This window comes from Bacillus sp. EA-CB0995, assembly GCF_055814245.1.
Genome location: NZ_CP169269.1, coordinates 1575261 through 1632310 on the forward strand (window position 1 = coordinate 1575261; position 57050 = coordinate 1632310).

A 57050-nucleotide genomic window follows, 5' to 3' on the forward strand; every position below is an offset into this window, starting at 1 on the left:
TTAAACCTGTTAAAGCTGCAGTTCCTGACACTTTAAATGGTGCTGTTATGTATATATTCGCATCTTTTACACCTGCTGTAATTAATGCGTTTGTATACATTGCATCTGTTACCCAATTAATATTATTCGCTTGTACAACAAGACCAGATCCTTTTTTTGTATACGTAATCATAGAAGAAGAAATTGCTTTTGTGCCGATTTGTGCGTTTGGTACAACTCCATCTAAATATTTATGTTCTTCCGCATTTGATACTGTAATAATTTGTGTATCTTTTGGCGCTTTCATTTCTTCAAGAAGCTGTTGTTTTTGCTGCTCTGTTAAATTTTCTCCTAATGTAACAATAGACTCTCCCTCAATCACGTCTGCGTATGAAGCTGTTGGAATTAAAAAGACCATCATAGCTAATAGCAGCGCTAATAGTTTCGTTTTCACGAAAAATCGCTCCCTTTCTCTTTCTGAAATTTTCGGGCAACAAAGTAATTATAGTATATTTTCTGTATTTGTCATCCGTCTTCAGAATGATTTCTGGAAGAAATAGCAGGATTGTCGGATTTTATCCCGCTATTCGTGTGCAGTAAGCCCTTGCTGATAGAGGTTTCGCTTTATTAAGAAGGTATTGGTGTTGAAATAGAGAAGTATATTTTTAACATATTATTTATTTGGAAGAAAGAGATAGAGTGCGACCTTTGTTGAGGGCGGAAGCGTTGATTTTTAATCGTGATAGGACAGGTATATTGATTCAATGTGATACAAACGAAGAGTTTTATCCCGCACTAACGGGCAGTAAGATGGCATAAAGAGCATTCTGACATTATGTTAAAGTGGAAAGAAATTAGTAAATTGAAAGCAACGCTAATATATCCAGAAGGGGTTATGAAAATTATTGAACAGAATAAAAATGAACCTGTGCATTGGCTTGAGGAAGTAACATACTAAATTTAACAAGGTTTTTGCAATAATATTTTTGTTTATTACAGTGATTGTGGTAATATAAGGCTGAGATTGTTGAAAGGAGCTTATTATACATGAAAACTTTAGGATACATATTAATGGAAAACGGTGAAAAGATCGAATTAGAATTTTTCCCAGAAGAAGCACCAAAAACAGTAGATAACTTTAAAAAACTAGCAAATGAAGGTTTTTATAATGGGGTTACTTTCCACAGAGTAATTCCTGGTTTTGTAAGCCAAGGTGGCGATCCAACAGGAACAGGAGCAGGCGGTCCTGGCTACAGCATTCCTTGTGAAACAGATGGCAACCCTCATAAACACGGTGTAGGCGCACTTTCTATGGCACATGCAGGAAGAAATACTGGAGGAAGCCAGTTCTTTGTTGTACATGAACCACAACCGCATTTAGACGGTGTTCACACTGTATTCGGTAAGGCAACAAGTGGTATTGAGACAGTATTAAATATGCGTCAAGGCGATGTTATGAAAGAAGTTAAGGTTTGGGAAGAGTAAAATGTGAAAAGAGAGCAAAATGCTCTCTTTTTTTATTTAAAAAAGAATTTGTAAGTGAAGAGCAGTAAAAGATATATATAGGAGAATTTACGTATCTTTTATTCCGTTATTTGCAGGCAGTAAACATCCACCTCAAGATTCTGAGAAAATAAAGAAGGTAGGTGGAGGATTACTGCTAGCATACCTCGATTGGTGAGAGTTTCCATCAGTGGCGGATGAAAAAACATTGATGGAAGTTTCACTTTATGTGCCATTTAGGCTAGATACAAACAATATTATGCTAGTGGCATAATATAAATAGAATATCCATATTTGACTTCCTCTTTCCCTCTTTGTATGATTATAAAGTTGTTTTTTGGGGCAAATCTTCTCAGCTAATTAGAAATATTGTAAAATAGATATGATGTAAGATTTAAAATGCTGGTTGAGGGGATATATGATTTGTAACTTTTGTAAGAAGGGATAAATTTCATGTTAATTCGTTTTAAAAAAAGTTATGAAAAAATTGCGATGGGACTTCTGTCTTTTATGCCAATGGAAAAAGATATAAAACGATTACAAGCAACGATGAAGGATTATGAAAAAAATGATAATTGGCAGCTCTATTTATGGAAAGAAGACGATGCTATTGTTGGAATTATTGGGACGGTAAAACAAGATGAAGGTGTATTAGAAATTCAGCATATTAGTGTGAACCCTTCGCATCGTCATGTGGGAATCGGAACAAAAATGGTACAAGAATTACAAACAATGCTGCCGAATGTTACGGTATGCGGAAATGAACAAACTTCTAGATTTTGTGAGAAATGCAAAGAAGTTGAACATAATGTGCATTAATAAAAGCAGAGATAATATTATCTCTGCTTTCTTTTTTGTAATTGTATATTTCGCTCGTTAATCACATCTTCACGATTGCGGTGAGAATGTTTATGAATAATATCCGCACTTGGAGTAGAAGAAGTATCTTTCCAAGGAAGTCCTTTGTTTTTACATAATTGCATGCATATGTCTTCTAGATTCGGATCAGAAAAAGGAAGAAATAGTACTGTATAAGACTCATGATTTTGAATGATGTGCAGTCGTTCCTGAAGGAGTAATAATAGTTTTGGGTAGTCTAGACCTAATGCCTCTATGTGCTGTTTTTCATTTTGTAAAATGAATAGTGCACTTTTCATCATTCGCTCGGCACCATTCCAATTACAACGTCTATGGTGATATAAAGCGACAGCAATTTGAATAAGTCCTACCCAATGTTGTTCGCGTTCCCCGCGTGGTTTTGTTTTCCAATGTTCTTCTAAAATTTCGTGACATTCAAAGTAGTCGTAATCACTATGAAAATGAATTAAAAACTGTATGTATGCTTCATGATACATGTTTTTCACTCCTATTCTAAGCAGCGTGCATATATAGTGTATCATAAATATAAAGCGACTAGAGGTTGTTCTAGTCGCTTTATGTCAGTTAGCAGAAGCAAGCTGCGCCGACAATAATTAATAAAATAAACAACACAACCAGCAGAGCGAATCCGCCGTGGAAACCTCCAGCACCATGTACCATAGTTTGTAACCTCCTACAATGTGTACTCATTACACTGCTATCATATGAACGGGATAGGCATTGTGGCCTAGGTATACGTCTATTTTTGATTAAATTTTTGAAAAAGGTTGGATAGTGTATGGAGTATGCTCTATACTTATGGAGTGACAGAAAAAATGTGGTGGGATGATTTGTGCAATATAATTTTAAAGTTGAGGCATTTGAAGGCCCTTTAGATTTGTTATTACATCTAATTAATCGTTATGAAATTGATATATATAACATTCCTGTGGCGGAAATTACAGAACAATATTTATCATATATCCATGCGATGAAAGAATTACAGCTTGATGTTGCAAGTGAATATTTAGTCATGGCTGCGACGCTATTACAAATTAAAAGTAAAATGTTGCTTCCAAAGCATGAAGAAGATATACAGGATAGCAGTGAAGAATTTATAGAAGATCCTCGGCAAGAATTAATGGAACGTCTAATTGAGTATAAGAAATATAAGCAAGTTGCTACCCAATTAAAAGAAAAAGAGCAAGAACGAGCACAGCTATATACACGTCCTCCTCTTGATTTTATGATGTTTCAAAAAGAGGAAGATGAAAAGCTGCCGATTGATGTTACGCTATATGATATGCTGGCAGCATTTCAAAAGCTAATGCGTCGAAAGAAAATACAACGTCCGGTAACAGCTACAGTTGCTCGGCAAGAAATTCCAATTGAACAACGAATGGGTGATGTTTTAAAACAATTAGAAATGGCAGGAGGTCGTCAAAGTTTTTATGATTTATTTGCAGATGATGACCGGGAAATGGTTGTTGTTACATTTTTAGCAATTTTAGAGCTTATGAAACATCAGCAAATTGTCATTGAACAAGAGCATAATTTTGATGAAATCTTTTTATTGAAACCATAGTTGTACTGTTTGACCGAACGCAATATATTGTTGTTCGGTCTTTATGACGTATAGGGATACAAAGAATGTGAGAAAGGAGCTTTTATCGTTGGATAGACAAGAACAAAAGGCAGTTATAGAAGGGCTGCTGTTTGTAGCAGGGGATGAAGGGATTTATCCGGAACAAATCTCAAAAGTGTTAGAGATAGAAGTGAAAGCTGTAATAAAGCTTGTAGAGGAACTACAGACGGAATATGAGCAATTGCACCGAGGTTTGCAAATTGTTCAATTTGCAAAGGTGTATCGTTTTACAACGAAAAAAGAACATGCCTCGTATTATCAAAAATTGATGGATGCACCAACAGCTACATCTTTATCGCAAGCAGCATTAGAAACATTAGCAATTGTTGCCTATCGCCAGCCAATTACGAGAACGGAAATCGAGGAGATTCGCGGTGTAAAAACAGATCGCGCTTTGCAAACGCTTGTTTCTCACTTGTTAATTAAAGAAGTAGGGCGTGTAGAAGGGCCAGGACGTCCCATTTTATACGGCACAACAAAAGAATTTTTAGATACATTTGCATTACAAACATTAGATGAATTACCTGCTCTGTCAGAAGAAGGCGAAGGAATGAATGAAGCGGATTTATTCTTTGGCTCTCTACAAGAAATTTCGAAGTAAAAGCTTGGCATTTTGCCAAGCTTTTTTGTATATGAAATGAAAGCTGCGTCATACTAAATAGAAAAAGGAGAAGGTGTATGAAAGATGTGCGTATCGCTCTTTTTCTATTTTCAACTGTATTATGTATAACTTTAAATAGTGCATCCCCTATACGTCAGCATACTTCTATACATACGGTTTCTTCCTTTTCAAGTCAACGTACGCACTTAGGTAAGATGACTGTAAATTTTTTAAGAGTTGGGCAAGGAGATGCAACAATTATTTCTTTACCGAACGGGAAAACAATTTTAATTGATGGTGGACCGTATGAAGCTGGGGAGCCTATTATTGATACATTAATTAAAAAAGGGATTAAACGCTTAGATGTTGTCATTAGCACACATCCTGACATGGATCATATCGGGGGACTAATTCCAATTATTGAACAAATGCCGGTTTCACTTGTGTTAGATAGTGGGAAACTATATAGTTCATTTACATATCACACATACATAAGAAGTATTAAAAAAGAGGAGTGCCGTTTTTAAGTGTAAAAGAAGGGCAATATATCCCTCTGGACCCTCATATTTCTATTCAAGTGTTAAACGATGGGAAAGCGAAACGAGAAAATAACGAATCGTCTATTGTATTGAAAATTCGTTATGGTAAGGCTGATTTTTTATTTATGGGAGATGCAGATACACATACAGAAGAAGAAATGATAAAACAATATGATATGCATGCAGATGTATTAAAAGTTGGTCATCATGGCTCGTATACATCAACGAGTGAAAAGTTTATAACAGCTGTTGCACCGCAGTTTGCTGTTATCTCATATGATAAAAAGAATCCATATGGTCATCCACATCGAAGTGTGATGAAACGGTTATATCGGCATGGCATCGCCGTATATACTACCGTAAAACATGATGTTGAAATTGAGACAGATGGTGAGCGTATTGTTATTCAGCATCAGTTACCTTTACCGTTGTTAAAATAGTGTATGTATATCTCATTTCAGCATTGAGATATATAAGCTGCTGAAATTACAAATATAGTTAATTACGTTTATATACAGTAGCGTTCCAAAGCTTTTCTTGATATCCGTTCAATAAAATATCTAAATCATGCATAATACGATGTATTTCTACAAGTGAAGTTGCTCTTCTTTCTTCACGGGCTTGTTTCGTGTAAGAAACAATATTTTGGAAGTCTTTTTGTAAAGCCCCTTCAACTGATGGTGTGTACTGCAAGAATTGTTCTTCAATTTGTTTTAAAGCAGCATCATGCTCAGTCCATAAAGAAGAGGAAGGGGTCCAGTTTTTATATTGATCATAGCAGACCAACTTGTTTAGCAATTCATGCTGTTCGTGAATTGATTTGTAAATAGCTGCAGTTTGTGCATCCTTTGGAGGTTCTGGAGGTGATGTAACTTGTTTAGATATATTCATTTTCGTCATCATATAATAAGACCCAGAGCCAATTAGAACTACTGTTACAAAGATAATACATGAAATAATTGTTGACTTTTTCATAAAATTGTTAACCTCTCCTTTTGAATAAATAATACTATATATTATAATTAGAGAAGAAAAAGAAATTACCTTTTTCCTATATTAAGAATTTACCCATAATGTATAGACAACTACTCGTGTATATATTATGATGAAAATAGGCAAATAGGTAATAATACAAGTAGTATTATATGGGAAAGGACGATGGAAATGAAAACGCAAGTTGTCATCAATGCCAAAATTTATACAGGTCATGAAGTGCTAGAAAACGGTTTTATTCGTTACACAGATCAAATTCAAGAACTGGGATTGATGGCTCAGTATGTACCAAAAGAAAATGAAGAGATTCATGATATAACAGGGAATCTTGTAATTCCAGGAATGATTGATATTCATATTCACGGTGGATACAATATTGATGCAATGGATGCAAATAGCGACGGATTAGTAACTCTCGGCAAACAGATGTTACAAGAAGGAGTTACAACTTTTTTCCAACAACAATGACACAGTCTCCTGAAGCAATTGAAGCGGCTCTAAGTGCTGCAAAAGAAGCGAAGGGAAAAGGTGCGCATTTTGAATATATTCATTTAGAAGGCCCGTACGTTTCAAAAAAACGTGCAGGTGCACAGCCGCTCGAGTACATTGTTCCTGCAAATATTGAACAATTTAAACAATGGCAAGAAGCAAGCGGAAATTTAATTAAACTGGTAACATATGCTCCTGAAGAAGAAGGTGCGCGTGAGTTTGAACAATACCTCGCGGAAACTGGGATTATCGGTACGATCGGACATACAGATGCAACTGATGAGCAATTAACAGGTAGAAATATTACACATGCAACTCACCTTTATAATCAAATGCGTGGTTTGCATCATCGTGAGCCGGGTGTAGTTGGTCATGTGTTATTAAACCCAGATGTAATGGTTGAAGTGATTACAGATGGTATTCATATTCATCCGGATATGGTGAAATTGGCATATAAATTAAAAGGACCTAAAAAAGTGAGTGTCATTACAGATGCGATGCGTGCAAAAGGATTAGCAGATGGATTATATGAACTTGGTGGACAACCGGTTATTGTAAAAAATGGCAGTGCGCGATTAGAAGATGGCACATTAGCAGGCAGCATTTTAACGATGGATCAAGCGTTTCGTAACGTGATTGCGTTTACTGGATGTTCTGTTGAAGAAGCAGTTCTTATGACATCAATTAATCAAGCTGAAGAATTTGGATTAGTAAATAAGGGTGCTTTAGAAACAGGAAAAAATGCAGATTTTGTTATTATGTCTAAAGATTTATATGTACAAGATACAGTTCGATTAGGAGCTCATATGAAAGAGGGGAAATAAATGAATATCGTTGTTGTAAAAACTCCAGAAGCATTAGCGGAAGCAGGTTATAAATTAATTGAACAAATTGTAAAATCAAAAGAAAGTCCAGTGCTAGGAATGGCTACAGGAAGCTCTCCATTGGGAATTTACGTATTAATGAGAAAAAATAAACTTGATACAAGCTGTGTAACCACTGTAAACTTAGATGAGTACGTAAATTTACCACATGAAGACAAAAACAGCTATCATTACTTTATGCAAGAACAGTTGTTTGATCATCTTCCATTTAAAGAAACTTATGTACCAAATGGAATGGCAGGCGATTTACAAGAGGAATGTAAACGTTATGAAAGCATTATTGATGCCAATCCAGTTGATTTGCAAATTCTTGGAATCGGTGAAAACGGTCACATCGGATTTAATGAGCCGGGAACACCATTTGATTCTGTAACTAACATTGTTGAGTTAACAGAATCTACCCGTCAAGCAAACCGTCGTTTCTTCGAAAAAGAAGAAGATGTGCCAACTCATGCAATTACAATGGGAATTGGTAGCATTATGAAAGCGAAACAAATTTTACTTGTTGTTTCTGGCTTGAAAAAAGCAGAAGCGATTAAGGAAATGCTACAAGGGAACGTAAACGAAGGTTGTCCGGCTACAGTTTTACAACGTCATCCAAATGTAACCGTAATCGCAGATCAAGAAGCTCTATCTTTATGCAGTGAGGCGATTGCTGATGAACATCGACAAGTATTCACCATTTCCGATCTATTATCAGATTCAAGAGTGGGTGAAGCAACTAATTGAAGACGGTGAATGGAAGCCGGGAGATAAAATTCCATCTGAAAATGAATTATGTGATAAGTTTGAAGTAAGTCGAATGACAATCAGACAGGCAATTAATAATTTAGTTGAACAAGGATATTTATATCGAAAGCGTGGAATTGGAACTTTTGTACAACTTCCGAAAGTTGAACAAAAGTTACAAGGCATGACTGGATTTACGGAGGATATGCTCTCTCGTGGAATGAAACCTAGTAGTGCGCTATTAAGCTTTCAACTTGTTCCGGCTACTGCTAAAGTAGCAGACAGGCTTAGAATTCAAGAGGGAGAATCAGTTTACGAAGTGAGACGTATTCGCTTAGCTGACGAGGAACCAATTGCGTTTGAGACAACGTATTTGTCACCATCTCTTGTAAAAGATATTAATGAAGAAATTTTGCAGCAATCATTGTATGAGCACTTAGAAAAAACTAGGCTTTAAGCTAGTTCGTGCTACGCAATCTATTGAAGCATCTATTGCAACGGATGAAGAGGCTGCGCATCTTCATATTCCGAAGAAAGCACCTGTGCTTGTAATGAGACAATGGTCGTATGCAGAAGGTGAGTTGCCGCTGGAATACGTAAAGTGTATTTACAGAGGAGATCGTTATAAGTTTATTACAAATATTTCACGCAATAAGTAGAACATAATGTTTTATGTAGTGAAATAAAGTGAAACTTCCACCAGTGGGGGCATTCCGCACTGATGGAAAGCTCTCACCAATCGGGCTTTTATTGCCCGCGAATAGCGGGATAAAAATACGACTCATCCTTATAAGGAGTGAGTCGTATTTTTATATTCTTCATTATTATAATGAAGAACATATTCAATCGCATCTTTAACAGAAGGAACAGTATGAGTTGCGTGTTGTCTGACTTCATCATCTGCACCTGCCATCGCAAAGCTATGAGGTGTTAAGGCAAACATTGGGATATCATTGTAGGAATCACCAATACAAGCTATTTCATTAGGCTGAATGTTAAATTCCTCTAATAAGACAGAAATAGCAGAACCTTTACTAATGTTATGTGGCATAACATCTAAACACTGCTCGGCAGAAATAAAGGTGCTTACTTTCCCTTTAAAGTTTTCATCAATTTTCTTTTGAAGAGTAACTAAATCTTCTTTGGTACCCCCAACTGAAATTTTATTTGGGAAAATTGTTTTATCGATTTTTTCGAGCAAATTTGGTTCTGCAACGGAAGTCATTTTTACTTGCTTTTCGAGCTCATGAATAAACGGTGTTTTTTCCTCAATATAATAATTATATTCATCACTTACATAACGAAAGAATGGTTTTTTATTTGTTATAGACAACAGCTCTGGTAAAATAGTAGAATCAAATGTTGCTGATAACAATTGTTTATTTTCGTGTGTATATACAAATACACCATTCACGCTAATACGATGAAAGTTCATGTCAACTTTGTTCATTAACTCGGCAATTTCATTATCAAGTCTTCCAGAAGCGAAACAAAGGATTATATTTTGATCAGCAAGGCTACGCAGTGCATCTATATCTTGTTCATCGATTACACCTCCGTGTTGCATCATTGTGCCATCAATATCGCTTATGAACATTTTAATCATGGTGTTGCTCCTTTCTACTAGACGTATATCTTTACATTATACGCATCTCATACAATCATGTCTAAAAAACGACATTTTCAAAATGGTAGATGTTTTACATTGACGAAAAATAAGATTGTTCTGTAACATGAAAGAAGACCTTTTTACGCGCAAGGGTGGTGTTGTATGAATAATTGTCTCGAAATTAAAAAAGTTTTAAATAATAATGTTATTATTGCTGCCCATCCAGAACATGAAGAAGTAGTTGTCATTGGAAAGGGAATTGGGTTTGGCAAAAAAGCAAAAGAAATGTTACAAGTAGAACAGATTGAAAAAATGTTTGTGTTAACAAATGAACGTGAGCGTGAACAATATAAACTACTTGTTCCGCATGTGAGCGAGAAGTTAATAGAATTAATGAATGATCTTATGTTTTATATTCAAGATCGAGTAGATACACCGTTAAATGAGCATATTCATATTGCTTTAACGGATCATATTGCTTTTGCAATTAAGCGATTAAAGCAAGGATTTACAGTAGACAATCCATTTTTAGTGGAAACGAAAGTGCTGTATCCAAATGAATATAAAATTGCAGAGGAAGTTGTAGAATTAATTAACTCTCGCTTAAATATTCATCTTCCAGAAGGGGAGATTGGATTTATCGCATTGCATATTTATAGTTCTATTACAAACTCTGAGGTGTCTTCTATTAATCAAAATTCTAGATTGATTGCTCATCTCGTCTCTTTAATTGAAGAAAATCTACAGGTCGTGTTAGACAAAGAGAGCATTCATTATTTACGTCTTGTTCGGCATTTGCAATACGCGATTGAACGTGTGAAAAATGGTGAACAAGTGGAAGAATCACAACATTTTGCAGACCTTTTAAAAGCTGAATTTCCAGAGTGCTATAATTTGGCATGGAAACTTGTTAAAGTAATGCAAAATCAATTGCAACTGCCCGTGTATGAAGCAGAATCGATTTATTTAACGATGCACTTACAGCGTTTAGTGAAGGTAGAAGAAATGTAGAAATTGTTTGATTTTGTCGAAAATGTAAACGTTAAAAAAAGTTGTTGAATCGCTTACATGACTTATGTATAATAATCTTACAGAAAGTTATTATTTTCGACAAATGTTGCGCATCGATAAACGGAAACGTTTGCGTGAATTGAATATCGCACTTATTTCATTACGATTCGACACGTGTTACTGATTCGATCAGGCATGAGTGAAGAAGAGGTTGGAATGGTAGCTGTTGAAAGGGACATACTACTCCTTGATAGCTATTTTCTACCTTTTTTTAACTCATGCCTTTTTGCATTTGCCGAAAATAAAAATAAAAAAGAAAGGGAGGAAGAATCCAAATGTTTAAAAAGATTTTTGGTGTTCTTCAAAAAGTCGGAAAAGCATTGATGCTTCCAGTTGCTATCCTTCCGGCGGCAGGTATTTTACTTGGATTTGGTAATGCATTTCAAAATCCACAGTTAACAAATTTAGTTCCTGCTTTAAAAGCAGACTGGTTTGTTCTAGTTGCAAAAATTATGGAACAATCTGGTGATATTATTTTCGCAAACCTTGCATTATTATTCGCAGTAGGGGTTGCCATCGGGTTATCAAACGGAGACGGAGTAGCTGGATTAGCAGCCTTCGTTGGATATTTAATTATGAATAAAACGATGAGCGTCTTCCTAGGAGTAGATAAATTTGTCACAATTGTAAGTGATAAAGTTCCAGTTAAAACTGGTTTTACAGATCCATCTTATGCAAATGTATTAGGCATTCCAACGCTTCAAACAGGAGTGTTTGGTGGTATTATTGTCGGGATATTAGCGGCATATTGCTATAACAAATACTACAACATCGAATTGCCATCATATTTAGGATTCTTTGCTGGTAAGCGTTTCGTACCAATTGCAACAGCAACATTCTCTGTACTTTTAGGGATTGTAATGTGCTTTGTTTGGCCACCAATTCAAGGTGCTTTAAATACGTTTTCACATCAAATGATTGATGCAAATAAAACGCTAGCAGCATTTATATTTGGTTTGATTGAGCGGTCTTTAATTCCGTTCGGGCTGCATCATATTTTCTATGCGCCGTTCTGGTTTGAGTTCGGTTCATATACAAATGCAGCAGGTGACGTTATCCACGGTGACCAAAAGATTTTCATGGCACAATTAAAAGATGGTGTCACATTAACAGCTGGTACATTTACAACAGGTAAATATCCGTTCATGATGTTCGGTCTTCCAGCAGCAGCATTAGCAATGTATCATGAAGCACGTCCGGAAAACAAAAAAATGGCAGCTGGTATTTTAGGATCTGCTGCGTTAACATCTTTCTTAACAGGTATTACAGAACCGATTGAGTTCTCATTCTTATTCGTAGCACCTGTACTATTTGGAATACATGCAGTATTTGCTGGTTTATCATTTATGACTATGCAACTTTTAAACGTTAAGATCGGGATGACATTCTCTGGTGGCTTAATTGACTTTATGTTATTTGGTGTCTTACCAGGCCGTACGGCATGGTGGTGGGTAATTATTGTTGGTCTTGTACTAGCAGTGATTTACTACTTCGGATTCCGCTTTGCAATTCGCAAATGGGATTTAAAAACACCAGGTCGTGAAGTAGTAGAAGAGGTCGAAGGAGCAGGAAAAGTAGAAGCAGGCGAGCTTCCAGGTGAAATTTTAGTAGCGTTTGGCGGAAAAGAAAACATCGCTTCTTTAGATGCTTGTATTACACGTTTACGCGTTCAAGTAAAGGATCAAAAAGATGTAAATAAAGATCGTTTAAAAGAGCTTGGAGCAGCAGGTGTCCTTGAGGTTGGTAACAATATTCAAGCGATCTTTGGTCCAAAATCTGATACGTTAAAATCACAAATTCAAGATATTATGGCAGGTCGTGCAGTGCATGTTCCAAAAGAAGCGCCTGCAAAAGTAGAAGAGCCTGTACAAAAAGCAGATGTAAATGAAGTAATTGCGATTCCGATTGAAGGTAAAATTTTACCGATTACAGAAGTGCCAGATCAAGTGTTTTCCGGAAAAATGATGGGGGATGGATTTGCGATTGAACCAGCGGAAGGAACTGTAGTTTCTCCGGTAAATGGTGAAATTGTGAACGTATTCCCAACGAAACATGCGATCGGTATTCAATCTGAAGGCGGAAAAGAAATTTTAATTCACTTCGGTATTGATACAGTGAAATTGAATGGAGAAGGCTTTGAAGCACTAGTTTCTCAAGGTGATAAAGTAACGCAAGGCCAGCCTTTATTGAAAGTAGATATAGCATTTGTAAAAGAAAATGCCCCTTCTATTATTACGCCAATTGTTTTCACAAACTTACAAGAAGGACAGAAAGTTGAAATCAAAAAGCAAGGTAATGTCCAAAAAGGTGAAACAAGCGTTATTGATATTCAGTAAAATTTAGACGCAAAATGTTTACAATTATAATAGGCGATGTAGTTGACCAGGCATCGCCTATTATATACAATAGAAAGTGTAGTACTCACGTCTATACAACTTAAAATATACTGTAGTTTAAAGGAGATAGATCATTATGGAAAAAATCTTTAAAGTAACTAGCGACTCAGGAATTCATGCTCGTCCAGCAACTTTACTTGTAAACACAGCAAGCAAATTTGGTGCTGACATTAACTTAGAATATAACGGCAAAACAGTAAATTTAAAATCAATCATGGGTGTTATGTCTTTAGGTATTCAACAAGGCGCAGAAATCAAAATCACTGCAAATGGTGATGATGCAGCTCAAGCAGTAGCAGCTATCGAAGAAACTATGAAAAACGAAGGATTAGGAGAATAATGACTCTTAACATTAAAGGGATCGCCGCGTCAAGTGGTATTGCAATTGCAAAGGCGTTCCGTCTAGAAAATCCTGAATTTAATATTGCAAAGAAATCGATTACGGATGAAGCTGCGGAAATCGCACGCTTAGAAGCTGCGCTTGAGAAATCAAAGTCTGAATTAGAAGCAATTAAAAATCATGCTTTTGCTGAGCTTGGAGCTGATAAAGCGGCAATCTTTGAAGCACATTTACTAGTATTAAATGATCCAGAACTAGTAAACCCAGTAAAAGATAAAGTGAAAAACGAAAAAGCAAACGCTGAATTTGCGATGGATGAAGTTGCATCAATGTTCATTACTATGTTTGAGAGTATGGATAATGAGTATATGAAAGAACGTGCAGCGGATATTCGCGACGTGACAAAGCGTGTTATTGCACACTTACTTGGAATTAACTTCTCAAACCCAAGTACAATCTCCGAAGAAGTAATCATCATTGCAGAAGATTTAACACCGTCTGATACAGCACAATTAAATCGTAAATATGCAAAAGGTTTCACAACTGATATTGGTGGACGTACGTCTCACTCTGCAATTATGGCTCGTTCAATGGAAATCCCAGCTGTTGTTGGGACAAAAATTGTCATGGAGCAAATTCAAAACGGTGACATCGTAATCATCGACGGTTTAGATGGAGAAGTAATTGTAAACCCATCTGAAGAGACTCTTCGTGTTTATGAAGAAAAGAAAGCACAATTTGAAGAGCAAAAAGTAGAATGGGCAAAATTAAAGAATGAAGCAACAGTTACGGCAGATGGTCATCACGTTGAGCTTGTAGCAAACATCGGTACACCAAAAGATGTAAAAGGTATTATTGACAACGGTGGAGAAGGCGTTGGTCTATATCGTACAGAATTCTTGTACATGGGCCGTGACAACCTTCCAACAGAAGAAGAGCAATTTGAAGCATACAAAGCTGTTCTTGAAGGTGTAGGAGAAGGTCAGCCGGTTGTTGTTCGTACACTTGACATTGGTGGCGATAAAGAGCTTCCATACTTACATTTACCAAAAGAAATGAACCCGTTCTTAGGCTACCGTGCAATTCGCTTATGCTTAGAAGAACAAGATATCTTCCGTACACAATTACGTGCATTACTTCGTGCGAGTGTATACGGTAATTTAAAAATTATGTTCCCGATGATTGCAACTCTTGATGAATTCCGTCAAGCAAAAGCAATTTTATTAGAAGAAAAAGAAAAACTTGTGCAAGCTGGTACAGTTGTTTCTGATAGCATTGAAGTTGGTATGATGGTAGAAATCCCAGCTTCTGCGGTATTAGCTGATCAATTTGCAAAAGAAGTAGATTTCTTCTCTATCGGAACAAATGATTTAATTCAATACACAATGGCAGCAGATCGTATGAATGAACGCGTATCTTACCTATACCAACCATATAACCCAGCAATTTTACGTCTTGTAAAAATGGTGATTGATGCAACCCATAAAGAAGGGAAATGGGCTGGTATGTGCGGTGAGATGGCAGGAGATGCTTTAGCAATTCCGTTATTAGTTGGATTAGGATTAGATGAGTTTAGCATGAGTGCAACATCTATTCTTCCAGCAAGAACACAAATTCGTAAGCTTTCAAAAGTGCAAATGGAAGAGTTAGCACAAAAAGCTTTAAATATGTCAACTGCTGAAGAAGTAGTAGAACTTGTAAAAAGCATTTAATGAAAAAACCTGAGCTGAATGAAATCGGTCTCAGGTTTTTTCATACAATAAACATTTTTTTGTAAATCTTTTAGTTAATCCTAATTGTTTCGAACCAATTGAGCTTTTACTACCCGCGAATAGCGGGATAAAGTGAAACTTCCATCAGTGGGGGCTTCATCCTCCACTGATGGTTAGTTGAACCAATCGGGCTTTTATGGGCAGTTGTCCCCCACCTATCTTCTTCGTTTTCTCTGAATCTTGAGGGGGATCTTACTGCCTGTTAATGCGGGATAAAGTGAAACTTCCATCAGTGGGGGCTTCATCCTCCACTGATGGTTAGTTGAACCAATCGGGCTTTTACGGGCAGTTGTCCCCCACCTATCTTCTTCGTTTTCTCTGAATCTTGAGATGGGGATCTTACTGCCCGTTAATGCGGGATAAATAAAACCAGGAAAGCAATAGCTTTCCTGGAGGTAATGACTTCTATTAGAAAACGATAGCTACAACATCTTCTGGGCAAACACGTAATAAACCACCTGTTGTTGCTCCTACTACACCTGAAGTAGCTCCTGAGAAAAGTGCTACCCCATTTGAGAAGCCTTCAAATACAACGTTATTGAAAGTACCATTATCTCTAATTGTTAATAGAGTGATTGAAGTACCGATTGCAAGGTTTCTAAGAACGTTGCAAAAACGATTTCTATGACCAGTACGGCGGTCGTCAAAACGGCGGTCGCTGCGTACACGGCGGTCGCTGCGTACACGGCTACGGCGGTCGCAGTCATCAAATCCAAAACATCCGAACATAATTCTCACCCCCTTCACATTAATAAGATATGCTCTAGGTACATGCTTTGTTTGGACACAGTGAAGAATTTTTTTAAGATTTTTTCCTATTTTTCAGGAAAATAATAAATGTTTTAGGTAGAATGTTGCTATTCTTCTTATAACATATGAGAAGAGGGAAATGAGAGTTTGGACAATAAGCGGATATGTATAGAAAAAAGACTGCCTCTTTTTAATAAAGACAGTCTTTATATTTTTTTGCTTTTATATAAAACAATAATATATACAGGAAGTGCTAATAGTAGTGGTGCAACGGAACGGCCAGCATGCTGACCAATTTCGGACTGAAGCGCTGTTTCTTTTGAAAACTGTAGCATCGCAATATTTGTCATATCTCCAACGAAGTATAGAAGTAGTACTGTGACTAGATAGCACAATATTGCGATAAAGCTTCCAGATAAATTCAACGAAAATCCCTCACTTGTTATCAATTTGTTACTATTGTATCATAATTGTAACAAAAAAGCATCTTTAGAGTACAGTCTGCTATTCCTAGGTAGTAATCCCCTCTTAATATTTAGAGAGAAGTGAAGAAGATAGATGGAGAATAACTGCTGTCACGTGCCTGATTGGTGAAAGCTTTCCATTAGTGAGGAATGAAAAAACCTCCATTAGTGGAGGTTTCATTTTATTTTGCCCATTCTGCTACTTGTTCTACGCTCATGCGTGGTGCTGGGTGACCTTCTAATGTAGATTCCCCAATTGTAATTAACATAATTGGAAGGTAGCGAGAAGACACGTTAAACTCTTCCATTAATGCTTGCGGGTTAAAACCTCCAATTGCACATGTGTCCCAACCAGTTGCTTTTGCTGCAAGCATAAGTTGCATTGCTGCTAAAGATGCATTAGAGAATGCAGCATCACGTGGGTATTGTTCACGTTGATATGCACCTTCAATATTTTGTCCCAAACGATTTTTTGCTTCTTCTTGCATAAGTCCTTGTTCTACAAGTGGACCGTATACAGCATCAACATTTTTATATGCTTCTAAGTCACCTAATATAGCGACAACTGCAGATGCATCAAGAATTTGTTGTTGATTATATGCAATTGGATGTAAGCGGCGTTGTACATCTTCTCCTTGGAATACAAGGAATTTCCAGTGTTGTAAATTCCATGCTGATGGTGCTTGGCCAGCAGCTTTTAAAATATCATATAGTTCCTCTTTTGAAATCTCTTTTTCAGGGTTGAAAGCACGATTAGATGTACGTTCGTATAAAACAGTAAAGAAATCTTGCTGTGTCATCATAATTCCTCCAAGCTTTGTTTCTATTTGTAAATGAGTTGAATATAAAAATGTTCTTAACTTACATTTTGTAAGTGGATACTGTAAAAGGATATAATATATGCAGTTCTATTGTCAAGTGTTTTAAAAAAGATATGAATAAAAGAAGATATTCGCACAAACGTCTCACTTATTGTTGTCATACAATAAAAAGATGATACAGGGCTTCAAAAGGTTTATGTAACGTGAAACTGCCATGTGATGGTTTGTTGAACAAATCAAGTTCTTATAAGTGATGAACTCTATCGTAAGGGATTCTTAAGCTTGTAAGAATGGGATAAATGAAGTGAGTGAAAACCTAGTGGTGAACATTCTGCATTTTTTATTGGAACATACAGTTTTTCAAAATGTATTACAAGATCTCGATGTGAATGTATTGTATATTGAAGAAGGTCATAATCAACAACATACAGTTGCAACATTAAAGCCAAAGTGCTTGTTTTTGGCACATAGTTTTAAGGACGGGAAAATATTGTTTGAAAAAGTTCAACCACAAATCGTAATTATATACATTTCTCATTCTTCTCAAGTTGAATTTGTAAAAGAATTATTTACTTCAGATATTTCTTTTATCATTGTATGGAGTGAACAAGTTACATCTCAACTTGTTGACCTTATTAAACTTGGGGTACGAAACATTGTGTTACCTCCAATTACGCCACAATCTATACTTTCTGAAGTGCAAAAGAGTTTGTATGAATTGTCATTGTTAAAACAAGTTATATTACAACAAGAACTACTTCAAATGATATTTGATTTTCAGAATGATTTGTTGTTTATTGTAGAAGATGATGAAATTATAGATTGCAATACAAATTTTTTACGTTTCTTCGGATATGAAGATCTCATGTCATATCATGAGCATCACATGACATTTGCTGAACATTTTGCAGAGGAGAATGGGTATTATATTGCAGAAAATGATACAATGTGGATTGATGATTGCTTAATGAAATCAAGAAAAATCAAAATGTATAATGAGGCTGAAGAAGCAACTGTGTTTTTGTTACGTATTGCTCCTTTGCCGGATGATGTAACGAGATTCATCGTTACATGTACAGATATTACAGAGTTAGAAGAAGAGTATAAAGAACAAGAGCGCTTAGCAACAATTGATTCCTTAACAAATATTTATAATCGGTTGAAGTTTCAAAGACTATTTTCACAAGGCTGGGAAACTGCTATACGAATGAGCCAATCATTTGCTCTGATTTTATTTGATCTTGATGATTTCAAAAAAGTAAATGACACATATGGTCATGATTTTGGAGATTTAGCATTGGTACAACTAGCGGAACTTGTGACAGCAAAATTACAGCCGCATCATGTTTTTGCACGGTGGAGCGAAGAAGAATTTATTATTTTTTTGTCTCATACAACAGAAAAAGAAGCATTTCAAATTGCGGAATCGCTTCGATTTTTTATCGAAACAAAAAAATTTTCTGGAATTTCAAATATCACAGCAAGCTTTGGTGTTTCTGCATACGAAAATGGAATTACGAAAGAAATATTGATGCATCGAGCGGATGTTGCATTATATGAAGCGAAGAACAAGGGGAAAAATCAAGTATGCTTATATAGAAAAAAATGTAACATATTTTCGCAACAAATTGTTGCGATTTTTTTTATTGTCGGATAATGGTGAAGGGAGGAACAATTATTTAAGATGCGATGGAGGATTTTTAGAAATGAAGACGTTATGGAGTGCAATTATTTTTTTCTTTCTATTATATTAGTTGGGAGCTATTTCTTTTTTAAAGTACCTGCTAAAAAAGAAGCAAAGTCAATAAAAACAATACCCTCTACTGATACAATAAAAGAAAGAGAAAAAGAAATTGATTATACGGCTGTTGCACAAAAACTAGAACAATATTTAAAAGATAAACAATTTAATGGCTCGGTTCTCGTTTCGTATCAAGGCCGTACAATATTAGATAAAGGGTATGGCTATGCGGATGTACAAAAACAAATTGAAAATACGCCGCAAACAAAATATCGAATTGGTTCTATTACAAAAACGACAATTGCGGTGTCGATTCTACAGTTGCAAGAACAAGGAAAAATAAATATACAGGATAACGTGAATAAATATATTCCTTCTTTTCCTGCTAATAAAAATATTACGTTGTACCATTTATTAACGCATACATCGGGACTCCCTGATCATGGAAAAGGGAAAGTCAATGCGGCATCCCGTCTTAATTTAGTGACATGGATTGGACAACAGTCAACTGCTTTTCAACCTGGAAGTGGCTGGTTATATTCAGATTATAATTATATGTTGCTAGCTTATATTCTAGAAAAAAACTCGGGACAATCTGTAGCACAATACGTTACAGATCATATCTTTATTCCCGCGGGAATGACAGAGTCAGGTATGGGAGAGACACCAGCAGGAGATGTGAATTTTTCAAAAGGATATAAAAAGAAAGAGAATGAACTTGTGCTAGCGCCTAAATTAGCAATGAATTGGTTATATGGATGCGGAGAGATGTATACAACGGTGCATGATATGAAAAAGTTAGATGAAGCAATTATGACAGGGAAGCTTATCTCTGCTGAAAGCTTAAAATTAATGCTAACACCATCTTCAGAAAAAAATATGCATTTAGCTTATATATATATCCAGATTATTATCATAATCATGGTGTACTTTCGGGATGGAATACATTTAACAATTTTAATTGGGATAAACAATTATTTGTAATTGAATTCTCAAATGTGCAAAATGGAATTGATGATGAGTTTAATAATGAATTTCGTAAACTTGTGAGTGATTTATTAGAGAAAAGGGGATGAGAAGATGAAGCAGAAGCAGATATTGCCACCAGCTTCTATTGGTTTTGTTGGTACAGGTGTTATGGGAAAAAGTATGGTGCGTCATTTATTAAAAGCTGGTTATACTGTTTATGTATATAATCGTACAAAAGAAAAAACAGCAGCTTTGATTGAAGAAGGTGCGTACTGGTGTGATTCTCCTAAGGAAATTGCAAGAACAGTAGATGTTGTAATGACTATGGTTGGTTATCCACATGATGTGGAAGAAGTATACTTTGGTGCAGAGGGGATTCTTACTCATGCAGAACGAGGGACGATTACAATTGACTTTACAACATCAACACCAACTCTTGCGAAACGTATTTATGAAGAAGGGAAGAACAAGGGAATTCATGTATTAGATGCCCCCGTATCGGGCGGAGATATCGGAGCAAAAGAAGGAAGCCTTGCGATTATGATCGGTGGGGATGAAGAAGTATATGAAGCATGCTTGCCGTTATTTGAATTGTTAGGTAAAAACATTATATTGCAAGGAAATGCAGGTAGTGGCCAACATACAAAAATGTGCAACCAAATTGCGATTGCATCTAATATGCTTGGTGTATGTGAAGCACTTGCTTATGCAAAAAAGGCAGGTTTACATCCAGAAAAAGTGTTACAAAGTATTTCTACTGGTGCAGCAGGTAGCTGGTCATTAAGTAATTTAGCACCGCGCATGTTACAAGGTGATTTTGAACCAGGATTTTACGTGAAACATTTTATTAAGGATATGAAAATTGCGTTAGCAGAAGCAGAACAACTTGGGTTATCTGCGCCTGGCTTAGCTCTTGCGCGAGAATTATATGAACAATTGATGCAAGACGGTGAAGAAAATAGCGGAACACAGGCATTATATAAACGATACATAAAGGAGTGAGTGTATGGGTTTAGAGAAATTTGATAATATCATTGATACGGTACAGCGCGCAGAAACAATTTATATTAATGATAAGCAACTGGCTGCGTTTAAAAAGAAGTATAGTTTTGAACCGGTATTTGAATATGGTAGAGATGAAACAAGTCGTTATGTCATTCGAACAACGAAAGAAATGCTAGAAGAGATGGAATTTTATTTAGCGTTAAAGTACGAACGTGATCTCATTGATTTATATATGAATGCAGAAGTAGACGGGAAATTTTATGTTTCGGTTAGTTATGGAGAGGATGCACTTCATTTACAGGAGCTATTTCAATTTTTAGAAGAAAATAAATAAAAAAGTCCTCATATGAGGACTTTTTTATTTAGGAAAGACCTGTTGCTCGGCGTGCTTTTTCAATTGGAAAGGGAATGACTTCACCCATTCTAGTTCGAGTAAATCGTTTTGTGCGAGAATGACGTAATATATATAGTGCAAACAGTAAACAAACAGGAATTGCACCATATAAACCAAAGAATAAAGCGCTTACAGAAGATGCGACAAAACCAATCATACCAACTTCTAATTCCTCCATAATAGCTCCCACAACAGCAGGTATAGACCCGCAAACGACACCGAAAAGAATGGCTAAAATTAACTCCATATATTCCCTTCCTCCTTTTTACAATTCCACTTGTTTTTTCTATTATTTGTATTATAACACATTTTAAACAGAATATTCAGAAAAAGTTCACAAAATGTTCATAAAATTGTAAAAAATTATTCAACAAAAAATGCAGGTTTATCTCCTGAATAGAGATAAACCTGTCTATAGGAGGATGTATATATGTAGAGTGAATAAAAGGAAGAAAAAGGGGAATCCATTCCTTTTATTCAACGTACTACCTTAGTAAATAGGAACCCAACCTTCAGTTGTCACAAAAATACGAATTGCGACAACTTGACGATCATCTTGAAGTGTAAAGTAATGTCTCGTGTTTTCAGGAACCGAAATTAAATCGCCTGGTTCAAGTTCAATATCAAAGAAACGACCGTCTTTTCCTTGAATGGCAAAAATGCCATGTCCGCTAACAATAAAGCGAACCTCATCATCAATATGATGGTGCTCTTGTTTAAAGTTTACTAACAATTCATCTAGATTCGGTGTTGCATGAGAAAGTGAGATGACATCGCTCGCTTGATAGCCGCGGCGCTTAGAAACATCAGCAATTTCTTCTGCGAATACTTCTAAAATTTCTTTCTTATTTTCATTAGTTAATGCATAGTTTTCTTGTAAATGAACAGGAAGTTTTGTAATATCCCATTTCTCATACAAAACATCTTCATCTTGTAAAAACTGTTGTACTTCTATTTCTTTTTCAATATGAGTGTTAACTTCATGAATACGAATTTGCACCATGTTGAATGCCTCCTTTAATTGATAATAGTTTAATATGAAATTGGAATAGAAACTCGTATGCTTCTAATCTCTTTTTTGTATCAAAGCTATCTTTTCCCCATACTGTAATACCATGATTGCGAATTAAAATAGCTCCTGCATCTTCGCGAATATGATTGCGGAATTGCTCACCTAACGTTGGAATATGAGCGTAATTTTCAATGATTGGAATACGAATAGAAGCTCCTTCTTCCCAAATATTGAGTGCTTTAATAATTTCTTGATTACAGAACACAACTTCTTTTTCGTGTACATTTGTAATGACATTGTTATCGGTTGTATGAACGTGCAAGACGCATGCAGCGTTTGTATGATTATAAATGTGAGTGTGCAACAATGTTTCTGCAGAAGGACGTAAATCTGTTTCTAAAACAGGATTACCATTTTGATCAACTAACAGAAAGTCATCTGGTGTTGTTTTTGTTTTATCTCTTCCGCTTGCTGTAATGAGAAAGGTAAGTGGATTGTCACTCACTTTTATTGAAATATTTCCACTTGTTGCTGGAAACCAGTTCCGGTCGGTTAATTCTTTTTTCAGTTCACTCAGTTCTTGCCATTGACGAAATAGTTGTTTCACTTTATCACCTCCAACAATTGCTTCACTTCGCTTTGTATATCGTGAAATGTTTCAAACGGTGTATAAGAAATGTGATGTTCTTTACATTTTGTAATAAGAAAGTCACGAGCAAATACCTTGTCAGCAAGCTTTGCTGCTTGTAAATCTGTAATAGAATCACCAATTATGATTTTAAAATCATTTTGTGAACTTAAATTGCGAATAAGTGTTGATTTACAAAGACCACATTCATTTTCGCAATGCTCATCACATGGATATGGCCAGTTTACTTGAACTGTTTTACCCGAAAAATCAGTTGCATTACAGTAAATTTGATTAGAATCTATAAGTTCTTCAAGAAGAGGATAAACGAAAAAGTCCATTCCTCCTGATATAATATGAAGTGAGATGTTCTTTGTTTGGACAAACTGTACGAATTCTTCAAAACCAGAACGAATGACAGCAGTCTTTTTTATGAAAGTTGTAATCTCATTTTGTAAACTTGTAGGTAATAGAGAAAAAAGTTTTCCAACACCTTCTTGAATAGAAAGTTCTTGTGATAAAATTTTTTGTTTAATTGTTTCCGCTTCTGGTGGTGCAAACTTTTCCATAATGGCAACAATATTATCGTTATTTGTAATTGTGCCATCGAAATCGCAAAAAATTTGAATACTCATGCCTTCACCTCTCCAGAAGGATTGCCCCATAAACGCAAGGCGGATTGTAAATTAGGATCATTAACCTCATGAAGAGGCATGTTTGTTAGCGTTGCATCGATGGCAGATCGAAACGCTTTTCCGCCTCCCTGTGCGCCAGAAGGGTGCCCGTGAATACCCCCACCAGCATTAATGACACATTGTCCACCAAAATCACGAATAAGAAGAGGAACAAGTCCTGGATGAATCCCAGCAGATGGAACTGGAAAGCTGCGTTTAAATGGTTCGTTTTCATCTGTAAGCGCTTTTGATAAATAAAGTGCCTCTTCTTTTTTAAAGCGACAGTTCCATAAGGTGATGGAAATAGTGAGAAATCTGCACCTGCATAGCGAAGTAACTTACCAAGTAATAAGGATGAGGAAAATCCGTATAATTCAGATGCTATGTAAGAACCGCTTATTGCTGGATGTGCCATGATTGGGATAGAAATATCATCGTCTTCAGCTAATGCTTGTAAAACATCAAGTCCATAAGCAAATACATTGAAGAGTAATACATCAGCTCCGGCTGCAACTGCTTGTTTTGCTTTTTCTTTTAAATCATAAGTCCGTCCAGATAAATTAACAGCATATAACGTCTTATGACCATATGTTTCGTATACGGACTGCAATACTTCTTTTCCGGCTCGAATACGTTCAGAAAGTGGTGTTAACGGATTATCAAATAAAATTTCATCATCTTTTACAATGTCTACACCACCGCTTGCTTGGTCGCGAAGCTGTGTTTTTAAATAACCGATATTACGGCCAATCATTCCTTTAAAAATACTCATGAGAAGAGGGCGATCGTGAGCATTCAAGGTGTTTCGTATTCCATCGATACCAAATTTAGGACCTGGAAAACATTTTTTTATATCATCAGAAAATGTCAAATCAATTAATTTAATTTCTCCATCCAGTGATAGCTTTCCGAAAACAGTTGTAAAAATCGCTGGTAAGTCGGTACTAAAGTTAGCAGATGGATAATGAATTTTAATAAGACCGCGTTTTACTTTTTTATCAAGGTATATATTTATTTTTTCATTATCTTCTAATTCTTCTACGCTAATGACTGAGCCTTTATGTTGTTTTAATTGTTCTTGTAGTAATTGGGGTAAGTGTGTCCATGAACCAACTGTTAAGCCGAGGGCGATTTGCTCTGCCTTTTGAATTAAATTTTGAGAATCATCATGAATTAAATATGTCGCTGTTATTCCGCTCATTTTCATAACCTCCTAGTTGAATAAAAAAACCTCTCAGCTAAGGAGAGGTTTTTACAACCAGCTCCTTATCTGTCAGCTTAATGCTGCGAGAATTAGCACCGTGCCTATATAAAATAGGTCGGTTGCCGGGTTTCATCGGGCTCGTCCCTCCACCTGCTCTTGATAAGAAGTATTCGGAAATGTTTTAATTTTTTTGATAACTGAATTCTGACAGAGAATTTTTATGTTGTCAATGATTTTTTGAAAATTTTTAATTGATCAATTCTATGGACCGCTTCGCGAAGTCGTTCTTCTGTATGTAATAAACCAACGCGAATGTAACCTTCCCCATGTGTACCAAAGCCGACACCTGGTGCAACGGCAACATGAGCTTGCTCTAATAATACATCAGCAAATTGTTCTGAAGTATACCCATCTGGAACAGGCAGCCATGCAAAAAAGATCCTTTTGGTGCAACCACATTCCAACCGATAGAATGACAGGTAGTAATCAAAGCATTTCTTCGAGATTCATAGCGTTCAACTAGTTCATCTACGCAAGTTTGCGGACTTAATAACGCTTGGCGAGCAGCTTCTTGCACGGCACCAAAAATACTGACATACATATGATCCTGTAATAAGTTGATTGCTTCAATGACACTTTCATTCCCAACAGCAAACGCAATGCGCCACCCTGCCATATTATATGTTTTTGATAATGTATAAATTTCAATGCCAACATCTTTTGCTCCATCAACTTGTAAGAAACTAATTGGCTTTTTAGCATCAAAGCCAATGGCACCATACGCGAAATCATGACAAACTAAAATGTCATGTTTGTTTGCAAACGATATAGTTTTCTCGAAGAATTTTGTTGTTGCAATGGCTCCTGTTGGATTGTTCGGATAGTTTAAAAACATTAATTTTGCTTGTTCAGCAGTTTGGGAATCAATCTTTGTATAATCAGGTAAAAAATGATTTTCTGCTAATAATGGCATTGTTGCAAGTTTTGCTTTCGCTAAGGCAACACCTGATAAATAATCTGGATAGCCAGGATCAGGAACGAGAATTGTATCGCCTGGATTTGTAAAACAAAGCGGTAATTCAACTAATCCAGCTTTTCCACCAAATAAAACAGCTACTTCGGTTTTGGGATTTAACTGTACATCGTATTCACGCTCATAAAACGTAGCGACAGCTTCTTTTAAGCTTTCATGCCCGCGAAATGGCGGATATTTATGATGAATTGGTTGTTCTGCTGCACGCTGTAGCGCTGCTACGATATGCGCTGGCGTTGGCTGATCTGGATTTCCTTGTCCTAAGTTAATAATATCATGACCAGCTTGCACGGCTTTGTTGACTTTTGTGACGAGCGAAGCAAAAAATTGTGTTGGTAATGATGTTAATGACTCAGAAGATTGAAAACGTTTCATACTTTCCACCTCTTTTGAAAGTTGTTACAATTCTAGTGACAAATAATATAATCTTTCCAACTTTTTGTAAAGAAAAAATAAAAGGGAGTAGGGAGAAATCAATGAAAATTGCTTGTATTCAAATGGATATTACTTTTGGGAATGTAGAAAAAAATATAGAACATGCCGAAAAAAATAAACGAAGCGATGAAGGAAAAGCCAGACGTTATTGTATTACCAGAGTTATGGACAACAGGGTATGATTTGGAACGTCTTCCTGAAATTGCTGACCCAGATGGGAAATACACGAAACAATTATTATCAAAGTGGGGTAAGCAAAATTGTGTGAATATTGTTGGAGGATCGATTGCTAAGCAGACAGAGAAAGGTGTTACAAATACAATGTATATTAGTAATCGAAGCGGGAAAATTGTGGCTGAATATAGTAAAGTGCACTTGTTTCAACTGATGGATGAGCATAAATATTTAATTGCTGGAAATAAAACGGGTCACTTTATATTAGATGATACGTCGTGTGCAGGAACAATTTGTTATGATATTCGTTTTCCAGAGTGGGTACGCGTTCATGCTGCACAGGGGGCAACAGTATTATTCGTTGTAGCCGAGTGGCCACTTGTTCGCTTAGCGCATTGGCGGTTATTACTTCAAGCAAGGGCGATTGAAAATCAATGTTATGTTGTGGCTTGCAATCGTGCTGGGCGTGATCTGAATAATGTATTTGCAGGCCATTCGCTTATTATTGATCCTTGGGGAGAAGTCGTGAATGAGGCAGATGAAACAGAAATGATTTTGTATGGAACATTAGATGAAAAGAAGATTTCTGAAGTGCGTAAAGGGATTCCTGTTTTTTTTGATCGCCGTCCAGAATTGTACATGTGAAAAAGTATTGACAAACAATTTTTATTCTTGGTATAGTCAACAACAGAAACTGAAAAATTCAGACAACTATATACTCTTATCAAGAGCAGGTGGAGGGATTTGGCCCGATGAAGCCCAGCAACCGACCGTAATACCATTGTGAAATGGGGCGCACAATTCGCGCCTAGTAAGGCACGGTGCTAATTCCAACAGAAAGAGAGACTTTCTGATAGATAAGAGGGGAGAAGTGAATCTTCAAACCTCTTTCGTCATCGAAAGGGGTTTTTCTTATGATGAAAAACCCCGATACATTAAGGGGGAATCAGAGTGGGGTACAAGCAATTAACAGAAGAAACAGCCGTTACATATGCGAAAGAACATGGTTATTTTTCAGAAAAGGCAGTTGTCACTTGTGAAGAAATTGGTGATGGGAATTTAAATTATGTGTTTCGTTTACATGATGGGAAGAAAGGATTGATTCTTAAGCAGGCTCTTCCATATGCAAAGGTAGTAGGAAAAAGTTGGCCGCTATCTTTACGCCGTGCAACGATTGAAAGTCGTGCATTGCAAATTTTTGCAAAATACGTACCAGAGTATGTGCCGAAAGTATACGGGCATGATGAAACATTAGCAATTATTGTTATGGAAGATTTATCAGCATTAACGATAACAAGAAACGGATTGATAAACGGGGAAGACTATCCGCTATTATCTCGGCATATCGGGCATTTTTTAGCTCATGTTCTTTTCTACACATCCGATTTTGGACTACAAGCAGAAGAAAAAAGAGTGCTAGATAGTAAGTTTGTAAACCCTGATTTATGTAAGATTACAGAGAATCTTGTATTTACTGATCCATTTGCAAACTATGAAACAAATAAGTATGAAGAAGAATTACAAGATGTTGTTGACGAACTTTGGTGTGATAAAAATTTGAAGTTACGAGTAGCGCAGTGTAAGTATAAATTTTTGACGCGAAAAGAAGCATTAATTCACGGTGATTTACATACTGGAAGTATATTTTCATCATCTTCAGAAACGAAAGTGATTGATCCAGAATTTGCGACATTTGGTCCATTTGGATTCGATTTAGGCCAATTGATTGCCAATTTATTATTAAATGCACTGTCACGTGAAGAAAACAAGCGCAACGTATTATTTTATCATATTGAGCAAACATGGAGCGTTTTCGTAGAAACATTTACGAAGTTATGGGTGCTCGAAGGCATAGAGCCGTATACGAAAGAAAAGCAATGGTTACCAATTGTACTAAACAATATTTTCACTGATGCAGTTGGATTTGTAGGATGTGAGATTATTCGCCGTACAATTGGGTTAGCGCATGTTGCAGATTTAGATGGGATTTCTCATAACGAAACAAGGTTACAGGCAAAAAGGCAGGCATTACGGTTAGGAAGAAAATTACTTCTACATAAAATAGAAAATGCGGATGCTCGTTTGTTCCGTATATTATTTAATTCTATTGTTTTTGAGAAGGAAGTGAAAGTATGAGTACAAGAGTGGCGGTACTTCGTTCTGTTAGTTAGAAGGGAAACTCCATCGCTCTTTTGAATTAAAAGAAATTGCCGACTATTATTGAATATAAGACATTAACTACAATTGAAGATGTTTAGAAAAGTATTGTTTTATTAGAGGTGCAAAGGGATTATAAAGTGGAAATCGCAAAGATATTTGGGAAAACAAAAATGATTTAGCTTGTTTTTATTTACCACTTTTTTGGAGTCTCTCTTACTTATAATAAGAAGGGAGGAGAGACTATGGAGGAATGGATATCGGTTATTGGCAATGTTGGCTTTCCAATTGTTGTTACGCTATACTTACTGCATAGAATTGAAAGTAAGTTAGATAGCGTTATCGTCGCGATTGAGAAGTTACCAAAGCAGATGCAAAGATATGAAGCTCCAAAATAAAGTGAAACTTCTATCAGTGGGGGGACCTCATCCCCCACTGATGGAAAGCTCTCACCAATCGGGCTCTTAGGGGCAGTTATCCCCAGCCTATCTTCTTCGCTTTTGTGGGGGTCTTACTGCCCAAAAGTAGCGGGATAAAATATGTGATGAAAACGGATTGTGTGGTAAAGGCACAATCCGTTTTTGTATATATTTAACGTATTTTCGAAATTCATCCCCATCTTCAAACGCGTAACGGGCAGTAGCCCAGCGGTAAGGTGGGGATGAATTTCGGTTAGGCACAGCCTAACTCACTTGTAAGAACAACCAATTGTTATTGTGGTGGATACATTCCATATCTGATATATTTATCTGCTTATAAGATTTAGATGGGTTTTGTATATATTGTCCGTACACCATTTTCCCTGTAAATCCTGTCACAAATCCTACTTGTCCAAATCCTTTCATCTTATCACCTAAATAGATTCCATTTACATGTGGTGTATTTTTCTTGTTTCGGTTTGTATTTCTATTTTTTATTTTTCTTCCTTTTCTTGCAGTTGCTTCATGGAGGGAACGTTTTTTCTTTCTAAATTGTTTGATACGAAATTCACCACTTTTGTCATATTCTTGTAACTGTTTCAGAAAAAATTTGCTGAACTTTACTGTGCGGTATAACCACCATCAATGACAACAGCTTGTCCTGTAATGCCTTTTGCTTTTTCACTTGCTAAAAATAAGGCGTAGCCTGAAATTTCTTCCACGCTAAGCAATCTTTTTTGTGGTACAAGCGGGTAAATGACATCTTCTAATACATGTTCAAGCGGGACATCTCTTGTTATCGCTAAATCTTGAAGTTGGTTGCGAACAAGAGGCGTATCAACGTAGCCGGGACAAAGTGCATTTACGGTAATATTACACTCGGCACCTTCTAATGCTGCTACTTTTGTGAGCCCAATTACCCCGTGTTTGGCACTGTTATATGCAGATTTGCCAGCAAATCCAACAAGACCATTAATAGAAGCTATATTAATGATGCGTCCGTATTTTTGTTTTTTCATAATAGGAAAAGCATGTTTTATCGCGATAAAAGGTGCAATTTGCATAATCTTAATAAGCATTTCAAACTTTTCAGTTGGAAAATCTTCAATTGGAGAAACAAATTGCATACCTGCGTTATTAATTAATATATCAAGTGAACCAAAACGTGTAACTGTTTCAGAAATAGCTTGTACAATCTCTTGTTCTACTGTTACATCACATTTCATTCCAAATGCTTTATATCCTTCGTTCTGTAATTGTTTTGCTGCCTCTTGCGCCTTGTCCTCTAAACGATCTGTAATCATTACAGTTGCGCCTTCTTTTGCAAAGGCTTTTCCCATTTCGTATCCAATTCCGCTTGCAGCACCTGTTAAAAATATAACGCGATTTATAAACATTTTTTATTCCATCCCCTTCATGAATATAGTGACCTCTATTGCTCTATTTAGAGAAATAAGGATGGAAATCCTGCAATCTTTTGGAAAAAATGCTCAAGCTATCTTGTAAAGCAAAATACTGTTTGTTATACTACTTGGTAAAGCAAGATACTTATGCTTATCTATCTTGTAAAACAAGATAGAAGGAGGATTTGAATAATGTCGACGAGTCAAATGCTAAAAGGTATTTTAGAAGGATGCTTGCTTGCTATTATTTCTGAAGGAGAAATATACGGATACGAAATGAGTGAAAAACTGGCACAGTACGGTTTTACAATGGCAAGTGAAGGAAGTATTTATCCGTTATTAATTCGTATGCAAAAAGAAGGCTTGATTACGAGTACGATGAAGGAGTCACCATCTGGTCCAAAGCGAAAATATTATACATTAACAGAAAAAGGTGAAGAGGCATTAGATGATTTCATGAAAAGGTGGGAAGCGATGCAAAGTAGTGTGCAGCGGTTGTTAGAGGGAAAGGAAAGCAGACGGTAAAGTCTGTATTTCTAACGCTGAGACAATGAAAGGAATTCAAAAATAAGTAATCTAGACGAGGAGGTTACATATGAACGTTTCTAAAGAAGGTAAAAAGTTTTTGATTGATATGAAAGTATATTTATTAACAAAAGGAATAAAAGAAGAAGATATAAATAACTTTTTAGAAGACGCTGAGCTTCATTTAATAGAAGGAGAAAAAGAAGGAAAGACGGTAACGGATATTTTTGGAGACTCGCCGAAAGAATATGCAGAAGAATTGGCTGAAGAGATGGAAGTTGATAAAAGGGAAAATGTAAAATCTCTCGTTACTTCAATTGTTAGTATTGGTGGGTATTGGATATTGAATAGCATTTTATTTAGCAATCCCAATCATCATCTAACGATTTCAAATGTAGATTTAATTGGGTATCCAATCATTTTACTTCTTTCTATTATAATAACGGTTGTTGCATTAAAAATGTCTTCTTTTAAAAGCAAATTAATAGAGTTTAGTATTATATATGTAATGGTTATGATTCCAATTCTATTACTTGTATTAATTAAGTTTGTTGATAAATGGATGGGGATACCGATTATCCAATTGTCAGGACCGCAAAGTTTTATTTTGGCAGGAATTATATTTTTAGTGTTAATCATTATTGATTTTTACCTTCTTCGTTGGATAGGGGTACTTACAATAGTTTTACCAATTTCTGTTATGTTTATATTTGAAGGGTTAGTAAAACAAAATCTATATTGGAGTATTCTTCAAATGTTTTTAGCGTATGGAAGTTTAGCTTTACTTTTCTTATGGTATAACAAAATGGAAAATAAAAAGAATAAAGTGTAAAGAGGATTAAGCAGTATTCTAAATTGAGAGTGGGAAAATGGAAAAAGAAAAGCGAAACTGGTTATCATTATTGGATTCTGCGTGTTTTCTATTACTTGACACACTGTCAGTTGGAATGATTGCGGTATTTAACTTACAAAGTGGAATATATACAGAACTGAATTATGTAACGTTTGTTTTTATAATCTTATTTTTATTATTTTCAGGAATCATGGGTATAACAGAAAAAGAAGAACGATTTGAAAAATTTGGGTACTTGTATTTTGGATGTGTATTTTTATTTATATGTGCAGGGCTACTGTTAATTTGGTAAAGGTCGTGTGAATACGAAATTCTTTTGTTCTTCTTCTTTCTGTTTTGGTTTTGTAGTTGGATTAGGATTTTAATATTTACAAAGAAAAAGTAACTACAGCGGTTACTTTTTTCTTTGCGCAATAAGGGACTTTTTAAAGATAATTCTCTTTGGGTATTTGTTAATAAGGAATCTATTTGTGATTTATAAGGGGTAGGAATGATGTAATGCATAAGGTTTGTGGGAGAAGGATGGTGTTCGGAACCGTTTGGACATTCGGGATCTGCATTTGTAAGCTTGTCCTGTACATGGCGCGTGAATAAAATGTGACCAATTTCATGTGCGAGTGTGTACATGTTCTTCCAAGCTGAAGCGGCGTTTGTTAATACAATGTAACCTTTAATTTGTTTATTAGTTGATAAAGAATAGGCACAAGCGATAACGGATTGTTCTTGAAAATAATCACTACCGATATAACAAATATAAATATCACTTTGCGATGCACGTTCGGTACATTCAGCAAATAAAGAAGTTAACTTTGGTTGTGATTTTAGTGAAGACATGTAACTAATTTCACCGTCATGAAAACGATAGGGTTCGTCTAACGTTCTGATATCTTCAATTTGAAATACGATAGGATGCCAAATATATTCAGTAATTGTAATATCCCTAGCAATCCGGTCTTTATCAATATTCGCTCCAGGAGCGATGCAAACACATATGTTAACGTAAGGACACATATGAGACACCTCAAATATAGTGAATTTTTCTGACGAGATAAAAAGAAAATATCTTTAACGATTGAAAAGAGGAGGAATAAATGTTTTTAATGTATCTACAGTATTTTTTGAGCGCATCATGTATGGGGAATATTCTTTATTTGATAAAAGATGCGGCAACATATCGTCATCTTTGTTGAGTAAATTGCCAAAATTTGTTAGCATATGAGTAAATTGTTCATCCGTAATCATACCGCTCGTGTGCCAATAGCACATCATCGCATAGGCAATGGAGCTTGTATCGACGTTTACGTTTATATTAACATGGGAGTTTCCGCTGTTTGAAATATTTGAGCCGTTTTCTGGTAGCATGATAAAACCTCCTTACAAAAATAGGCTACGTTTTAGTAGCCTAATCGTATTTGTCTCGATTATAGTTGTTTTGATTTTGGTAATTTTGATTTGGGTAATTTTGATTTGGGTGATTTTGATTTTGGTAATTTTGATTTTGGTAATTTTGATTTTGGTAATTTTGATTTTGGTAATTTTGATTTGGGTAATTTTGATTTTGGTAATTTTGATTTGAGTAATTTTGATTTGGGTAATTTTGATTTGAGTAATTTTGATTTGAGTAATTTTGATTTGAGTAATTTTGATTTGAGTAATTTTGATTTGGGTAATTTTGATTTGGGCAATTTTGATTTGGGTAATTTTGATTTGAGTAATTTTGTGAGGATTGAGCGGAATTATTTAATGCATTTGTTAAAAATGGAAGCAAAGCCGTTAATAATTGGTTTGTAACATCTGTATTCAACTGTCCTTGTCCCTGTGCTTGCCCTTGCCCTGTTCCTTGTCCCTGTGGTTGCTCTTGTCCCTGCCCCTGTGCTTGCTCTTGTCCTTGCCCCTGTTCTACATCAGTAGACTGCTGATTCGAAGAAGCTGTTTCAGAATCTAAATCAGAGTCTACATTTAAATTTACGCGGGAATTTCCACTGTCTGAAATCTGAGCAACATTGTGATTGTGTGTATGTTTTTTTGTAGTTTCTTCTTGTGAGTCAGATCCAGATTCAGATCCAGATCCAGATTCAGATCCAGATCCAGATCCAGATTTAGATCCAGATCCAGATGCAGATTGTTTTTCAGTATATTGGGGTCTTTTTCGACGGCGCTCATAATAATAAAAACACAACAATACCCTCTCCTTTATGAACTATAGAAAATGTCTATATCAATACTTTATGTGAAAATAGAGAATATGTATGGACAAAAGAACCATCGTTTAGTGTAGTTTTTTATCATGTCACAACATAAGTTGATAAGAAATTATTATATTTACATTAGGATGATTTATGATAAACGGTAATATTAAATTATGTATATTTAGTGTTCTTGTTGTTAGATTTTTTAACAGTGAAATTATATGTAGTAAGATAATCGAAAATGTTGTGATTATGAGTACTTTCTTTGGAACGACTTGTTTATAAGATCCCCTATCTTAAAATTCGGAGAGCAATGAAGAAGGTAGGATAGGTGGGGGATAACTGCTAGCATGTGCCCGATTGGTTATAACCATCAATGGGGGATGAAAAAACACTGATGGAAGTTTCATTTTATTAGCAGCTGTGTGTTGGGCGGGAAAATAAAAAATTGATTGAAAGAAGTCAGAAAATAGTCACACTTCGACACGTTTATGTATCCACTTTTTGTTATAGTAAAAAGAAAAGGGGGAAAAAACATGTATACATTTAAAATTGTTTCAGATCGTGAAGCTGTTTATCAGTTTGCGAGTTATGCTCAAGTTGTACAAGGGGTAGAAAGTGTATATGTGGAAGTAGGTGAACCTTTGTATGAGCGTCCTCTTATGAAGTTTTATGTTCATGTCTCCATAAAACAAGAGTATGAACAAGCAAAAGCGTTGCGTGAAATCGCGCGTTTAGTAGAATTAGGACGTTTTACATACGTACATTACCGAGATGAAGAAATAGAAAGAGCATTTGAAGAAGTAAAATATGAGAGCCGTGTAGGCTAGATAATAAGGAAGAAAGGGGCTAATGTGAATTAGCTTCTTTTTTTGTTTACCTCGCATTAACGGGCCTCAAGATTCAGAGAGAAGCAAAGAAGATAGATGGGGGAATAACTGCCCGTAAAAGCCCGATTGGTTCAACTAACCATCAGTGGGGGATGGGGAAAACTCCTACTGATGGAAGTTTCGCTTTATGAAAATATTTTTATATGTATCAAACAAATAAAGAAGGAATTTTGCTATGATAGGAGAGGAAAAGAAAGGGGAGTTATATAATGGGGTATATACAGGAACTGAGGGAATTAGTTGGAACAAAACCACTTATTATAGTAGGCTCAGCAATTATTGTTTTAAATGAAAAGAATGAAGTATTATTACAACTTCGTTCTGATACATATGATTGGGGATTGCCAGGGGGAGCAATGGAGCTAGGAGAAACAATTGAAGAAACAGCAGAGAGAGAATTAAGAGAAGAAACAGGTTTAAAAGCAGATTTCTTACAATTTCTTGGTGTGCTCTCTGGACAGGATTTATATTATCGTTATCCGCATGGAGACGAAATTTATAATGTAATCAATGCATTTCAAGCACATCACGTATATGGTGAAATAGAATGTGATGAAGAAGGGGTAGACATTCGATATTTTCCAATTGATAAGTTACCGAAATTAAATACAACAACAGAAAAAATCCTTCAAAAATTTTTATTAGCATTAACAGAGTAGGAAGAAGAATGAACCTTCTTTCTATTTTTATTATATTAAATATTTTGATTTTTTAGTTACCTCATAATATAATAGATATAGATATACATCTTATGTTATTCCATCCAAAAATTCACTAGGGTACATAGGAGAGGAGAAAGTACAAGATGCGCAATGTAGTCATTACAGCTGCAGTTCGTTCACCAATTGGAACATTTGGAGGAGCTTTCAAAAATGTAAAACCGACTGAACTAATGGTTCCTGTATTACAGGAAGCTGTGAAAAAAGGCGGTGTTTTGCCGCACGAAGTAGATGAAGTGATTTTAGGTCACTGTATTCAACGAACAGATGAGGCAAATACAGCAAGAACAGCAGCGCTTATGGCGGGATTTCCTGATACAGTCACAGGTTACACAATTCAGCGTCAATGTGCTTCGGGTATGCAGGCATTAATTTCAGCAGCAATGCAAATTCAATTAGGTGTAAGTGATGTTGTTGTTGCAGGTGGAGTAGAAACAATGAGCTCTAGTCCATATGTATTAAAAGAGAACCGCTGGGGACAACGACTACAACACGGAGAAATTCGTGATATGGTGTGGGAAGTGCTAGAAGATCCAACGAATCATATTATGATGGGTGAAACTGCGGAAAATGTTGCTGAGCAATATGAAATTTCACGTGAAGAACAGGATGAAGTAGCAGTATTAAGTCATCAACGTGCTATTCATGCAATCGAAGCGGGCTATTTTGACGAGCAAATTGTGCCGATTACGATAAAGGAACGTAGAAAAGAGATTGTTGTTTCCAAAGATGAACATCCTCGTGCAGATATTACGTTAGAAAAACTTTCGGGTTTAAAAGCAGCTTTTCGTAAGGGTGGAACAGTAACCGCAGGAAACGCATCGGGTATTAATGACGGAAGCGCAGCGTTAGTACTAATGAGTGAAGAAAAAGCGAAAGAAAAAGGGCTGCAACCGTTAGCGAGAATCGTAGGATACTCTATGGCAGGGGTAGATCCTAAAATTATGGGAATCGGTCCAGCACCAGCAATTCGAAAAGGATTAGAAAATGTAAATTGGTCAGTAAACGATGCGGATTTATTTGAAATTAATGAAGCATTTGCTGCGCAATATTTAGCAGTAGAAAAAGAATTGGGCTTAAATCGTGAAAAAGTGAATGTAAATGGTAGTGGAATCAGTCTTGGACATCCAATTGGATGTACAGGTGCACGTATTACAGTAAGCTTGATTCATGAATTAAGAAGACAAGGACTTGAAAAGGGAATTGCTTCTCTTTGTGTCGGCGGCGGTATGGGAGCAGCGTTATTTATAGAAGCACTATAAGAAACAAAACCAGCTAATGTGTTCATTAGCTGGTTTTGTTTCTGTATGAAATAGTCTCCCTCGATCTTCAAAAAGAGTTTCACCGTTTGATAATACTCTGTTTCTTCTAAAGTAACTTCTTGTATTTTTCTTAATATAAGCAATACATAGTTGCATCTAGGTACACCATTAAAGTTGGGGAATGTGTAGTTATATTCAAAGTAGATTATATTTTCAAAATAGCAGGAAAGACAAAGATTAGACAACTTATTAATAAAAAATTAAGGACATTAAATACAGAATTTTTTTAGTCCTGTATTGCACTGTTCTCGGTTGAAGTGTAATAATGAAGAGTTATCTCATTTATTTATCCCTCATTAACGGACAGTAAGACCCTCACCTCAAGATTCAGAAAAAAACAAAGAAGATAGGTAGGGGATAACTGCCCGTAAAAGTCCGATTGGTTCAACTAACCCTCAATGAAGGAAGTTTCACTTTATATTTAGAGAGAAAATAATTAGTATAATTATATTTAATGGTTGTTTCATAGCATGTAATGATTGGAGTAAGACAATGAAAATATGGAACGTATTTTGTATTTTATGTAGTTTTGTTATTGTTTTAAGTGGTTGTGCTCAGCATGAAAAAGTGAAGCAGCCGAAGAAACAGACCATTCCAGAAACGAATGAATACGGCGGCATACAATTAACAAAAGTGGGACAAGAGATTAAAGAAAAAAATTGGGGCACTCTAAAATTAGAACAAATCAAACATGTAAATGAAACATTTACAGTTGGAACGATGAAAATTTATGTAGAAAATGTGAGAGTTATTACACTATCGAATATGGAAGATGAAACAAAAGAGACGTTGGAAATGTATACAAAATTAAGTCCAGAAGAAGTACAACGTCGTTTAGGTGAGACACTGGACCAAAAAGAGGCAGAATGGTATGCATCATTAAGTGGACAAGATATTGGTGATACTGCTAAATATGTTGAAATTACATATAAGGTTGAAAATACAGGAGACAAAGAGATGCAGTTCTTTTCTATGAATGATGTAACTGTAAATGAAACGCAACAATTTCATGTGCCAGCGCAAAACTTCTTATATGCAGAAGACACATTTGTTGGTACAAAAAATGTAACGAGAGAGGATTATAGTTCTGGTGAAATAAGGGAAGGGTTAATTGGTCTTTTACTAAGTGATAATAATGAAAAAATAAAAAGGATTTCTTTTACAACAGATGTACTTGCAACAGGCGATACACATGAGAAAATAGCAGAACCACAAACATTTACCATTTCACTATAACAGTGAAATGGTTTTTTCTTAATTGTTAGTAGGACAGGAAATATGTCGTTTTGTAGAGAATTTATATACATATAGCGTTTAGGAGGGAAATGAAAATGCAGAAGGGATGCTACGTATGTGGTAATAAAGAAATAGAAACAGGTACTATGTCACCTTATATAGAAAGCGATATTGGAAGTTATATTGTTCCGTTCGCAGAAATGACAGCAGAAGTGGCAGTATGTAAAAATTGCGGAGCTGTTATAACGATGAAACAAGAACATATAGAGTATAATCAAAGGAGAGAGAAGTAAACGTAATGTATATTGTCAAAGCAAATCTACATGATGCAAAAGAACTTGCACGCGTTCATGTTGATAGTTGGAGAGAAACATATGAAGGCATTATGCCAAAAGATGTGTTAGATAAAAAATCGTATGAGAAACGAGAAGCATTGTGGAAACAAATATTACAGAAGCAGCAGTCGCATGTTTATGTTGCCAAAACAATTGATGGGAAAATAATTGGTTTTGCAGATGGCGGGAAAGAGCGAACTGGTAAATATGAGTATGACGGAGAGTTATATGCGATATATATTTTACGGGCATATCAGCGTAACAAACTTGGAAAAAGATTGATAAAAGCGGTGGCAGCAGATTTATATAAGAATGGATATCGTTCTATGCTTGTTTGGGTAGTAGCGAACAATCCGTCTAAATATTTTTATGAAGCGTTACAAGCTTCTTTTGTAGATGAGAAAGATATTGAAGAATTATACATAAAAGAACTTGCATACGGTTGGAAAGATATACAAACTCTTTTCATATAATACAATTCCCGGCAACGGCCTGCTCGTTTTATTACTTCGTGAATATAATGAAGTGAATAGAGTGAAAGGGGAGACAATCCGTGAGAATATTCACGGTTTTGGTCGGGTTTATTATAGCCGCTTGCTTTCAAATAGGATTATTATGTATGTTACAACGAATCGAGCAACTATCAATTCCTTATCTTCTATATGAACTGGTATATGTAGGAGCATTATTTGGATTTGGAATGGGTATTGCACATTATTTCTATAAACATAAGATTTATATACTTATAATCGTATTCGTCTTTTTATACGGATGGGGCTATTATCGTTATAATGACAGAGTTCAAAGCATTTTACAACTGCACATTGTATCGATTCAACACGCATTACTGTTATTATTTTGTATTATGTTTGGAACCATTGTTTATAGAATGTTGTTTTATAAAGAAAATAAAGAGAAAAAGGTCAGATGAAATATCTCATTTGACCTTTTTTAAGATTGTTGTTTTTCTTTTGTAAGGTAAGTTTTTACACTTTGTAATTGGAGTTGTTCAGGGAGACGAAATTCTTGTTTTTGTTCTTCAAATTGTTTTTTTGTATAGGGACCAAACCGGCGGTTATTTTTCAAATCGATAATCCAATAATTTTCTGTCGCTTGATTAGTAATAGAAGCATCGGGGTTATTAGGGTCATCGGTTTGCTCTGTTTGTTTTGCTAAAATATAATTGTCGTTCCAGGCAATTTCTACAATTTCTGGTGGAATATATTGAGAGGCGTACAAGGCGTCTGTTTTAGGGAAAAGTTCTAGTGCATTACCGGAAACATTAATGAGCTCATATTCATCCCCAATGCTGTAATGAGATGGATTAAAATTTGTTGCACAACTAGTTAAAAATACGAGAGAGCAAACGATGATGAATCGTTTCAATATGAGCTCCTCCTTCTGAAATGTGATTGATACATATTTTACAGGAAAAGAAAATAAAACACCAATTTATGAGTTGTTTACAACTGTTTTTAGACATGATACGATGAAACGGTTAATAAAGGATAGAAAAAAGGAGTCGACACAGCATGAAGCTGAAAATACATCAACCAGTGATTGTTATGAACCGTCTAGGGGCTGCAATGATCGATATGTTTTTCATTTCTGTTTTGTATGGTGCCATTGTTGCAATTACAACCGGAAACTATAAAGCGATTTTGAATCGTTTTAATGTAAGTTCAGGAGACATCCGTTATGACTTTGGGCTTGCATTTTTATTAATGGCGCTTTATTTTATTGTTCTACCATTTATCTGGAATGGATATACACTAGGGAAAAAAGTTACACGTACAAAACTTGTATCGCTTACAAGTGAAAAGTTAACGCTAGGAATTTTAACAATGCGGTTTGTTGTATTGTTAGTACCGAATATTTTGTTTCTTGGTATTCCGATGATATGTAATATATATATGATGTTGGTTAGAAGTGATAATAGGGGTTTTCATGATCTTATAGTGAAAACTAAAGTTATGGGTGTTGTGTAGAAAAAGGGAAGCAGTTGCTTCCCTTTTTTAAATTTGAAAAAATTTTGTTTGTATAATTTGTACAGGGGAAATATGAAAGAACTAGTCATACTAACATTAAAGGTTTTGTCAGCACAATGGAGGATACTATGGAATTTGGTTAAATAGGAAATGACTGAATAAAAATCAACTTAAATTATAAAAATATTTTTATTCAGTCTAAATTTTTACAAAATTCGATATATTTAATTTGGTATAATAGAATTTATATAGGACAGGCATCTCCTATATAGTACCCTCCATATTGATGGCGCGTCCCGGAAAGGCGCGCTTTTTTATGATTAATAGACTGAAAATTAAGATAATGTTATTATTTATAATAAAGAGTTCATGTTTCTTCACATTGGGAGGGAGCGAAATGACAGGAGAAAGTTTATTATTTTGGGGAATTCTTATTTTTGTTGGTTTAGTTTTTGATCAGTATAATAGTAAGAAAAAAGAGAAAATTCGAAAGTAAGCGATTACATTATATGTATCTATCTTTTCCTGCTTGCGGAGGCTTCAAAAAAAGGAGTATACTGTATGACGTTGAGACTAACCAGAAGGGGAAATGACGATGAAGCTAGCAGGAAAGGTTGCCGTTGTAACAGGCGGAGGCATCGGCATTGGTCGTAACACAGCTCTTTTGTTGGCAGGGCAAGGTGCAAAGGTAATTGTGACAGATATTGATGAGGAAAATGGACAAGCAACAGTGGAGGAAATTGTAGATTTAGGTGGCGAGGCACTTTTTGTTACTCATGATATGAGTAAGCGAAGTGATTGGCAACATGTTTTAGAAGTTGCAGTTGAAGCCTATAACAGAATTGATATGTTGTTTAATAATGCCGGATTATATAAAATAGATCCGATTTTTTCTCATGAAAAAGAGAACGATTCCAATGCACTTTGCATAAATGACGTCTGGATAGAAATAAAACAGCTGAGGTCATCTTTTATGAAACAGCAAGAAGAAGTGAGATTGACTGATCTTCCTATTTTTGGTGTTATCAGTACAAAGGAACAGTCACTTCATACAGTAGAATCTTTAGTATAATAAGTTGAAAACCGTCCTCAATTTATATGTGGACGGTTTTTTTATTTAGCGAATACGTTTTTCTGTTTTTACGTCAAAGAAGTGCGCTTTGTTCATATCAACAGCAAGGTTAATCTGATCACCATGTGTAAAAGTATGTCTTGCGTCAACACGAGCTGCAAAATCTTGATTTCCAAGTTTCATATATAAAATAGATTCTGCACCTAATAGTTCAGCAACATCGATTCGCGTTGTAAATGTTGTACCTTCGGAAGCTTCTAAAAATAAAAGTTCATCATGAATATCTTCTGGGCGAATGCCTAAAATAATTTCTTGGTTAATGTAACCATGTTCATCCAGTAGTTTCATTTTTCCTTCTGGCACTTTAATTTTTACTTTATTGTTTATTACAAAATGATTTTCTGCTAACTGGCCATGGAAAAAGTTCATCGCAGGAGAGCCAATAAATCCGCCAACGAAAACATTTTCTGGTGTTTCATATACTTCTTTTGGCGTTCCGATTTGTTGTATTTTTCCATCTTTCATAACGACAAGGCGCGATGCCATCGTCATAGCTTCTGTTTGGTCATGTGTTACATAAATGGTTGTTGTTCCAAGTTTTTGATGAAGCTTAGAAATCTCAGAGCGCATCGATACACGTAATTTTGCATCCAGGTTTGATAACGGCTCGTCCATTAAGAAGACTTTTGCATCACGAACAATGGCACGTCCTAAAGCGACACGTTGTCGTTGTCCACCAGATAATGCTTTTGGTTTTCGATTTAAATATTCTTCGAGTCCTAAAATACGGGCTGCTTCTTTCACTCGACGATCAATTTCGTCTTTGGGTATTTTGCGAAGTTTTAAGCCGAATGCCATATTATCGTAAACACTCATATGTGGGTAGAGAGCATAGTTTTGAAAGACCATTGCAATGTCGCGATCTTTTGGAGGAACATCATTCATTACCTTGCCATCAATTGAGAATTCCCCTTTGGAAATATCCTCTAAACCAGCAACCATTCGTAATGTCGTTGATTTTCCGCATCCAGATGGACCGACAAATACAATAAATTCTTTATCTTGTATGTGTAAATTGAAGTCGGTGACTGCAGTTACATTGTTATCATATATTTTATAAATGTTTTCTAATTTTAGTTCTGCCATGACTTTTCCTCCTAGCCAAAAAGTATGCAAACGTTTTCTTTAAATTTATTATAAATGAATGCGTAAAAAAAGAAATAAAAAATTAAAACGTTTTCATAAATTTAAGAAAATATACACAAAAATAGTGTTTTTTTAATATTAAAAGAGCTCTAACTATATTTTTTAGGCCATACAAAAAATGTAAGAATTGTTTTCATTTTATTTAAAATCTGTTATCATTCACTAATGAAAACGTTTGCGCCTGTTTTGCGATTAAATTATGAAATGGGGTAGCATGATGGAGAAACAATGGTGGAAAGAAAGTGTTGTATATCAAATTTATCCGCGTAGCTTTATGGATAGTAATGGTGATGGAGTTGGTGATCTTCGCGGAATTATTTCAAAGCTTGATTATTTACAAGAACTAGGGATAGATGTAATTTGGTTATCACCAGTTTATGAATCTCCAAACGATGATAACGGTTATGATATTAGTAATTATTGTAAGGTTATGGATGAGTTTGGGACGATGAATGATTGGGATGAATTGTTGGATGAAATGCATAAACGTAATATGAAATTAGTGATGGACTTAGTTGTCAATCATACTTCAGATGAACATAATTGGTTTGTTGAATCCCGGAAGTCAAAGGATAATCCATATCGAGATTACTATATTTGGCGTAAAGGAAAAAGTGGAAAAGAGCCAAATAACTGGGGAGCTGCTTTTAGTGGATCTGCTTGGGAGTATGATGAAACAACAGATGAATATTACTTACATTTATTTTCAAAAAAGCAACCAGATTTAAATTGGGATAATGAATATGTGCGCAAAGAGATTTATGAGATGATGAAATTTTGGCTGGACAAAGGAATTGACGGCTTTCGAATGGATGTCATTAACTTTATTTCAAAAGTAGAGGGATTACCAGCTGTGAATACAGAAGCAGAGGGGTATGTATCGGGTCATCAATATTTTATGAATGGACCTAATATTCATACGTATTTACATGAAATGAATCAAGAAGTGTTATCTCAATATGATATTATGACAGTTGGTGAAATGCCTGGTGTAACAACGGAAGAGGCGAAGCTTTATACAGCTGAAGATCGTCAGGAATTACAGATGGTATTTCAGTTTGAACATATGGATTTAGATTCTGGAGAGAATGGTAAATGGGATGTAAAGCCATGTTCGCTTGTTGCATTAAAGGAGAACTTAACAAAGTGGCAAAAAGCATTAGAACATACAGGATGGAATAGTTTGTATTGGAATAATCATGATCAACCGCGTGTTGTCTCTCGCTTTGGTAATGATAAAACGTATCGTATTCCGTCAGCGAAAATGTTAGCGACGGTACTTCATATGATGAAAGGAACTCCTTACATTTATCAAGGAGAAGAGATTGGAATGACAAATGTCCAATTTACTTCAATTGATGAATACCGTGATATTGAAACGTTGAATATGTACCATGAAAAAGTAAGTGAATGTGGTGAAAATCACGAAATGGTGATGCAATCTATTTATGCTAAAGGACGCGATAATGCTCGGACACCGATGCAATGGGAAGACAGTGAACATGCTGGATTTACATCAGGTAAGCCGTGGGTCCAAGTAAATCCTAATTATAAAGAAATTAATGCGAAGCAGGCATTACATGATTCAAATTCTATTTTTCATTATTATAAGAAATTGATTGAACTTCGTAAAAAGCACGAAATAATTGTGTATGGTACATATGATTTAATTCTAGAAGACCATCCATCTATTTTTGCTTACGTAAGAACATGGAAAGATGAGAAATTACTTGTCATTGCAAACTTTACTGAGGATTCATGTGTATTTGAATTACCGGAGGAGATAGCGTACAGTAATGTAGATTTATTGATACACAATTATGATGTGCAGGATGAATCACTTGAAAATATTATTTTACAGCCTTATGAAACGCGGGCGTATAAATTGAAATGAGAAATATGTAAGTAGATATTAGAGAGGCTTGGAGACAGGTCTCTCTTGTTTTTCAATTAGAATGACAAGTCACGATGAGGGATGTGCTGGTATAAAGTAAAAGCCTTGTTTTCTATACAAGGCTTTTAAGCTTTACCATGTTAAAATGGAAAATCCATATGGTGGAAGTGTAACTAGTAATGAGTTTGTTTCAGCAGAAAACTCTTCTTTTGTATACAGATTTACAATTTTTTTACCACCAATACGAAAAGGTATCGGAGCTGTAATTTCATTATTTGTTGGATTTAAAACAAATAATATTGTTTCTTTTCCGTATGTTTTTGTATAAGAAATATAATTGTGTTTGTTGTTGGCTTCAATCCATTGAAATGAACCGTGCCCGCCAAAGGCTTTATATTGTTTCCGCAATAAAATTAATGTTTGTATATGCTGAAATAATTCTTTATCTTGTTTATCTTCATCCCAGATCATACATTTTCGGCAACCTGGGTCCATTCCCCCGTCCATTCCAATTTCATCACCGTAATAAATACATGGTGAACCGATGAAAGAGAGTTGGAATACATAGAGTAATTTTACTTTTTCTTTATTGCCTTTACAGGTTGTTAAAATTCGCGGTGTATCGTGGCTGTCTAGTAGATGAAAAGCAGCTTCGTTTACATTCATGGAATATGAATGAAGAGATTCGGTAATTTGATGCATAAAATCATTTGCCCGAATGGTTTCATTTGCAAAATAAGAAAGAAGAGCATTTGTAACAGGATAACTCATGACGGCATCAAATTGATCGCCTTGTAGCCATGGAAGAGCGTCATGCCAAATTTCTCCTAAAATGTAGACATCAGGATTAATCGCCTTTACTTCACTGCGGAATTCACGCCAAAAGCTATGATCCACTTCATTCGCTACATCAAGTCGCCAGCCGTCAATGTGAAACTCTCGTACCCAATAACGTCCTACTTCTAGTAAGTATTCTTTTACGTCTGGATGAGTTGTATTTAGTTTTGGCATATATGGTGTAAAAGCGAATGTATCATAATTAGGAAAAGGTTCTGTTACAATTGGAAATTCATGAATATGAAACCAGTCTTTGTAGGAAGAGTGTTCTCCTTTTTCAAGAACATCTTGAAATTTATCGAAAAAGTATCCACTATGATTAAAAACGGCATCTAGCATAATTTTTATACCGCGTTGATGACATGCTTCCACAAGCTTCTGAAATGTTTCTTTTGTCCCAAATTGAGGATCGATTTCCATATAGTCAATCGTGTCATATTTATGATTAGACTGTGCCGTAAAGATTGGGGTAAAGTAAATGCCGGAAATACCAAGTTCTACAAGGTAATCAAGGTGATTCATAATGCCGACGAGATCCCCGCCAAAAAAATTTGTTGCAGTTGGATCTGTACTGCCCCAAGGAAGAGTGTTTGCTGGATTACATGTACAATCTCCATTAGCAAATCGTTCTGGAAAAATTTGATACCATACTGTATTCTTCACCCATGGGGGAGCCGTAAAAACATCCTTTTCATGTATAAATGGGAAGCAAAAGTAATAGCCGACGTCGTCAGTAGGTGCTTCAGAGAAAAGGCCTCTTTCTGTATAAACGATAGTTTCAGTACTACTTTTCAGTTCGAATCCGTATCGTAAACGCTTAAATTTCGGTTCAATTGATACAAACCAATAATCAAATAAATCCGTCGAGCCGCTCTTTTTCATTGGTATTTTTTTTGTTAACCATTTCCCATCTTGCCATTCATATGGATCACCATAAATGAAGGATACTATATCTACGTCGTTTTTTTCGTACGTAGCCGAATGTGAAGTGTTTTTTCATTGTAAGCGTATGCGTAATTATCTTTTGGTCTATGGTATATTGCTTCTTTAATCATATAAAATATTCTCCTTTACTAGTTCTTTAAATAAGAATATATTGCAAACGATTGCTTTTTATATAATTTTAATATTGCTTATAAGGGTAGTACGCATTCCATATAAAGTCAATGAATATAAAGAATAGCTGCGTAAATTTTTTGAAAAATAATATTTGCAAAACATATAAATGTATGTATAATAATAGACAAATAGCGCAAACGTTTTCATAGATTGAAAAGTTGTTTGTGCTTCTATTAAACTATTAGTTGCAAACGTTTTCATTAATTAGAGTACCATATACATAATTTGGGGAGGTATTAAGGGATGAAGAAAAAAGCGTTATCTTTATTAACAGTTTCAGCTTTGGCAATCGGTATGTTATCGGCATGCGGACCGAAAGATTCAGGGAAAAAGGAAGCGAGCAAGGAGAAGAAAGATTATGATCTTCTTGTTTGGGAAGATCAGAAAAAAGGTGTTGGTTTAGATCCAGCCGTAAAAAGTTTTGAAAAGAAATATAATGTAAAAGTAAAAGTTGTCGAGATTCAGATGACAGAACAATTAAAAAAACTTCGTCTTGATGGTCCAGCTGGTACAGGGCCGGATGTTGTAACATTACCGCATGATCAAATTGGGGATGCAGCGACAGAGGGGTTACTTTCTGAGATGAAAGTGGATGATTCTGTTAAAAATAAGTTTACTGATTTGTCACTAAAAGCGCAAACATATGATGGAAAATTATATGGTTTACCGAAAGCGATTGAAACACCTGTATTCATTTACAATAAAAAATTAATGCCAAAAGCACCAGAAACGATGGATGAACTATTTAATTTTTCAAAAGGATTTACAAAGAACGGAAAATATGGATTTTTAGCATTAGGAGATAACTTCTATTTTGCGAATGCATTTATGGCTGGTATGGGCGGTTATGTATTTGGTGAGAAAGACGGACAACCAAATGTAGCCGATATTGGATTAAATAATAGCGGTGCAGTACAAGGTGCAGAATATATTCAAAAATGGTATAAAGAAAAACTATTTCCAGAAGGAATTATTGGTGAGTCTGGCGGACCAGCTGCAGATGGATTATTTAATGAAGGAAAAGCTGCTTCTATTATGAATGGTCCATGGGCATTCCAGGCGATGGAAAAAGCAGGAATTGATTATGGTGTAGCTCCAATGCCAAAATTACCAAATGGTCAGCCGATGAAAACATTTGTTGGTGTAAAAGGATGGCATGTAACAAGCTTCTCTAAAAACAAAGATTTGGCAACAAAATTCACTGATTGGGTAACAAATGAAGAAAATGCAAAAATTCGTTTTGAAAAAACAAAAGAAATTCCGCCAGTGAAATCAGTTATGGAAGATCCAATTATTAAAAATAACGAAGCTGCAAAAGCAGTAGTGACACAAGCCGAAAATGGTATTCCAATGCCGAATATTCCAGAAATGCAAGAAGTTTGGAAACCAGCTGGTGATGCACTGCAATTAGTTGTAACAGGTAAACAAGAACCAAAAGCGGCACTTGATGAGGCTGTAAAACAAATTAAAGGAAACATTGAAGCAAATCATAGTAAGAAAAAATAATATAGAATTCGTGTCTTTTGTAAACAAAAGGCACGAATTCTCCTCCTTCCAAGGGGAAGAAAAAGGGGGAAGAACTATGCAAACATCCTTTGAACCAACACACGCAGTAAACGGTTCAAAACACCGAAAAACAGCGGCGGCGTTGTCTATTATTCCAGGTATTGGGCAACTGTACAATAAACAATATGTAAAAGGTATCATTTTTCTAGTATTAACTTGTTCGTTTTTTGTAGCATTTGCTGATTTGTTAAATATCGGGTTGTGGGGAATTGTAACGCTCGGTACAGAAGTTCCTCGTGATCACTCTATTTTTCTATTAGTAAAAGGTATTTTAGCAATTATCGTTATTGCATTTGGACTAGGTGTATATGCCTTCAATTTATATGATGCGTATCAAAACGGGAAAAAGCGTGATGTAGGAATACCACTAAACTCTGTGAAAGAACAATATCATCATTTATTAGATCAAGGTTTTCCCTATTTGATGGTTTCACCAGGTTTTCTTCTATTAATTTTTGTTGTTGTACTTCCGATTATTTTCGTCCTATTAATTGGATTTACAAATTATGACTTATATCATTCTCCTCCTGCAAAACTTGTAGAGTGGGTTGGGTTTAAAAACTTTGTTGATATTTTTACATTGCCAATGTGGCGAGACACATTTGTAAGTGTATTTTCTTGGACTGTGATTTGGACCTTCGTCGCAACGACATTACAAGTTGCACTTGGTATTTTCTTAGCGATTTTAGTAAATCAACCGAGTATTAAAGGAAAAGCGGTAATTCGTACAATCTTTATTTTACCATGGGCTGTTCCAGCGTTTGTATCTATTCTCGTATTTGCTGGCATGTTTAATGAATCATTTGGAGCAATTAATAATCAAGTGTTAACTCTATTTGGAATCGAAAACATTGCTTGGATGACAGATCCATTTTGGTCGAAAATCGCTTTAATTTTTATTCAAACATGGCTCGGATTTCCCTTTATTTTCGCGATGACGACAGGTATACTGCAATCGATTCCAGGTGAATTGTATGAAGCTGCTACGGTAGACGGTGCGACAGCTTGGCAACAATTTCGTAAAATTACATTGCCGCTCGTTTTATATGCGACTGCTCCTATTTTAATTACGCAATATACATTCAACTTTAATAATTTCAGTATTATTTATCTGTTTAATGGTGGTGGTCCAGCTGTAGCGGGACAAAATGCAGGTGGAACGGATATTTTAATTTCTTGGATTTATAAGTTAACGATGACATCAGCTCAATATGGAAAAGCAGCAGCACTAACAATGATTTTATCGGTAATAGTTATTTCAGTTGCTTTATGGCAATTTAAAAGAACAAAATCATTCCAAGAAGAGGATATGATGTAAATGAATATAAAACGACAGAAGATGTTACGTCTTTCATTAAGTTATTTCGTAATTTTCATTATGTGTATTATTATTTTCTATCCATTATTATGGATTATAGGCTCCTCGTTTAACCCTGGGGATAGTTTGTCAGGATCAAGTATAATTCCTAAAAATGCAACGCTGGATCATTACAGAAAACTATTGGATCTTTCGCAAAGTAACTATGTACTTTGGTATAAAAATACGTTGAAAGTTAGTGTTTTGACAATGATTTTCTCTGTATTGTCAATTAGTTTTACAGCATATGCTTTTTCGAGATATCGTTTTGTCGGAAGAAAGAATGGGTTACTAACGTTTTTAATTCTTCAAATGGTTCCAAACTTTTCAGCATTAATTGCATTGTATATATTAGCACAGCTGACAGGATTAATTGATACACATCTAGCATTAATTTTAATTTATGTTGGTGGTGCAATTCCAATGAATACGTGGCTTATGAAAGGATACTTTGATACAATTCCAAAAGAATTAGACGAGTCAGCCCGTATGGACGGAGCAGGGCACTTTCGTATTTTTTGGCAAATTATTATGCCTTTGGCAAAGCCAATTATTGCGGTTGTAGCGCTGTTTACCTTTATCGGTCCATTTACTGATTTTATTTTAGCGAGTATTATTTTGCGTACACCAGAAAATTATACATTAGCCGTTGGATTATACGAAATGGTAGCGAAAAAATTCGGTAATGAGTTTACAACATTTGCAGCAGGATCGGTATTGATTGCGATACCAATTTCAATTTTATTTTTATCTTTGCAAAAATACTTTATTTCTGGTTTAACAGCTGGGGGAACGAAGGGATAAATGGGACTTTATGTCTCATTTATCTTTTTTAATTGGAATATCGGTTTATATAACATAAGAACAGGGTAATTTTTAAAAAAATAGTATATAGTATAGGAAAATAAGGTTCTATCCCTTACAATACATGAAGAGGGAGAATATAGATATAGATTTACATTAATAGAAATTTTTATGAATGGAATAAAGTGAAACTTCCATTAGTGGGGGGCTTACTGTCGCCAATAGCGGGATAAAAATAGAGGTAACTTGTATAAATCATGTAGATAAAAAAGAGAGGAGGAACAAATTTATGACAGTTACAATTAAAGATGTGGCAAAAAAAGCAAATGTTGCTCCTTCTACGGTTTCACGTGTAATTGCTGATAACCCGAGCATTAGTGAGAAAACAAAACGTCGCGTTCGTAAAGTGATGGCTGAATTAGGATATCATCCGAATTTAAATGCGAGAAGTCTTGCAAATCAAACAACAAAAACGATTGGACTTGTTATGCCAAGCTCTGCGAGTAAAGCGTTTCAAAATCCATTTTTCCCAGAAGTTATTCGAGGAATTAGCTCATTTGCACATGGAGAAGAATATTCATTGTATATGTCAACTGGAGAAACGGAAGAAGAGATTTTTAATGGTGTTGTGAAAATGGTGCAAGGAAGACAAATCGGTGGCATTATTCTTTTATATTCTCGTATGAATGACCGTATTTTAGAATATTTACACAGTCAAAATTTCCCATTTGTTCTCATTGGGAAACCATATGAACGAAAAGAAGAGATTACATATATCGATAATGATAACTATGCAGCCGCACGAGAAGTAACAGAATATTTAATTTCACTTGGACATAAACGAATTGCTTTTATCGGTGGTGATTCGGATCTACTCGTTACAAAAGATCGCCTCGCTGGAATGGCAGACGCATTAAAATTAGCTGATATTTCTTTGCCAGCTGAGTATGTTTTAAATCTTAGTTTTTTACGAGAAAGTGGTCAAAAAGCGGTAGAAGAACTTATGACACTTGATGCACAGCCAACAGCTATTATCGCAACGGATGATTTAATTGGATTAGGTGTATTAAGTGCTTTATCAGAAAAGGGAATTTCCGTGCCAAAAGATATCTCTATTGTTAGTTTTAATAACGTATTATTATCTGAAATAGCAAATCCACCATTAACAACAGTCGATGTAAATATTTTTCAGTTGGGCTACGAAGCAGCGAGATATTTAGTTGATAAAGTTGAACATTGTGAAACTTCACCAAAGTGTATTATTATTCCTCATAAATTGATGAAACGTCAAACATGCAATGAAATATTGAAATAGAATCTAAGATGGTATTGTATGGATAAGATTAATTTAAACAAATTATAAAATGAAATATTTATAAAGGTAGTCTTCTCACCCAGAGCTAAGTTGTATGGTAAACATACAATAATATATAGGAGGTGAAGAAGATGGATAAATCAATGAAGTATTTCTTTGCGGTTATTGTTGGTTGGTTATGGACAGTACTTGCTGGAGTAATAGACCAATCATTAACAACAGGTTTTCATTATTTCTCTATTTATGCATTAGATGGACTAATCAATTTTATTCAATATATGGTGACATTAGTTGGCTGGATAACAGTTGGATTATTTGGTTTTTTATCATAAGAGATGGTTGGAAAGAGAAAAAAGATAGTATAAATGCAAAAAACTAAGGGGAAAGGGTATTCCTCTTAGTTTTTTTGTTGTATAAACGTTTCTAAACGGTCACAGCCTTCTTTCAGCATTTCCATACTATAAGCATAAGAAATACGAATGTACCCTTCACCGTACTCGGAAAATGCTGAACCTGGAACAACTGCAAGCTTAGCTTCTTTCACAAGCTCAATTGCGAAATCAAAAGAAGAGGAGTTTAAATTCCCGATATAAGGGAATAGATAAAACGCTCCTGTTGGCTTTTCAACAGTTAATCCCATTTGTACAAGACGGTTGTATACATAATCGCGACGCTTTTTGTATTGATGACGCATCATACGGGGGGCGTCCTTTGCTGCTGTTAATGCTTCAATTGCTGCATACTGAGCAATTGAAGTTGCACATGTAACATTGTATTGATGGACTTTTAAAATTTGACTTGCTAAAAAGTTTGGTGCAAATAAAAAACCAATGCGCCATCCTGTCATAGAATGAGATTTTGATAAACCGTTAATTACAATCGTTTTATTTCGCATTTCTGGGAAATTTGCAATAGATATATGTTTATTCTCGTATACAAGTTCGCTGTAAATTTCGTCGGAAAGAACAAAAATATTTTTATCCTTTAATACTGAAACAATCTCTTTGAGTTCTTCTTCTGATAATGTTACGCCAGTTGGATTTGATGGATATGGTAATACGATGCAACGGGTTTTATTTGTAATTGCTTTTTCGATTGCTTTTGCTGTTAAGCGGAATCCTGTGTCACGGACGTCTACAAAAACAGGTTTTGCACCGCATAGACGAATAATAGGTTCATAGCCTGGATAGACAGGGGCTGGTAAGATTACTTCAGTTCCTTCTTCCAAAATCGTACGAAAGGCAATATCGATTGCTTCACTTGCCCCGATGGTTACAATTGTTTCATCTTCCGGAGAATATACTAAATTATAGCGTTCTTTTAAAAAATCACAAGCAGCTTTTCGAAGCTGTAACAAACCCGCATTATGTGTATAACTTGTAAAATTTTCTACAATAGCACGCTTAGCAGCTTCTTTCACTAAAGAAGGAGTTGGGAAATCAGGTTGTCCAATGGTTAATGAAATAAGATCATCATAATTTTGAATCATGTTAGAAAATTGGCGGATTCCAGAAATTTGAATATCCTTTACACGTGGATTAATAAATTGTTCCATTTTGTCTCCCTTTCTTCCGTTGCAAAATTTCTTTTTATTGTATCATATTTATCATACAATCGCTTTGAAAAGCTACAAATAAAAAAGGTCGCTAAAAAGCGACCTTTTGTTTAATAACCGTATTCCCAATCGATTTCGTCTTCACTCCAAAGAACGGAAGAAACTTTTCCTAGATGTATTACTGAGTTGTTTATAGAGCATGCACAATTGTTTGTACCTGTTTGCTCTTGTAATTTTTTATACACCGATTTCTCAACATTTTCTAGTACAACAAGATTTTCCTCGTTTAAGACGAGCGCAGTTCCTGTCATTTTATTTTCCCCCAATCGATTTCTTAACCTGTATTTATTGTATCTTGTACAGAGACAATTTGATACATGGTTTACAATCATTTTGAAAAGTTGTAACATTTGTGAATAAATTTCCACAAAATGTTTACAGAAATATTAAGAATAATCTAAAAAATAAAACAAATTTGCCAATAAAATGGTATAATCGTATCAAAATGAATATAGGGGATGAGGGGATGGGACTTATCCGTGATTTAATAATTCAAGTTGCTATCATTATTTTGCCGTTATTTTTGTATGAAGCAATTCGTTTAAATCGCTATCAAAGCATGCTTCAAAAGCCCAATCGCTACTTTATTGTATTATTATCAACAATTACGCTTATCCTTTCAATGACATATCCAATTTGTGTTGGGGAAACCTGCAATTATGATTTCCATCAAATTCCAATAATTAGTGCGTTTTTGTATGGTGGTTCAGTTGGTATAATTCCGGCTGTAATGGCTATTTTATACGATGGATTTCTGAATGGTTTAAGCTGGTTTCGGTTATTAGAAATTATTTGTATCTCTGTTATCCCTTTTTTATTGTCTAAAAAATGGAGTGCGTTTCCGAAAAATAAAAAAATTGTTTTATCTTTTATGTTGGCATCTTTTTATACACTCATTTCTTTAGGATTTGAAATATTTGGTTTGTTGTTAGAAAAGGGCTTTACGCCAATGATGTCTTATTTGTATAGCGAATACATATTTGCCTCTTTTATTATGATTATGACGATGACATTCCAAGTGTATTTAACAGAGTATTTATATGAAAATGCAATGTTACGAACAGAAATGCAAAAGTCTGAGAAATTAAATATTGTCAGCGAGTTAGCAGCAAGCGTGGCCCATGAAGTTCGTAATCCACTTACAGTTGTGCGTGGATTTATTCAATTGTTAGAAGGTACAGAAGATGTTAAGAATAAAGAATACATGCGTCTTGTTTTGGACGAATTAGACCGAGCAGAACAGATTATTTCAGACTATTTAAATTTAGCTCGGCCGCAAATCGATACGAAAGAACATATTTGTTTATCAGCACAGCTTATTGAAATGACGACGTTAATGTCTTCCTTTGCTGCAATGCGAGGTGTATATCTACAGGTTGAAATTGCAGAGAATTTATATACGATAGGTGACAAAACAAAATTAAAACAAGCGATTATGAATGTTGTAAAAAATGGCATTGAAGCAATTCAAGAAAATAAAGGGTATTTAAAAGTGACTGCATTGCAAAAAGATGAATCTATTGTTATTCGTGTCAAAGATAGCGGTGTTGGGATGACAAAAGAGCAGTTAGAGAGACTTGGACAACCCTATTATTCATTGAAAGAAAAGGGAACAGGACTTGGATTAATGGTTACCTTTAGTATCTTACAAGCTCATAATGGTACGCTTGTATATAAAAGTGAAATAGGTAAAGGAACGGAAGCGATTATTACTTTACCAGCTGCGGTGCAAAACATAGTACATAATAAATAAAAGTTACCGAGGTACGGTAACTTTTATTTATTCATTTCTCCCGTTTTTTCAGATTTAAATCGAATGAATAGACTTTTAAATGATTTAAATAAACTTTGTTCTTGTGAAGCAGCAACTAATCGTTTTGTTTCTTGAATTTCTCGAATAACTTGCATAAGCTGAGCATCGCGATTGCTTTCTTTATTATAAACTTGGTTCATAAGTTTGTTCATTTTTTCTTCTTGTTTGGATTCACGTTTATACATATGATTCATAAGTAAATCCATTTTTTCTTTTTGCAGCGCATCAGTTTCTGCTGCGTGATCTACAAGATTTTGTAGCATTTCCTCTTGTTTTGATTCTTTTACGTATACTTGGTGCATTAATTCATTTAGCTTTTCGTCTTTTAAACGATTCTGTGTAATAAGGGTAGAATTTTGATGAATAATTGCTTCGTTTAATTGAGCAAGCATATCTAACTTGTGCATAAATTCTTCAAATCTCAGGCTTTGCTCTTTGAGTTGTAGGTCTGTATTTTCTTTTACAATAGCAGGAGAATCGGGTGGAGACTCTTCTTCTTTTAGTATAAATGAAATCGTTTCCATAATATCTTCTTCCAATGTAGCAGCTCGTTCGTGAATCATTTTTAATAGTCGTAAATCATCCATTTTATACGTGCGAGATTCAGCAGTTTTATCAATAAAATAGCCATGTTGTTCTAAAAGTTGGCTATATTTACGAACCATATTTTTTGGGATTCCCGTTTTATTTGTGACATCTTTTGTTTTATATGTTCCGCTCATGACATTTCCTCCCTAAAAAGTATCATGTATACCAATTCCATTTTTTGTTTTATACTTCCTTTGAAAAAAAATGTCGGAAGGTTGAAAGTTTTCTACATGTTTAGTGAAAAGTTGCACAAAATGGCATGTTATTGATGGAAAAGAAGCTAGGAATATAGAATAATGTCTGAAAACATAAGAATATGAAGTTTGTTATAATGAAAGGAAGAGAGGAAGAAAATGGAGGATGTAAGCTGGATGAAACAAGTAAAAGGTATTTTGATTACAATCATTGCAATTCTGTCTGTATTAATTGGAGTATACAAAGTTCTGATAACGCCAGCATCAGAGAATAAGAAAGAGGTATCGTACGACCAAATTCTTGAGTTTCCGAAAGAACGATATCCAGAAACAGGAAAACATATTGCGAACGCAATACAAGAAGGGCATTCTAACATTTGTACAATTGATCGAAATGGAGCTGCGGATAGAAGGAAACAATCGCTAGCTCCATACCCGCCCAAAAAAGGCTATGACCGTGATGAATGGCCGATGGCGATGTGTAAAGAAGGTGGAAAAGGAGCGCACATTGAATATATTAATCCCGCAGATAATCGGGGTGCTGGTTCATGGGTTGGTAATAAGTTAGATCAATACCCAGATGGAACACGTGTGAAATTTGTTGTGAAATAATATATTGCTTCGCATCACTTAATAGAAAAAGGAGTGAAAAGAGTGGAGTTAACAATTTCTTATGCACAATTGATAGTAATGAATCAAGGTATGACATCTCCGCATGTAGATTGGATGGATAAAGATTTTGAAAGAGGCTATGTTGAGGCTGAAGGAACAATTATATTTGAGGCCTTATCTGATTATACGTGTGAAGTAATGGTATTTACTCAGAAATTTGTAGAAAAAAGAAGCAATACGAACGGTATCAGCTCCATTCACAGTGTTACAAGAAGGAGTGTTTATAAGCAGCGTGCTAGCAAATCAACTT

The 57050-nt window shown here is 35.3% G+C and carries 57 protein-coding genes, 10 pseudogenes and 2 riboswitches (2 of these 69 cut by a window edge); of the genes and pseudogenes, 41 read left to right on the top strand and 26 right to left on the bottom strand.

Features of this window, described 5'->3' with window-relative positions:
- Window positions 1–433: the beginning of a DUF1002 domain-containing protein gene (locus ACEWFJ_RS08310; RefSeq protein WP_473691512.1), read on the bottom strand. Its footprint begins 434 nt before the window's first position; 433 of the gene's 867 nt are visible here — the first part of the coding sequence; it begins with the start codon at window positions 431–433; the stop codon falls past the left edge of the window.
- A 381-nt stretch (window positions 434–814) separates the two neighbouring features.
- On the opposite strand from ACEWFJ_RS08310, the gene ACEWFJ_RS08315 reads away from it, so the two are divergent.
- The 3 genes from ACEWFJ_RS08315 to ACEWFJ_RS08325 all read left to right on the top strand — a co-directional run bounded on the left by ACEWFJ_RS08315 (window position 815) and on the right by ACEWFJ_RS08325 (window position 2301).
- A complete protein-coding gene (locus ACEWFJ_RS08315; protein ID WP_473691514.1) occupies window positions 815–937 on the top strand; it encodes a hypothetical protein in 123 nt (40 codons plus the stop codon).
- A gap of 89 nt (window positions 938–1026) precedes the next feature.
- Window positions 1027–1464 (top strand): peptidylprolyl isomerase, encoded by a 438-nt coding sequence (locus ACEWFJ_RS08320; protein ID WP_098310703.1) that lies wholly within the window; start codon window positions 1027–1029, stop codon window positions 1462–1464.
- 471 nt (window positions 1465–1935) lie between these two features.
- Window positions 1936–2301: a GNAT family N-acetyltransferase gene (locus ACEWFJ_RS08325; RefSeq protein WP_098310495.1), complete on the top strand. Its 366-nt coding sequence runs from the start codon at window positions 1936–1938 to the stop codon at window positions 2299–2301.
- A 17-nt stretch (window positions 2302–2318) separates the two neighbouring features.
- On the opposite strand, the gene ACEWFJ_RS08330 is transcribed toward ACEWFJ_RS08325, so the two are convergent.
- The gene (locus ACEWFJ_RS08330) at window positions 2319–2837 is read right to left on the bottom strand and encodes a DUF309 domain-containing protein (RefSeq protein WP_098310496.1); all 519 of its coding nucleotides are present in this window, start codon (window positions 2835–2837) and stop codon (window positions 2319–2321) included.
- Window positions 2838–2925: 88 nt separating this feature from the next.
- Window positions 2926–3021 carry a YjcZ family sporulation protein gene (locus ACEWFJ_RS08335; protein WP_098310497.1) on the bottom strand — a complete coding sequence of 32 codons (96 nt, stop codon included), beginning with the start codon at window positions 3019–3021 and terminating at the stop codon, window positions 2926–2928.
- 172 nt (window positions 3022–3193) lie between these two features.
- Here ACEWFJ_RS08335 and ACEWFJ_RS08340 point away from each other — a divergent pair, with 172 nt between their 5' ends.
- From ACEWFJ_RS08340 to ACEWFJ_RS08350, 3 genes and pseudogenes are all read left to right on the top strand, one after another.
- A complete protein-coding gene (locus ACEWFJ_RS08340) occupies window positions 3194–3925 on the top strand; it encodes a segregation/condensation protein A (protein WP_473691517.1) in 732 nt (243 codons plus the stop codon).
- An 88-nt stretch (window positions 3926–4013) separates the two neighbouring features.
- On the top strand, window positions 4014–4586 hold the full coding sequence (gene scpB / locus ACEWFJ_RS08345) for an SMC-Scp complex subunit ScpB (RefSeq protein ID WP_230573286.1): 573 nt from the start codon (window positions 4014–4016) through the stop codon (window positions 4584–4586).
- A 77-nt stretch (window positions 4587–4663) separates the two neighbouring features.
- Window positions 4664–5565, top strand: a pseudogene (locus ACEWFJ_RS08350) (ComEC/Rec2 family competence protein).
- A gap of 58 nt (window positions 5566–5623) precedes the next feature.
- Here the strand turns inward: ACEWFJ_RS08350 and ACEWFJ_RS08355 are convergent.
- Window positions 5624–6100, bottom strand: coding sequence for a hypothetical protein (locus tag ACEWFJ_RS08355; protein ID WP_473691520.1), 477 nt, complete (start codon window positions 6098–6100; stop codon window positions 5624–5626).
- A gap of 189 nt (window positions 6101–6289) precedes the next feature.
- Between ACEWFJ_RS08355 and nagA the strand changes: the two are divergent.
- From nagA to phnF, 3 genes and pseudogenes are all read left to right on the top strand, one after another.
- Window positions 6290–7431: pseudogene (gene nagA / locus ACEWFJ_RS08360) on the top strand (N-acetylglucosamine-6-phosphate deacetylase).
- The gene (locus ACEWFJ_RS08365; RefSeq protein ID WP_429719805.1) at window positions 7432–8220 is read left to right on the top strand and encodes a glucosamine-6-phosphate deaminase; all 789 of its coding nucleotides are present in this window, start codon (window positions 7432–7434) and stop codon (window positions 8218–8220) included.
- A pseudogene (phnF, locus tag ACEWFJ_RS08370) lies at window positions 8150–8879 on the top strand (phosphonate metabolism transcriptional regulator PhnF). Before ACEWFJ_RS08365 ends, phnF begins: the two are co-directional and overlap by 71 nt.
- 128 nt (window positions 8880–9007) lie before the next feature.
- On the opposite strand, the gene ACEWFJ_RS08375 reads toward phnF, so the two are convergent.
- Window positions 9008–9826 (bottom strand): HAD family hydrolase, encoded by an 819-nt coding sequence (locus tag ACEWFJ_RS08375; protein ID WP_473691522.1) that lies wholly within the window; start codon window positions 9824–9826, stop codon window positions 9008–9010.
- A 165-nt stretch (window positions 9827–9991) separates the two neighbouring features.
- Here ACEWFJ_RS08375 and glcT point away from each other — a divergent pair, with 165 nt between their 5' ends.
- From glcT to ptsP, 4 genes are all read left to right on the top strand, one after another.
- Window positions 9992–10840: a glucose PTS transporter transcription antiterminator GlcT gene (gene glcT / locus ACEWFJ_RS08380; protein ID WP_473691525.1), complete on the top strand. Its 849-nt coding sequence runs from the start codon at window positions 9992–9994 to the stop codon at window positions 10838–10840.
- Between the two features lie 335 nt (window positions 10841–11175).
- Window positions 11176–13236 (top strand): glucose-specific PTS transporter subunit IIBC, encoded by a 2061-nt coding sequence (gene ptsG, locus ACEWFJ_RS08385; protein ID WP_473691528.1) that lies wholly within the window; start codon window positions 11176–11178, stop codon window positions 13234–13236.
- Between the two features lie 136 nt (window positions 13237–13372).
- Window positions 13373–13636 carry a phosphocarrier protein HPr gene (gene ptsH / locus ACEWFJ_RS08390; RefSeq protein ID WP_020059386.1) on the top strand — a complete coding sequence of 88 codons (264 nt, stop codon included), beginning with the start codon at window positions 13373–13375 and terminating at the stop codon, window positions 13634–13636.
- Window positions 13636–15348: a phosphoenolpyruvate--protein phosphotransferase gene (gene ptsP / locus ACEWFJ_RS08395; protein ID WP_473691531.1), complete on the top strand. Its 1713-nt coding sequence runs from the start codon at window positions 13636–13638 to the stop codon at window positions 15346–15348. The genes ptsH and ptsP overlap by 1 nt, the downstream gene beginning before the upstream one ends.
- Window positions 15349–15816: 468 nt before the next feature.
- On the opposite strand, the gene ACEWFJ_RS08400 is transcribed toward ptsP, so the two are convergent.
- From ACEWFJ_RS08400 to ACEWFJ_RS08410, 3 genes are all read right to left on the bottom strand, one after another.
- Entirely contained in the window at window positions 15817–16137 is a 321-nt protein-coding gene (locus tag ACEWFJ_RS08400) for a DUF3915 family protein (protein WP_473691533.1), read from the bottom strand.
- Between the two features lie 227 nt (window positions 16138–16364).
- On the bottom strand, window positions 16365–16583 hold the full coding sequence (locus ACEWFJ_RS08405; RefSeq protein WP_253630315.1) for a hypothetical protein: 219 nt from the start codon (window positions 16581–16583) through the stop codon (window positions 16365–16367).
- Between the two features lie 221 nt (window positions 16584–16804).
- Window positions 16805–17422, bottom strand: a complete 618-nt coding sequence (locus ACEWFJ_RS08410; RefSeq protein WP_473691535.1) for a nitroreductase family protein — start codon at window positions 17420–17422, stop codon at window positions 16805–16807.
- Between the two features lie 343 nt (window positions 17423–17765).
- Between ACEWFJ_RS08410 and ACEWFJ_RS08415 the strand changes: the two genes are divergently transcribed.
- The 4 genes and pseudogenes from ACEWFJ_RS08415 (at window position 17766) to ACEWFJ_RS08430 (ending at window position 21492) form a co-directional block, all read left to right on the top strand.
- Complete coding sequence (locus ACEWFJ_RS08415) at window positions 17766–19100, top strand: sensor domain-containing diguanylate cyclase (RefSeq protein ID WP_473692398.1); 1335 nt, start codon at window positions 17766–17768, stop codon at window positions 19098–19100.
- 60 nt (window positions 19101–19160) lie between these two features.
- Window positions 19161–20260: pseudogene (locus tag ACEWFJ_RS08420) on the top strand (serine hydrolase domain-containing protein).
- A gap of 4 nt (window positions 20261–20264) precedes the next feature.
- Window positions 20265–21155, top strand: coding sequence for an NAD(P)-dependent oxidoreductase (locus ACEWFJ_RS08425; RefSeq protein WP_473691537.1), 891 nt, complete (start codon window positions 20265–20267; stop codon window positions 21153–21155).
- 4 nt (window positions 21156–21159) lie between these two features.
- Window positions 21160–21492 carry a DUF3909 family protein gene (locus tag ACEWFJ_RS08430; RefSeq protein WP_473691539.1) on the top strand — a complete coding sequence of 111 codons (333 nt, stop codon included), beginning with the start codon at window positions 21160–21162 and terminating at the stop codon, window positions 21490–21492.
- Between the two features lie 28 nt (window positions 21493–21520).
- Here the strand turns inward: ACEWFJ_RS08430 and ACEWFJ_RS08435 are convergent, their stop codons facing one another.
- From ACEWFJ_RS08435 to ACEWFJ_RS08465, 7 genes and pseudogenes are all read right to left on the bottom strand, one after another.
- Window positions 21521–21799, bottom strand: coding sequence for a hypothetical protein (locus ACEWFJ_RS08435; protein ID WP_473691541.1), 279 nt, complete (start codon window positions 21797–21799; stop codon window positions 21521–21523).
- Between the two features lie 243 nt (window positions 21800–22042).
- Window positions 22043–22555 carry a cupin domain-containing protein gene (locus ACEWFJ_RS08440; protein ID WP_473691543.1) on the bottom strand — a complete coding sequence of 171 codons (513 nt, stop codon included), beginning with the start codon at window positions 22553–22555 and terminating at the stop codon, window positions 22043–22045.
- Complete coding sequence (locus ACEWFJ_RS08445; RefSeq protein ID WP_473691545.1) at window positions 22533–23171, bottom strand: methylthioribulose 1-phosphate dehydratase; 639 nt, start codon at window positions 23169–23171, stop codon at window positions 22533–22535. Before ACEWFJ_RS08445 ends, ACEWFJ_RS08440 begins: the two co-directional genes overlap by 23 nt.
- Window positions 23168–23827 (bottom strand): 2-hydroxy-3-keto-5-methylthiopentenyl-1-phosphate phosphatase, encoded by a 660-nt coding sequence (locus ACEWFJ_RS08450; protein WP_473691547.1) that lies wholly within the window; start codon window positions 23825–23827, stop codon window positions 23168–23170. The genes ACEWFJ_RS08445 and ACEWFJ_RS08450 overlap by 4 nt, the downstream gene beginning before the upstream one ends.
- Window positions 23824–24171, bottom strand: coding sequence for a RuBisCO large subunit C-terminal-like domain-containing protein (locus ACEWFJ_RS08455; RefSeq protein ID WP_473692400.1), 348 nt, complete (start codon window positions 24169–24171; stop codon window positions 23824–23826). The genes ACEWFJ_RS08450 and ACEWFJ_RS08455 overlap by 4 nt, the downstream gene beginning before the upstream one ends.
- Window positions 24126–25073 (bottom strand): annotated as a pseudogene (gene mtnW / locus ACEWFJ_RS08460) (2,3-diketo-5-methylthiopentyl-1-phosphate enolase); the annotation flags it as partial. The gene ACEWFJ_RS08455 and the pseudogene mtnW, both read right to left, overlap by 46 nt.
- Before the next feature lie 56 nt (window positions 25074–25129).
- Window positions 25130–25236: riboswitch (SAM riboswitch) on the bottom strand.
- A 52-nt stretch (window positions 25237–25288) separates the two neighbouring features.
- Window positions 25289–26478, bottom strand: a pseudogene (locus ACEWFJ_RS08465) (aminotransferase class I/II-fold pyridoxal phosphate-dependent enzyme).
- Window positions 26479–26492: 14 nt separating this feature from the next.
- On the opposite strand from ACEWFJ_RS08465, the pseudogene ACEWFJ_RS08470 reads away from it, so the two are divergent.
- The 3 genes and pseudogenes from ACEWFJ_RS08470 (at window position 26493) to ACEWFJ_RS08480 (ending at window position 29267) form a co-directional block, all read left to right on the top strand.
- A pseudogene (locus ACEWFJ_RS08470) lies at window positions 26493–27357 on the top strand (carbon-nitrogen family hydrolase).
- 73 nt (window positions 27358–27430) lie between these two features.
- Window positions 27431–27576: riboswitch (SAM riboswitch) on the top strand.
- Between the two features lie 87 nt (window positions 27577–27663).
- Window positions 27664–28848 carry an S-methyl-5-thioribose kinase gene (gene mtnK / locus ACEWFJ_RS08475; protein ID WP_473691549.1) on the top strand — a complete coding sequence of 395 codons (1185 nt, stop codon included), beginning with the start codon at window positions 27664–27666 and terminating at the stop codon, window positions 28846–28848.
- 266 nt (window positions 28849–29114) lie between these two features.
- Window positions 29115–29267, top strand: a complete 153-nt coding sequence (locus ACEWFJ_RS08480) for a YvrJ family protein (protein WP_098310521.1) — start codon at window positions 29115–29117, stop codon at window positions 29265–29267.
- 285 nt (window positions 29268–29552) lie between these two features.
- On the opposite strand, the gene ACEWFJ_RS08485 is transcribed toward ACEWFJ_RS08480, so the two are convergent.
- Both ACEWFJ_RS08485 and ACEWFJ_RS08490 read right to left on the bottom strand, forming a co-directional pair.
- Entirely contained in the window at window positions 29553–29714 is a 162-nt protein-coding gene (locus tag ACEWFJ_RS08485; protein ID WP_473691551.1) for a hypothetical protein, read from the bottom strand.
- A gap of 194 nt (window positions 29715–29908) precedes the next feature.
- The gene (locus ACEWFJ_RS08490) at window positions 29909–30685 is read right to left on the bottom strand and encodes a 3-hydroxybutyrate dehydrogenase (RefSeq protein WP_473691553.1); all 777 of its coding nucleotides are present in this window, start codon (window positions 30683–30685) and stop codon (window positions 29909–29911) included.
- A gap of 198 nt (window positions 30686–30883) precedes the next feature.
- On the opposite strand from ACEWFJ_RS08490, the gene ACEWFJ_RS08495 reads away from it, so the two are divergent.
- A complete protein-coding gene (locus ACEWFJ_RS08495) occupies window positions 30884–31216 on the top strand; it encodes a PadR family transcriptional regulator (protein WP_473691555.1) in 333 nt (110 codons plus the stop codon).
- Between the two features lie 70 nt (window positions 31217–31286).
- Window positions 31287–32048 carry a DUF1129 domain-containing protein gene (locus ACEWFJ_RS08500; protein ID WP_473691557.1) on the top strand — a complete coding sequence of 254 codons (762 nt, stop codon included), beginning with the start codon at window positions 31287–31289 and terminating at the stop codon, window positions 32046–32048.
- A 420-nt stretch (window positions 32049–32468) separates the two neighbouring features.
- Here the strand turns inward: ACEWFJ_RS08500 and ACEWFJ_RS08505 are convergent.
- The 3 genes and pseudogenes from ACEWFJ_RS08505 to ACEWFJ_RS08515 all read right to left on the bottom strand — a co-directional run.
- Window positions 32469–33080 (bottom strand): annotated as a pseudogene (locus ACEWFJ_RS08505) (ImmA/IrrE family metallo-endopeptidase); the annotation flags it as partial.
- A gap of 54 nt (window positions 33081–33134) precedes the next feature.
- Complete coding sequence (locus tag ACEWFJ_RS08510) at window positions 33135–33431, bottom strand: hypothetical protein (protein ID WP_098311384.1); 297 nt, start codon at window positions 33429–33431, stop codon at window positions 33135–33137.
- Between the two features lie 40 nt (window positions 33432–33471).
- A complete protein-coding gene (locus ACEWFJ_RS08515) occupies window positions 33472–34248 on the bottom strand; it encodes a hypothetical protein (protein ID WP_473691560.1) in 777 nt (258 codons plus the stop codon).
- A 546-nt stretch (window positions 34249–34794) separates the two neighbouring features.
- On the opposite strand from ACEWFJ_RS08515, the gene ACEWFJ_RS08520 reads away from it, so the two are divergent.
- From ACEWFJ_RS08520 to ACEWFJ_RS08550, 7 genes are all read left to right on the top strand, one after another.
- Window positions 34795–35088 (top strand): DUF3928 family protein, encoded by a 294-nt coding sequence (locus ACEWFJ_RS08520; RefSeq protein ID WP_230573314.1) that lies wholly within the window; start codon window positions 34795–34797, stop codon window positions 35086–35088.
- 269 nt (window positions 35089–35357) lie between these two features.
- Window positions 35358–35807 (top strand): NUDIX hydrolase, encoded by a 450-nt coding sequence (locus ACEWFJ_RS08525; protein WP_098305785.1) that lies wholly within the window; start codon window positions 35358–35360, stop codon window positions 35805–35807.
- 146 nt (window positions 35808–35953) lie between these two features.
- Entirely contained in the window at window positions 35954–37129 is a 1176-nt protein-coding gene (locus ACEWFJ_RS08530; protein WP_473691563.1) for an acetyl-CoA C-acetyltransferase, read from the top strand.
- A gap of 552 nt (window positions 37130–37681) precedes the next feature.
- Window positions 37682–38425 (top strand): hypothetical protein, encoded by a 744-nt coding sequence (locus ACEWFJ_RS08535; protein WP_473691565.1) that lies wholly within the window; start codon window positions 37682–37684, stop codon window positions 38423–38425.
- Window positions 38426–38520: 95 nt separating this feature from the next.
- Window positions 38521–38718, top strand: coding sequence for a hypothetical protein (locus ACEWFJ_RS08540; protein WP_473691567.1), 198 nt, complete (start codon window positions 38521–38523; stop codon window positions 38716–38718).
- A 5-nt stretch (window positions 38719–38723) separates the two neighbouring features.
- Window positions 38724–39233 (top strand): GNAT family N-acetyltransferase, encoded by a 510-nt coding sequence (locus ACEWFJ_RS08545; RefSeq protein WP_429718412.1) that lies wholly within the window; start codon window positions 38724–38726, stop codon window positions 39231–39233.
- A 146-nt stretch (window positions 39234–39379) separates the two neighbouring features.
- Window positions 39380–39691, top strand: coding sequence for a hypothetical protein (locus ACEWFJ_RS08550; protein WP_473691570.1), 312 nt, complete (start codon window positions 39380–39382; stop codon window positions 39689–39691).
- Between the two features lie 20 nt (window positions 39692–39711).
- Here the strand turns inward: ACEWFJ_RS08550 and ACEWFJ_RS08555 are convergent, their stop codons facing one another.
- Window positions 39712–40146, bottom strand: a complete 435-nt coding sequence (locus ACEWFJ_RS08555) for a DUF3997 domain-containing protein (protein WP_253630302.1) — start codon at window positions 40144–40146, stop codon at window positions 39712–39714.
- A 146-nt stretch (window positions 40147–40292) separates the two neighbouring features.
- Between ACEWFJ_RS08555 and ACEWFJ_RS08560 the strand changes: the two genes are divergently transcribed.
- The 3 genes from ACEWFJ_RS08560 (at window position 40293) to ACEWFJ_RS08570 (ending at window position 41820) form a co-directional block, all read left to right on the top strand.
- Window positions 40293–40748 carry an RDD family protein gene (locus ACEWFJ_RS08560; RefSeq protein WP_473691572.1) on the top strand — a complete coding sequence of 152 codons (456 nt, stop codon included), beginning with the start codon at window positions 40293–40295 and terminating at the stop codon, window positions 40746–40748.
- Between the two features lie 397 nt (window positions 40749–41145).
- Window positions 41146–41244: a flagellar motor protein gene (locus tag ACEWFJ_RS08565; protein ID WP_098305769.1), complete on the top strand. Its 99-nt coding sequence runs from the start codon at window positions 41146–41148 to the stop codon at window positions 41242–41244.
- A 99-nt stretch (window positions 41245–41343) separates the two neighbouring features.
- Window positions 41344–41820 carry an SDR family NAD(P)-dependent oxidoreductase gene (locus ACEWFJ_RS08570; RefSeq protein WP_141524952.1) on the top strand — a complete coding sequence of 159 codons (477 nt, stop codon included), beginning with the start codon at window positions 41344–41346 and terminating at the stop codon, window positions 41818–41820.
- A 45-nt stretch (window positions 41821–41865) separates the two neighbouring features.
- On the opposite strand, the gene ACEWFJ_RS08575 is transcribed toward ACEWFJ_RS08570, so the two are convergent.
- Window positions 41866–42966: an ABC transporter ATP-binding protein gene (locus ACEWFJ_RS08575; protein ID WP_473691575.1), complete on the bottom strand. Its 1101-nt coding sequence runs from the start codon at window positions 42964–42966 to the stop codon at window positions 41866–41868.
- A 259-nt stretch (window positions 42967–43225) separates the two neighbouring features.
- On the opposite strand from ACEWFJ_RS08575, the gene ACEWFJ_RS08580 reads away from it, so the two are divergent.
- On the top strand, window positions 43226–44920 hold the full coding sequence (locus tag ACEWFJ_RS08580) for a glycoside hydrolase family 13 protein (protein WP_473691577.1): 1695 nt from the start codon (window positions 43226–43228) through the stop codon (window positions 44918–44920).
- A gap of 132 nt (window positions 44921–45052) precedes the next feature.
- On the opposite strand, the pseudogene ACEWFJ_RS08585 reads toward ACEWFJ_RS08580, so the two are convergent.
- Window positions 45053–46812: pseudogene (locus ACEWFJ_RS08585) on the bottom strand (alpha-glycosidase).
- A 307-nt stretch (window positions 46813–47119) separates the two neighbouring features.
- Between ACEWFJ_RS08585 and ACEWFJ_RS08590 the strand changes: the two are divergent.
- From ACEWFJ_RS08590 to ACEWFJ_RS08610, 5 genes are all read left to right on the top strand, one after another.
- Window positions 47120–48382, top strand: coding sequence for an extracellular solute-binding protein (locus tag ACEWFJ_RS08590; RefSeq protein ID WP_440602687.1), 1263 nt, complete (start codon window positions 47120–47122; stop codon window positions 48380–48382).
- Between the two features lie 76 nt (window positions 48383–48458).
- Complete coding sequence (locus tag ACEWFJ_RS08595; protein WP_253630297.1) at window positions 48459–49760, top strand: carbohydrate ABC transporter permease; 1302 nt, start codon at window positions 48459–48461, stop codon at window positions 49758–49760.
- Window positions 49761–50603, top strand: coding sequence for a maltosaccharide ABC transporter permease MalD (gene malD / locus ACEWFJ_RS08600; RefSeq protein WP_098305755.1), 843 nt, complete (start codon window positions 49761–49763; stop codon window positions 50601–50603).
- A gap of 289 nt (window positions 50604–50892) precedes the next feature.
- A complete protein-coding gene (locus ACEWFJ_RS08605) occupies window positions 50893–51918 on the top strand; it encodes a LacI family DNA-binding transcriptional regulator (protein WP_098305753.1) in 1026 nt (341 codons plus the stop codon).
- Between the two features lie 131 nt (window positions 51919–52049).
- Window positions 52050–52250 carry a hypothetical protein gene (locus ACEWFJ_RS08610; RefSeq protein WP_473691581.1) on the top strand — a complete coding sequence of 67 codons (201 nt, stop codon included), beginning with the start codon at window positions 52050–52052 and terminating at the stop codon, window positions 52248–52250.
- Window positions 52251–52315: 65 nt separating this feature from the next.
- Here ACEWFJ_RS08610 and ACEWFJ_RS08615 read toward each other — a convergent pair whose 3' ends face one another.
- Complete coding sequence (locus tag ACEWFJ_RS08615) at window positions 52316–53473, bottom strand: aminotransferase A (protein WP_473691583.1); 1158 nt, start codon at window positions 53471–53473, stop codon at window positions 52316–52318.
- A 110-nt stretch (window positions 53474–53583) separates the two neighbouring features.
- Window positions 53584–53784, bottom strand: a complete 201-nt coding sequence (locus tag ACEWFJ_RS08620; RefSeq protein ID WP_098305747.1) for a hypothetical protein — start codon at window positions 53782–53784, stop codon at window positions 53584–53586.
- Between the two features lie 215 nt (window positions 53785–53999).
- Between ACEWFJ_RS08620 and ACEWFJ_RS08625 the strand changes: the two genes are divergently transcribed.
- A complete protein-coding gene (locus tag ACEWFJ_RS08625) occupies window positions 54000–55286 on the top strand; it encodes an ATP-binding protein (RefSeq protein WP_473691585.1) in 1287 nt (428 codons plus the stop codon).
- Between the two features lie 23 nt (window positions 55287–55309).
- Here the strand turns inward: ACEWFJ_RS08625 and ACEWFJ_RS08630 are convergent, their stop codons facing one another.
- Window positions 55310–56068 carry a DUF3967 domain-containing protein gene (locus ACEWFJ_RS08630; RefSeq protein ID WP_473691587.1) on the bottom strand — a complete coding sequence of 253 codons (759 nt, stop codon included), beginning with the start codon at window positions 56066–56068 and terminating at the stop codon, window positions 55310–55312.
- 237 nt (window positions 56069–56305) lie between these two features.
- On the opposite strand from ACEWFJ_RS08630, the gene ACEWFJ_RS08635 reads away from it, so the two are divergent.
- Both ACEWFJ_RS08635 and comJ read left to right on the top strand, forming a co-directional pair.
- Window positions 56306–56740, top strand: coding sequence for a NucA/NucB deoxyribonuclease domain-containing protein (locus ACEWFJ_RS08635; RefSeq protein ID WP_098305741.1), 435 nt, complete (start codon window positions 56306–56308; stop codon window positions 56738–56740).
- Window positions 56741–56782: 42 nt separating this feature from the next.
- Window positions 56783–57050 (top strand): annotated as a pseudogene (comJ, locus tag ACEWFJ_RS08640) (competence protein ComJ); it runs 117 nt beyond the window's last position.

Excerpts from the sequence above, each read along its gene's own strand:
- ACEWFJ_RS08315 (WP_473691514.1), top strand. The coding sequence starts at position 815 with ATGTTAAAGTGGAAAGAAATTAGTAAATTGAAAGCAACGCTAATATAT.
- ACEWFJ_RS08430 (WP_473691539.1), top strand. The coding sequence starts at position 21,160 with ATGGGTTTAGAGAAATTTGATAATATCATTGATACGGTACAGCGCGCA.
- ACEWFJ_RS08375 (WP_473691522.1), bottom strand. The coding sequence starts at position 9,826 with ATGATTAAAATGTTCATAAGCGATATTGATGGCACAATGATGCAACAC.
- glcT (WP_473691525.1), top strand. The coding sequence starts at position 9,992 with ATGAATAATTGTCTCGAAATTAAAAAAGTTTTAAATAATAATGTTATT.
- ACEWFJ_RS08520 (WP_230573314.1), top strand. The coding sequence starts at position 34,795 with ATGTATACATTTAAAATTGTTTCAGATCGTGAAGCTGTTTATCAGTTT.
- ACEWFJ_RS08425 (WP_473691537.1), top strand. The coding sequence starts at position 20,265 with ATGAAGCAGAAGCAGATATTGCCACCAGCTTCTATTGGTTTTGTTGGT.
- ACEWFJ_RS08545 (WP_429718412.1), top strand. The coding sequence starts at position 38,724 with ATGTATATTGTCAAAGCAAATCTACATGATGCAAAAGAACTTGCACGC.
- ACEWFJ_RS08550 (WP_473691570.1), top strand. The coding sequence starts at position 39,380 with ATGTTACAACGAATCGAGCAACTATCAATTCCTTATCTTCTATATGAA.
- ACEWFJ_RS08605 (WP_098305753.1), top strand. The coding sequence starts at position 50,893 with ATGACAGTTACAATTAAAGATGTGGCAAAAAAAGCAAATGTTGCTCCT.
- ACEWFJ_RS08595 (WP_253630297.1), top strand. The coding sequence starts at position 48,459 with ATGCAAACATCCTTTGAACCAACACACGCAGTAAACGGTTCAAAACAC.
- ACEWFJ_RS08365 (WP_429719805.1), top strand. The coding sequence starts at position 7,432 with ATGAATATCGTTGTTGTAAAAACTCCAGAAGCATTAGCGGAAGCAGGT.
- ACEWFJ_RS08615 (WP_473691583.1), bottom strand. The coding sequence starts at position 53,473 with ATGGAACAATTTATTAATCCACGTGTAAAGGATATTCAAATTTCTGGA.
- ptsP (WP_473691531.1), top strand. The coding sequence starts at position 13,636 with ATGACTCTTAACATTAAAGGGATCGCCGCGTCAAGTGGTATTGCAATT.
- ACEWFJ_RS08490 (WP_473691553.1), bottom strand. The coding sequence starts at position 30,685 with ATGTTTATAAATCGCGTTATATTTTTAACAGGTGCTGCAAGCGGAATT.
- ACEWFJ_RS08610 (WP_473691581.1), top strand. The coding sequence starts at position 52,050 with ATGGATAAATCAATGAAGTATTTCTTTGCGGTTATTGTTGGTTGGTTA.
- ACEWFJ_RS08560 (WP_473691572.1), top strand. The coding sequence starts at position 40,293 with ATGAAGCTGAAAATACATCAACCAGTGATTGTTATGAACCGTCTAGGG.
- ACEWFJ_RS08440 (WP_473691543.1), bottom strand. The coding sequence starts at position 22,555 with ATGGTGCAAATTCGTATTCATGAAGTTAACACTCATATTGAAAAAGAA.
- ACEWFJ_RS08625 (WP_473691585.1), top strand. The coding sequence starts at position 54,000 with ATGGGACTTATCCGTGATTTAATAATTCAAGTTGCTATCATTATTTTG.
- ACEWFJ_RS08570 (WP_141524952.1), top strand. The coding sequence starts at position 41,344 with ATGAAGCTAGCAGGAAAGGTTGCCGTTGTAACAGGCGGAGGCATCGGC.
- ACEWFJ_RS08330 (WP_098310496.1), bottom strand. The coding sequence starts at position 2,837 with ATGTATCATGAAGCATACATACAGTTTTTAATTCATTTTCATAGTGAT.
- ACEWFJ_RS08410 (WP_473691535.1), bottom strand. The coding sequence starts at position 17,422 with ATGACACAGCAAGATTTCTTTACTGTTTTATACGAACGTACATCTAAT.
- ACEWFJ_RS08575 (WP_473691575.1), bottom strand. The coding sequence starts at position 42,966 with ATGGCAGAACTAAAATTAGAAAACATTTATAAAATATATGATAACAAT.
- ACEWFJ_RS08635 (WP_098305741.1), top strand. The coding sequence starts at position 56,306 with ATGAAACAAGTAAAAGGTATTTTGATTACAATCATTGCAATTCTGTCT.
- ACEWFJ_RS08620 (WP_098305747.1), bottom strand. The coding sequence starts at position 53,784 with ATGACAGGAACTGCGCTCGTCTTAAACGAGGAAAATCTTGTTGTACTA.
- ACEWFJ_RS08630 (WP_473691587.1), bottom strand. The coding sequence starts at position 56,068 with ATGAGCGGAACATATAAAACAAAAGATGTCACAAATAAAACGGGAATC.
- ACEWFJ_RS08535 (WP_473691565.1), top strand. The coding sequence starts at position 37,682 with ATGAAAATATGGAACGTATTTTGTATTTTATGTAGTTTTGTTATTGTT.
- ACEWFJ_RS08355 (WP_473691520.1), bottom strand. The coding sequence starts at position 6,100 with ATGAAAAAGTCAACAATTATTTCATGTATTATCTTTGTAACAGTAGTT.
- ACEWFJ_RS08540 (WP_473691567.1), top strand. The coding sequence starts at position 38,521 with ATGCAGAAGGGATGCTACGTATGTGGTAATAAAGAAATAGAAACAGGT.
- ptsH (WP_020059386.1), top strand. The coding sequence starts at position 13,373 with ATGGAAAAAATCTTTAAAGTAACTAGCGACTCAGGAATTCATGCTCGT.
- ACEWFJ_RS08590 (WP_440602687.1), top strand. The coding sequence starts at position 47,120 with ATGAAGAAAAAAGCGTTATCTTTATTAACAGTTTCAGCTTTGGCAATC.
- ACEWFJ_RS08480 (WP_098310521.1), top strand. The coding sequence starts at position 29,115 with ATGGAGGAATGGATATCGGTTATTGGCAATGTTGGCTTTCCAATTGTT.
- ACEWFJ_RS08500 (WP_473691557.1), top strand. The coding sequence starts at position 31,287 with ATGAACGTTTCTAAAGAAGGTAAAAAGTTTTTGATTGATATGAAAGTA.
- ACEWFJ_RS08580 (WP_473691577.1), top strand. The coding sequence starts at position 43,226 with ATGAAATGGGGTAGCATGATGGAGAAACAATGGTGGAAAGAAAGTGTT.
- ACEWFJ_RS08565 (WP_098305769.1), top strand. The coding sequence starts at position 41,146 with ATGACAGGAGAAAGTTTATTATTTTGGGGAATTCTTATTTTTGTTGGT.
- ACEWFJ_RS08335 (WP_098310497.1), bottom strand. The coding sequence starts at position 3,021 with ATGGTACATGGTGCTGGAGGTTTCCACGGCGGATTCGCTCTGCTGGTT.
- ACEWFJ_RS08450 (WP_473691547.1), bottom strand. The coding sequence starts at position 23,827 with ATGAGTATTCAAATTTTTTGCGATTTCGATGGCACAATTACAAATAAC.
- ACEWFJ_RS08320 (WP_098310703.1), top strand. The coding sequence starts at position 1,027 with ATGAAAACTTTAGGATACATATTAATGGAAAACGGTGAAAAGATCGAA.
- ACEWFJ_RS08495 (WP_473691555.1), top strand. The coding sequence starts at position 30,884 with ATGTCGACGAGTCAAATGCTAAAAGGTATTTTAGAAGGATGCTTGCTT.
- ACEWFJ_RS08400 (WP_473691533.1), bottom strand. The coding sequence starts at position 16,137 with ATGTTCGGATGTTTTGGATTTGATGACTGCGACCGCCGTAGCCGTGTA.
- ACEWFJ_RS08325 (WP_098310495.1), top strand. The coding sequence starts at position 1,936 with ATGTTAATTCGTTTTAAAAAAAGTTATGAAAAAATTGCGATGGGACTT.
- malD (WP_098305755.1), top strand. The coding sequence starts at position 49,761 with ATGAATATAAAACGACAGAAGATGTTACGTCTTTCATTAAGTTATTTC.
- ACEWFJ_RS08510 (WP_098311384.1), bottom strand. The coding sequence starts at position 33,431 with ATGCTACCAGAAAACGGCTCAAATATTTCAAACAGCGGAAACTCCCAT.
- ACEWFJ_RS08530 (WP_473691563.1), top strand. The coding sequence starts at position 35,954 with ATGCGCAATGTAGTCATTACAGCTGCAGTTCGTTCACCAATTGGAACA.
- ACEWFJ_RS08435 (WP_473691541.1), bottom strand. The coding sequence starts at position 21,799 with ATGGAGTTAATTTTAGCCATTCTTTTCGGTGTCGTTTGCGGGTCTATA.
- ptsG (WP_473691528.1), top strand. The coding sequence starts at position 11,176 with ATGTTTAAAAAGATTTTTGGTGTTCTTCAAAAAGTCGGAAAAGCATTG.
- ACEWFJ_RS08485 (WP_473691551.1), bottom strand. The coding sequence starts at position 29,714 with ATGAAAGGATTTGGACAAGTAGGATTTGTGACAGGATTTACAGGGAAA.
- ACEWFJ_RS08525 (WP_098305785.1), top strand. The coding sequence starts at position 35,358 with ATGGGGTATATACAGGAACTGAGGGAATTAGTTGGAACAAAACCACTT.